At 43.7% G+C, this 53,941-nt stretch carries 47 protein-coding genes, 1 tRNA gene, 3 rRNA genes and 1 other RNA gene (1 of these 52 only partly in view); 32 read left to right on the top strand and 20 right to left on the bottom strand.

Annotated elements, in window-relative coordinates; translation table 11 throughout:
* From L4C38_RS14270 to rrf (L4C38_RS14255), 4 genes are all read left to right on the top strand, one after another.
* Positions 1–236, top strand: a 23S ribosomal RNA gene (locus tag L4C38_RS14270); the annotation flags it as partial.
* A gap of 137 nt (positions 237–373) precedes the next feature.
* Positions 374–489: ribosomal RNA gene (gene rrf, locus L4C38_RS14265) — 5S ribosomal RNA — on the top strand.
* Positions 490–558: 69 nt separating this feature from the next.
* A tRNA-Thr gene (locus L4C38_RS14260) sits at positions 559–634 on the top strand.
* Positions 635–650: 16 nt separating this feature from the next.
* Positions 651–766 (top strand): 5S ribosomal RNA (rrf, locus tag L4C38_RS14255).
* A 62-nt stretch (positions 767–828) separates the two neighbouring features.
* On the opposite strand, the gene L4C38_RS14250 is transcribed toward rrf (L4C38_RS14255), so the two are convergent.
* The 5 genes from L4C38_RS14250 to leuA form a co-directional block, all read right to left on the bottom strand.
* The gene (locus tag L4C38_RS14250) at positions 829–1,611 is read right to left on the bottom strand and encodes a DUF547 domain-containing protein (RefSeq protein WP_428798225.1); all 783 of its coding nucleotides are present in this window, start codon (positions 1,609–1,611) and stop codon (positions 829–831) included.
* Between the two features lie 260 nt (positions 1,612–1,871).
* Complete coding sequence (gene leuD / locus L4C38_RS14245; protein WP_428798224.1) at positions 1,872–2,474, bottom strand: 3-isopropylmalate dehydratase small subunit; 603 nt, start codon at positions 2,472–2,474, stop codon at positions 1,872–1,874.
* A gap of 12 nt (positions 2,475–2,486) precedes the next feature.
* The gene (leuC, locus tag L4C38_RS14240) at positions 2,487–3,887 is read right to left on the bottom strand and encodes a 3-isopropylmalate dehydratase large subunit (protein WP_428798223.1); all 1,401 of its coding nucleotides are present in this window, start codon (positions 3,885–3,887) and stop codon (positions 2,487–2,489) included.
* A 20-nt stretch (positions 3,888–3,907) separates the two neighbouring features.
* The gene (leuB, locus tag L4C38_RS14235; protein ID WP_428798222.1) at positions 3,908–4,999 is read right to left on the bottom strand and encodes a 3-isopropylmalate dehydrogenase; all 1,092 of its coding nucleotides are present in this window, start codon (positions 4,997–4,999) and stop codon (positions 3,908–3,910) included.
* A gap of 76 nt (positions 5,000–5,075) precedes the next feature.
* A complete protein-coding gene (gene leuA, locus L4C38_RS14230) occupies positions 5,076–6,623 on the bottom strand; it encodes a 2-isopropylmalate synthase (RefSeq protein WP_428798221.1) in 1,548 nt (515 codons plus the stop codon).
* Between the two features lie 859 nt (positions 6,624–7,482).
* Between leuA and leuO the strand changes: the two genes are divergently transcribed.
* From leuO to ilvN, 4 genes are all read left to right on the top strand, one after another.
* The gene (gene leuO, locus L4C38_RS14225; protein ID WP_428798220.1) at positions 7,483–8,433 is read left to right on the top strand and encodes a transcriptional regulator LeuO; all 951 of its coding nucleotides are present in this window, start codon (positions 7,483–7,485) and stop codon (positions 8,431–8,433) included.
* Between the two features lie 224 nt (positions 8,434–8,657).
* Complete coding sequence (locus L4C38_RS14220; RefSeq protein ID WP_428798219.1) at positions 8,658–10,481, top strand: AMP-dependent synthetase/ligase; 1,824 nt, start codon at positions 8,658–8,660, stop codon at positions 10,479–10,481.
* Positions 10,482–10,868: 387 nt separating this feature from the next.
* The gene (locus L4C38_RS14215; protein WP_428798218.1) at positions 10,869–12,593 is read left to right on the top strand and encodes an acetolactate synthase 3 large subunit; all 1,725 of its coding nucleotides are present in this window, start codon (positions 10,869–10,871) and stop codon (positions 12,591–12,593) included.
* A 1-nt stretch (position 12,594) separates the two neighbouring features.
* Entirely contained in the window at positions 12,595–13,089 is a 495-nt protein-coding gene (gene ilvN, locus L4C38_RS14210) for an acetolactate synthase small subunit (RefSeq protein ID WP_428798217.1), read from the top strand.
* 74 nt (positions 13,090–13,163) lie between these two features.
* Here the strand turns inward: ilvN and serA are convergent, their stop codons facing one another.
* The 5 genes from serA to L4C38_RS14185 all read right to left on the bottom strand — a co-directional run bounded on the left by serA (position 13,164) and on the right by L4C38_RS14185 (position 16,596).
* Positions 13,164–14,393, bottom strand: coding sequence for a phosphoglycerate dehydrogenase (gene serA, locus L4C38_RS14205; RefSeq protein ID WP_428798216.1), 1,230 nt, complete (start codon positions 14,391–14,393; stop codon positions 13,164–13,166).
* 287 nt (positions 14,394–14,680) lie between these two features.
* Entirely contained in the window at positions 14,681–15,337 is a 657-nt protein-coding gene (rpiA, locus tag L4C38_RS14200; protein ID WP_428798215.1) for a ribose-5-phosphate isomerase RpiA, read from the bottom strand.
* A 54-nt stretch (positions 15,338–15,391) separates the two neighbouring features.
* Positions 15,392–15,988, bottom strand: coding sequence for a 5-formyltetrahydrofolate cyclo-ligase (locus tag L4C38_RS14195; protein WP_428798214.1), 597 nt, complete (start codon positions 15,986–15,988; stop codon positions 15,392–15,394).
* 30 nt (positions 15,989–16,018) lie between these two features.
* Positions 16,019–16,202, bottom strand: a non-coding RNA gene (gene ssrS, locus L4C38_RS14190) — 6S RNA.
* Between the two features lie 64 nt (positions 16,203–16,266).
* Positions 16,267–16,596 (bottom strand): cell division protein ZapA, encoded by a 330-nt coding sequence (locus L4C38_RS14185; RefSeq protein ID WP_428798213.1) that lies wholly within the window; start codon positions 16,594–16,596, stop codon positions 16,267–16,269.
* A gap of 235 nt (positions 16,597–16,831) precedes the next feature.
* Here L4C38_RS14185 and L4C38_RS14180 point away from each other — a divergent pair, with 235 nt between their 5' ends.
* The 3 genes from L4C38_RS14180 to L4C38_RS14170 are packed head-to-tail and all read left to right on the top strand — an operon-like array spanning position 16,832 to position 19,853.
* Positions 16,832–17,410: a YecA/YgfB family protein gene (locus tag L4C38_RS14180; protein WP_428798212.1), complete on the top strand. Its 579-nt coding sequence runs from the start codon at positions 16,832–16,834 to the stop codon at positions 17,408–17,410.
* 13 nt (positions 17,411–17,423) lie between these two features.
* Complete coding sequence (gene ubiH / locus L4C38_RS14175) at positions 17,424–18,602, top strand: 2-octaprenyl-6-methoxyphenyl hydroxylase (protein ID WP_428798211.1); 1,179 nt, start codon at positions 17,424–17,426, stop codon at positions 18,600–18,602.
* Positions 18,603–18,623: 21 nt separating this feature from the next.
* Positions 18,624–19,853 (top strand): FAD-dependent 2-octaprenylphenol hydroxylase, encoded by a 1,230-nt coding sequence (locus tag L4C38_RS14170; RefSeq protein ID WP_428798210.1) that lies wholly within the window; start codon positions 18,624–18,626, stop codon positions 19,851–19,853.
* Between the two features lie 50 nt (positions 19,854–19,903).
* On the opposite strand, the gene L4C38_RS14165 is transcribed toward L4C38_RS14170, so the two are convergent.
* The 3 genes from L4C38_RS14165 to ygfZ all read right to left on the bottom strand — a co-directional run bounded on the left by L4C38_RS14165 (position 19,904) and on the right by ygfZ (position 22,145).
* Positions 19,904–20,110, bottom strand: a complete 207-nt coding sequence (locus L4C38_RS14165; protein WP_428798209.1) for a DUF1107 domain-containing protein — start codon at positions 20,108–20,110, stop codon at positions 19,904–19,906.
* 603 nt (positions 20,111–20,713) lie between these two features.
* Positions 20,714–21,190 (bottom strand): aminoacyl-tRNA deacylase, encoded by a 477-nt coding sequence (locus tag L4C38_RS14160; protein WP_428798208.1) that lies wholly within the window; start codon positions 21,188–21,190, stop codon positions 20,714–20,716.
* A complete protein-coding gene (gene ygfZ, locus L4C38_RS14155; protein WP_428798207.1) occupies positions 21,180–22,145 on the bottom strand; it encodes a tRNA-modifying protein YgfZ in 966 nt (321 codons plus the stop codon). The genes L4C38_RS14160 and ygfZ overlap by 11 nt, the downstream gene beginning before the upstream one ends.
* 242 nt (positions 22,146–22,387) lie before the next feature.
* Between ygfZ and L4C38_RS14150 the strand changes: the two genes are divergently transcribed.
* Both L4C38_RS14150 and L4C38_RS14145 read left to right on the top strand, forming a co-directional pair.
* Positions 22,388–22,648 (top strand): FAD assembly factor SdhE, encoded by a 261-nt coding sequence (locus L4C38_RS14150; protein WP_428798206.1) that lies wholly within the window; start codon positions 22,388–22,390, stop codon positions 22,646–22,648.
* Between the two features lie 52 nt (positions 22,649–22,700).
* On the top strand, positions 22,701–23,012 hold the full coding sequence (locus L4C38_RS14145) for a protein YgfX (protein WP_428798229.1): 312 nt from the start codon (positions 22,701–22,703) through the stop codon (positions 23,010–23,012).
* 21 nt (positions 23,013–23,033) lie between these two features.
* On the opposite strand, the gene nadB is transcribed toward L4C38_RS14145, so the two are convergent.
* Positions 23,034–24,647: an L-aspartate oxidase gene (nadB, locus tag L4C38_RS14140; protein ID WP_428798205.1), complete on the bottom strand. Its 1,614-nt coding sequence runs from the start codon at positions 24,645–24,647 to the stop codon at positions 23,034–23,036.
* Between the two features lie 313 nt (positions 24,648–24,960).
* On the opposite strand from nadB, the gene rpoE reads away from it, so the two are divergent.
* From rpoE to acpS, 11 genes are all read left to right on the top strand, one after another.
* Complete coding sequence (rpoE, locus tag L4C38_RS14135) at positions 24,961–25,539, top strand: RNA polymerase sigma factor RpoE (protein ID WP_428798204.1); 579 nt, start codon at positions 24,961–24,963, stop codon at positions 25,537–25,539.
* Between the two features lie 22 nt (positions 25,540–25,561).
* Positions 25,562–26,179: an RseA family anti-sigma factor gene (locus L4C38_RS14130; RefSeq protein ID WP_428798203.1), complete on the top strand. Its 618-nt coding sequence runs from the start codon at positions 25,562–25,564 to the stop codon at positions 26,177–26,179.
* Complete coding sequence (rseB, locus tag L4C38_RS14125; RefSeq protein WP_428798202.1) at positions 26,176–27,135, top strand: sigma-E factor regulatory protein RseB; 960 nt, start codon at positions 26,176–26,178, stop codon at positions 27,133–27,135. Before L4C38_RS14130 ends, rseB begins: the two co-directional genes overlap by 4 nt.
* A gap of 4 nt (positions 27,136–27,139) precedes the next feature.
* A complete protein-coding gene (locus tag L4C38_RS14120; protein WP_428798201.1) occupies positions 27,140–27,610 on the top strand; it encodes a SoxR reducing system RseC family protein in 471 nt (156 codons plus the stop codon).
* 114 nt (positions 27,611–27,724) lie between these two features.
* Positions 27,725–29,518 carry a translation elongation factor 4 gene (gene lepA / locus L4C38_RS14115; RefSeq protein ID WP_428798200.1) on the top strand — a complete coding sequence of 598 codons (1,794 nt, stop codon included), beginning with the start codon at positions 27,725–27,727 and terminating at the stop codon, positions 29,516–29,518.
* A 90-nt stretch (positions 29,519–29,608) separates the two neighbouring features.
* Positions 29,609–30,505 carry a signal peptidase I gene (gene lepB, locus L4C38_RS14110; RefSeq protein ID WP_428798199.1) on the top strand — a complete coding sequence of 299 codons (897 nt, stop codon included), beginning with the start codon at positions 29,609–29,611 and terminating at the stop codon, positions 30,503–30,505.
* A 15-nt stretch (positions 30,506–30,520) separates the two neighbouring features.
* A complete protein-coding gene (rnc, locus tag L4C38_RS14105) occupies positions 30,521–31,198 on the top strand; it encodes a ribonuclease III (protein WP_428798198.1) in 678 nt (225 codons plus the stop codon).
* Positions 31,191–32,174, top strand: coding sequence for a GTPase Era (gene era / locus L4C38_RS14100; RefSeq protein ID WP_428798197.1), 984 nt, complete (start codon positions 31,191–31,193; stop codon positions 32,172–32,174). Before rnc ends, era begins: the two co-directional genes overlap by 8 nt.
* Before the next feature lie 114 nt (positions 32,175–32,288).
* Positions 32,289–33,014, top strand: coding sequence for a DNA repair protein RecO (gene recO / locus L4C38_RS14095; protein WP_428798196.1), 726 nt, complete (start codon positions 32,289–32,291; stop codon positions 33,012–33,014).
* On the top strand, positions 33,011–33,742 hold the full coding sequence (gene pdxJ, locus L4C38_RS14090) for a pyridoxine 5'-phosphate synthase (protein ID WP_428798195.1): 732 nt from the start codon (positions 33,011–33,013) through the stop codon (positions 33,740–33,742). Before recO ends, pdxJ begins: the two co-directional genes overlap by 4 nt.
* A gap of 3 nt (positions 33,743–33,745) precedes the next feature.
* Entirely contained in the window at positions 33,746–34,126 is a 381-nt protein-coding gene (acpS, locus tag L4C38_RS14085) for a holo-ACP synthase (protein WP_428798194.1), read from the top strand.
* Positions 34,127–34,174: 48 nt separating this feature from the next.
* On the opposite strand, the gene barA is transcribed toward acpS, so the two are convergent.
* Positions 34,175–36,964 carry a two-component sensor histidine kinase BarA gene (gene barA / locus L4C38_RS14080; RefSeq protein WP_428798193.1) on the bottom strand — a complete coding sequence of 930 codons (2,790 nt, stop codon included), beginning with the start codon at positions 36,962–36,964 and terminating at the stop codon, positions 34,175–34,177.
* Positions 36,965–37,159: 195 nt separating this feature from the next.
* Between barA and rlmD the strand changes: the two genes are divergently transcribed.
* The 5 genes from rlmD to eno all read left to right on the top strand — a co-directional run bounded on the left by rlmD (position 37,160) and on the right by eno (position 45,122).
* The gene (gene rlmD / locus L4C38_RS14075) at positions 37,160–38,479 is read left to right on the top strand and encodes a 23S rRNA (uracil(1939)-C(5))-methyltransferase RlmD (RefSeq protein ID WP_428798192.1); all 1,320 of its coding nucleotides are present in this window, start codon (positions 37,160–37,162) and stop codon (positions 38,477–38,479) included.
* An 86-nt stretch (positions 38,480–38,565) separates the two neighbouring features.
* Positions 38,566–40,785, top strand: a complete 2,220-nt coding sequence (gene relA / locus L4C38_RS14070) for a GTP diphosphokinase (protein WP_428798191.1) — start codon at positions 38,566–38,568, stop codon at positions 40,783–40,785.
* Positions 40,786–41,098: 313 nt separating this feature from the next.
* The gene (gene mazG, locus L4C38_RS14065; protein ID WP_428798190.1) at positions 41,099–41,896 is read left to right on the top strand and encodes a nucleoside triphosphate pyrophosphohydrolase; all 798 of its coding nucleotides are present in this window, start codon (positions 41,099–41,101) and stop codon (positions 41,894–41,896) included.
* A 205-nt stretch (positions 41,897–42,101) separates the two neighbouring features.
* Positions 42,102–43,739 (top strand): CTP synthase, encoded by a 1,638-nt coding sequence (pyrG, locus tag L4C38_RS14060; protein ID WP_428798189.1) that lies wholly within the window; start codon positions 42,102–42,104, stop codon positions 43,737–43,739.
* Positions 43,740–43,823: 84 nt separating this feature from the next.
* On the top strand, positions 43,824–45,122 hold the full coding sequence (gene eno, locus L4C38_RS14055; RefSeq protein WP_428798188.1) for a phosphopyruvate hydratase: 1,299 nt from the start codon (positions 43,824–43,826) through the stop codon (positions 45,120–45,122).
* A 127-nt stretch (positions 45,123–45,249) separates the two neighbouring features.
* Here eno and L4C38_RS14050 read toward each other — a convergent pair whose 3' ends face one another.
* Positions 45,250–46,464: a multifunctional CCA addition/repair protein gene (locus L4C38_RS14050; RefSeq protein WP_428798187.1), complete on the bottom strand. Its 1,215-nt coding sequence runs from the start codon at positions 46,462–46,464 to the stop codon at positions 45,250–45,252.
* Positions 46,465–46,547: 83 nt separating this feature from the next.
* Between L4C38_RS14050 and L4C38_RS14045 the strand changes: the two genes are divergently transcribed.
* Positions 46,548–48,155 (top strand): ExeA family protein, encoded by a 1,608-nt coding sequence (locus tag L4C38_RS14045; protein ID WP_428798186.1) that lies wholly within the window; start codon positions 46,548–46,550, stop codon positions 48,153–48,155.
* Positions 48,155–48,931: a general secretion pathway protein GspB gene (locus L4C38_RS14040; protein WP_428798185.1), complete on the top strand. Its 777-nt coding sequence runs from the start codon at positions 48,155–48,157 to the stop codon at positions 48,929–48,931. Before L4C38_RS14045 ends, L4C38_RS14040 begins: the two co-directional genes overlap by 1 nt.
* Before the next feature lie 64 nt (positions 48,932–48,995).
* On the opposite strand, the gene L4C38_RS14035 is transcribed toward L4C38_RS14040, so the two are convergent.
* The 3 genes from L4C38_RS14035 to L4C38_RS14025 form a co-directional block, all read right to left on the bottom strand.
* Positions 48,996–49,607 carry a TIGR04211 family SH3 domain-containing protein gene (locus L4C38_RS14035; RefSeq protein WP_428798184.1) on the bottom strand — a complete coding sequence of 204 codons (612 nt, stop codon included), beginning with the start codon at positions 49,605–49,607 and terminating at the stop codon, positions 48,996–48,998.
* Between the two features lie 168 nt (positions 49,608–49,775).
* Positions 49,776–51,035, bottom strand: coding sequence for an inorganic phosphate transporter (locus tag L4C38_RS14030; protein ID WP_428798183.1), 1,260 nt, complete (start codon positions 51,033–51,035; stop codon positions 49,776–49,778).
* 129 nt (positions 51,036–51,164) lie between these two features.
* A complete protein-coding gene (locus tag L4C38_RS14025; RefSeq protein ID WP_428798182.1) occupies positions 51,165–51,845 on the bottom strand; it encodes a TIGR00153 family protein in 681 nt (226 codons plus the stop codon).
* Positions 51,846–52,051: 206 nt separating this feature from the next.
* On the opposite strand from L4C38_RS14025, the gene L4C38_RS14020 reads away from it, so the two are divergent.
* A complete protein-coding gene (locus tag L4C38_RS14020; protein WP_428798181.1) occupies positions 52,052–53,569 on the top strand; it encodes a CYTH and CHAD domain-containing protein in 1,518 nt (505 codons plus the stop codon).
* 33 nt (positions 53,570–53,602) lie between these two features.
* Here the strand turns inward: L4C38_RS14020 and L4C38_RS14015 are convergent, their stop codons facing one another.
* On the bottom strand, positions 53,603–53,941 hold the 3' portion of the coding sequence (locus L4C38_RS14015) for a potassium channel family protein (protein WP_428798180.1). The gene runs 468 nt beyond the window's last position; only the last 339 of its 807 coding nucleotides appear in the window; its start codon lies beyond the right edge, outside the window; its stop codon occupies positions 53,603–53,605.

Here is a 53,941-nt window from a genome sequence, read left to right as displayed (position 1 = left end):
GAGTGGACGAACCTCTGGTGTTCGGGTTGTCATGCCAATGGCATTGCCCGGTAGCTAAGTTCGGAATCGATAACCGCTGAAAGCATCTAAGCGGGAAGCGAGCCTTGAGATGAGTTCTCCCTGGCACTTTAAGTGCCCTAAAGGGTTGTTCGAGACTAGAACGTTGATAGGCAGGGTGTGTAAGTGCTGCGAGGCATTGAGCTAACCTGTACTAATTGCCCGTGAGGCTTAACCATACAACACCCAAGGGGTTTTGTGGACTCAATGCAAGAACATTGAATGTGTAATAGAACTTTACTCTCTATTTTAGAGAAACCAGCTTTCCAGATTTTTTGCCTTCAGTTTTCAAAACTGAAAGTAAAGTAAGAATTTGCTTGGCGACCATAGCGTTGCGGACCCACCTGATTCCATGCCGAACTCAGAAGTGAAACGCAATAGCGCCGATGGTAGTGTGGGGTCTCCCCATGTGAGAGTAGGACATCGCCAGGCTTTAAATTTGATAAAAGAGCCCGTTTAAGAGCGGGCTTTTTTAGTCCTAAAGGACAAATAATTTAGTGTGCTGATATGGCTCAGTCGGTAGAGCGCATCCTTGGTAAGGATGAGGTCCCCAGTTCGATTCTGGGTATCAGCACCAGCTATAAAAGAATTTTCTTGGCGACCATAGCGCTTTGGACCCACCTGATTCCATGCCGAACTCAGAAGTGAAACAAAGTAGCGCCGATGGTAGTGTGGGGTCTCCCCATGTGAGAGTAGGACATCGCCAGGTAATATTTCTAAGCCTCGACTATATGGTCGGGGCTTTTTCGTATCTGAAACCTAGCGCTTTATCTAGGGCTTATCATTGAGTGACCAGTCGTACTGGTATGTAAATGAACCAGAGACATCTTCTAGATTTGTACGGTACTTATTTAAGTGTTTCTGTACACCGCCATCAATCAAAAAATCTTCAGAAAACCAATCGTAAATTGATGACAAAACCAACGTATTACCTTCAATTTCAACCCCCTTATTGCTGTTAATAAATGCTTTTGCCGCATTATTTAACAGTTGTTCACTATTTTTTGCAGTGAATGCTTTGGTTTGCAGGTTTGGGCAGCTAAGGCTTGCACAATTGACAGCATAGTGGGTTCGAGGGTCTTGCCAAATAGGACGTAGAATTCGGTGTTCGATATCATTCAATGACAGCGCCTTACCATTAATGGTAATGACGTCTTCATCCCAAGGTCCAAAACTGAAAAATCCCCCTAACTTTGTGATCGAATCGATGGGATATTCTTCGAGGATCAGATCTATCGTTGCGGCATTATAAAGGTTAACCCAGTAAGCGTACTGCTCTGCTTTTGAAAATTTGCGAGGATCTACCTCTGAGAGGCTAGTTAAATATCGATCAAGCTTATGTTGTTCTTCAGTGGTAACTGATTGGTACGAAAAAAGGTGATGTTGCCCATCAATAGATATATGACGAGTTAGAATCTCTTGCCATGCTTGGTGTGATATCTCGGCATGACTATTTTCATTACTTTGTTGCCAGTATACCCATAGATCGGACTTGGGCGCGGCGTAAATAGGTAGAGAAAATAGAGTTAGACTCAAAATTGCTAGTTTATTCATCGGTGCACTCGAAGTTATGAATTTAAAATTATATCCCCGTCATACTTGAAGTTGCAGCGGTGTTGGCTGTGTTCGTGCGGCCCAATCACATCGTTCACCTATGCTCAGGGAGCTTTCTTACTTGCCGCCTACCTGCACCTTCAATTTTCTTGAGTATAGATATTTAGAATAACTGATTATTTAGACCGAAATGACGGGGTGATACTTTCACTAGAAATAAAAAAAGGCTGGTATATCACCAGCCTTTGACTTCTCGATGGTTAAACTAAAAAGCTTGGTATATTTGCTTCGTATGCAGCGATTTTGTCTTCATGCTGCAGGGTAAGCCCGATATTATCCAAACCGTTTAGTAAGCAATGACGTCGGAATGAATCGATTTCAAAATGGTATTCCTTTCCATTTGCACGTACTAGTAGTGCTTCTAGATCAACTTCAATCTCTGCACCTTCGTTAGCTTGTACATATTGGAATATTTCATCGACTTCGTGATCAGTTAGACGAACGGGTACCATTTGATTATTGATTGAGTTGCCATAGAAAATATCAGCAAAACTCGGGGCGATCATTGCTTTGATACCATAATCAGCAAGAGCCCATGGGGCGTGTTCACGTGAAGAACCACAACCAAAATTTTCGCGAGCTAATAAAATAGAAGCACCTTGATAGCGGTCGGCATTCATTATGAATTCAGGATTTGGTTGTTTACCTGCGTCATCAAGAAAGCGCCAATCATGGAAAAGATGCTGACCAAAACCTAAGCGAGAAACCTTTTGTAGGAACTGTTTTGGAATGATGGCATCGGTATCGACGTTGGCGGCATCTAGCGGTACAACCAAACCTGTATGTTGTTTAAAACCTGACATGTTTGACTCTCCTTAGTCCAGCTCACGAATATCAACGAAATGACCCGCGATAGCGGCGGCAGCAGCCATTGCTGGGCTTACTAGATGGGTACGACCATCACGACCTTGGCGGCCTTCGAAGTTACGATTTGATGTAGAAGCACAGCGCTCATGAGGACCTAGACGATCATTGTTCATTGCTAAACACATTGAGCAACCTGGTAAACGCCACTCAAATCCAGCTGCTTTAAAGATTGTGTCTAAGCCTTCCGCTTCGGCTTGAGCTTTCACTTGTTCTGAGCCCGGCACAATTAGCGCTTGGACATGTGAAGCGACTTTACGCCCTTTGGCAACTTCGGCTGCCGCGCGCATATCTTCGATACGGGAGTTAGTACAAGAACCGACAAATACTTTATCAATTGAATAGTCTGATAGTGACTTACCTGCTTCTAACCCCATGTAAGCCAGTGCTTTCTCAGCTGATGCCTTTTCGACAGGATCAGAAAAGCTAGCGGGTGTCGGAATGGGTTCATCAACCGCTATCACTTGACCAGGATTTGTTCCCCAAGTGATTTGAGGTTTGATATCCGCGGCTTGAAGCGTTACTACCGCGTCAAACTTAGCATCTTCGTCTGTACTGAGGGTTCGCCAGTACTCTACTGCTGCATCCCAATTGGCGCCAGTCGGAGAGAATTTACGCCCCTTAATATAATCGAAAGTGGTGTTGTCAGGTGCAACTAGTCCAGCTTTTGCGCCTAATTCAATTGCCATGTTACAAACGGTCATACGTCCTTCCATGGTCAAATCACGAATGGCTTCACCACAAAATTCAACTACATAACCAGTACCGCCTGCCGCAGTCGTCTTTCCTATAATAGCGAGTACGATATCTTTAGCTGTGATACCCGCACCGACTTTACCTTGAACGTCAATTTTCATGGTTTTTGCACGCGATTGCTTTAGCGTTTGCGTAGCCAGAACATGTTCAACTTCCGATGTACCAATCCCAAAGGCTAATGAACCAAATGCACCATGGGTTGCTGTATGTGAATCACCACAAACGATCGTCATACCTGGCAGCGTAATACCTAATTCAGGCCCCATTACGTGTACGATACCTTGGTACTTATGGTTAAGGTCGTAAAGAGTTACGCCAAATTCTTCACAGTTTTTTGATAGTGTCTCCATTTGAATGCGAGCCATCTCGCCTGAAGCATTAATGTCTTTGGTTGTGGTTGAGACATTATGATCCATCGTTGCAAACGTTTTATTTACCTGACGAACCTTGCGACCTTTTTCGCGTAATCCATCAAATGCTTGTGGAGAGGTGACTTCGTGCACTAAATGCCGGTCGATATACAAAATAGGGGTTTCACCCTCAGCCGCGACAGCAACATGTGCGTCGTAGACTTTTTCATATAGTGTTTTGCCCATTGCTCATTACGTCCTTGTTATTATGAATTTAGAATGTAGCTAGCGATTTTATCACCCATTTCTGATGTAGATAGTGCCGGTGCTTTCCCGGCTAGATCTGCCGTTAGCTCACCGGCTGCAAGCGCTTGGCTTACTGCGGACTCAATGTCTTGGGAAGCCGCCTCTTCGCCTAGGCTGTAACGCAGCATTAGCGCGGCAGACAAAATTTGAGCGACAGGATTGGCAATATTTTTTCCTGCAATGTCAGGTGCACTACCACCTGCAGGTTCATATAGACCGAATTTGCTTTCGTTCAAGCTCGCAGAAGGAAGCATGCCCATGGACCCGGTGATCATTGCGCATTCATCGGAGATAATATCGCCGAAAATGTTAGAACATAGCATTACGTCAAATTGTGCAGGATCCTTGATAAGCTGCATCGTCGCGTTGTCGATGTACATGTGTGTTAACTCAACGTCTGGGTAGTCTTTGGCAATCTCTTCCACGACTTCACGCCATAATATCGAGCTTTGTAAAACGTTCGCCTTATCAATAGAACAGACTTTTTGATTACGTAAACGTGCGGATTCAAATGCGATCTTGGCTATACGTTCAATTTCAAAGCGATGATAGATTTCGGTATCAAACGCTTTTTCATTTGCGCCCTCACCCTCACGACCTTTTGGCTGCCCGAAGTAAATCCCGCCAGTTAGTTCACGTACAACTACAATGTCAAAGCCACGCCCTGAAATGTCGGCGCGTAGAGGAGAGAATGCTTCAAGACCTGCATGAATTTGTGCCGGACGAAGGTTACAAAATAGCTGGAAGTGCTTACGTAGAGGAAGAAGAGCTCCACGCTCTGGTTGATCGTTTGGTGGCAGGTGTTCCCACTTTGGTCCACCAACGGAACCAAATAGCACTGCATCAGACTCTTCACACGCTTTTATCGTGCTCTCTGGAAGAGGGCTGCCATGGTTGTCAATTGCAATGCCGCCAACATCGTGAGCATCACGATGGAAAGTAATACCATGCTTAGTCTCAATCGCATCTAATACTTTATTGGCTTGTACCATTACTTCTGGTCCAATACCATCGCCAGCTAATACCGCGATCTTGTAAGTCTTGTCAGTCATGTTAATCCTTTAATTATTATAGCGTTGTGTTGCTTTTTAATTTTACCAAGCGTTATTGCAACGCTTGATTGTCATCCTATACAGTGGCGATCTTTTTCTGCTTAATGTCTTCAATTTCGTTAGCACGGTGAATGCTGTTAATGACGTGCAGTAGCGCCTGACCTGAAGCTTCTACGATATCTGTTGATACGCCAGTACCGTGATATTTACGACCTTTGTAGTTGGCAATAATATCCGCCTGACCTAAACCATCTTCGCCTTCGCCTTTGGCAGTCAGATCAAACTTATCAAGCACAATATCGTAACCTGTTACGCGATAAATACATTGGTAAAGGGCATCAACCGGCCCATTTCCTACAGCAGCTTCACTTTTTTCTGTGTCACCACACAAAATTTTGATGCTGGTCGTTGCCATAACGCTACCCGATTGAACGCTAAGGTAGTTCAATTTGTAGAAGTCATCTTCTTCACGTAAGTTTGCGAAGTGCATTAATGCTTCTAAGTCGTAGTCAAAGACTTGCCCTTTGCGATCGGCAAGCTTTAAAAAGTCGGTGTACAAGGTATCTAGGTTGTACTCTTCCGCCTTATAGCCCATAGCATCCATATGGCTTTTCACCGCAGCCCGGCCACTACGACTGGTTAGGTTCAGCGCTTTATTCTTTAGTCCAATCGATTCGGGAGTCATGATCTCATAGGTGTTTTTATTCTTTAGCATTCCGTCTTGGTGAATACCTGAAGAGTGGCTAAAAGCATTCGCTCCGACGATGGCTTTGTTACTTTGAATTGGCATGTTACACAGTTGGCTCACCAATTTACTTGTACGGTGGATCTGATCATGATTTAGACCGGTTTGCACCCCAAGTAGCTCTTGGCGGGTTTTAATGATCATCGCTATTTCTTCAAGAGAGCAGTTACCAGCGCGCTCACCAAGACCATTGATAGTCCCTTCAACCTGACGAGCCCCCGCTTGTACTGCTGCAATAGAATTAGCAACCGACATACCTAGGTCATCATGGCAGTGTACTGAGATGATTGCTTTGTCGATGTTCGGCACACGGTTAAATAGTGATTGGATGATGCCGCCAAATTCGTTTGGTACGGTGTAGCCGACTGTATCGGGGATATTAACTGTGGTTGCGCCTGCATTGATTGCGGCTTCGACCATGCGGCACAGGTTGTCGATAGGTGTACGACCAGCGTCTTCACACGAAAACTCGACATCATCGGTATACTGGCGTGCGTGTTTTACGGCTTTGACCCCCATCTCTACGACGTCATCGTAACTGCGACGAAGCTTGTCTTGAACGTGAACGGTAGAGGTAGAAATGAAAGTATGAATACGGAAAGCGTCAGCGACTTTTAATGATTCAGCAGCAACATCAATGTCTTTCGGTACAGCACGAGCAAGAGCACAAACGCGGCTGTTTTTTATGTTACGCGCAATGGTTTGTACCGACTCAAAATCGCCTGGAGAAGAAATAGGAAAGCCAGCTTCAATTACGTCAACACCGAGACGTTCTAACGCATAAGCTATTTGCAGTTTCTCTTTTACGGTTAAACTGGCTGACAATGCTTGCTCGCCATCACGCAATGTTGTGTCGAATATAATGACCTGATCATTCATAGTTGCTTCCTTTTAATTCGTTTATCCGCAAAGACAGGGATTTAAACGATTACTTCCAGTATTTGAACATAAAAAAACCCGCATTTTGATGCGGGTCTTGTGTAATTCGTGTGGTTATTTCCCTTCCACAGCCTACCCGCGCGATTGGTTCACGATCAGGAGGAGGCTTTGCAGGATAGAGATACAGTTCATCATTGTTAACTACTTCCTATGAGAGTTAATGAAACCACATATTTACGTTAATAGAATTAGTACCGTACTCAGGTGTATGAGTCAACCGTAAAAGCCGAAATTGGTTATTTTTTTTACACTCATCTGCTCAGTGCACACTTTCTTCTCGGGGAAATACGCACAAATATGGCTGTAACAGTATGTTTTATAAATGGAGTAATGCGATTGATTGTGCCGACGTATTCTCAGTGAGCTGTAACCATTTCATCGACACTATCATTGTGATTGCACTAAGCAACTACTAGAGCTGCTGTTGAGCAAAGTGGATATTGCTAGCGATGCGGTCAACGCAATGCTCCTTCGTTTTATCTAGTCTTTCGTTCATGGTTCGATGCCTCTCTCTCATTCCTGAACAAGCGCTTAGCACTCTGAAATTGTGTAAAAACATCAATTTAGTCTTTTTTATAATTACTCTAAAGCGTTGAACTATAAGCATTAAACTGTATTTATAATAAAAAATTATGATTAATTATCAATCTATTTGCTAATCGATAATCAATTAGTCAATAGTCTCAATCACTAAGCAATTATCTACAAAATGAATAATTACTAATGTCCAAATTAGATAAAAGCAAGCGGCTTTGATTTTATCAATTTTATGCGGCATAACATGATAGGGATACGATTGATGACTGATACCAAAGATACTGTAAATACTCACCTGACCAACCGCATGGAAACCGTGCTGAGAAGTGTCGACCTTAATCTATTGACTGTGTTTGATGCAGTAATGCAAGAGCAAAACATCACTCGCGCGGCACACAATTTAGGTATGTCCCAACCCGCGGTAAGTAATGCTGTAGCGCGTTTGAAAGTGATGTTTAGTGATGAACTGTTTATTCGTCAAGGGCGTGGTATTCAGCCAACGCAGAGAGCAAGGCAGTTATTTATTCCTATCCGTCAAGCATTGCAGCTTATCCGCAACCAGTTGCCAAGCGCTGATTTTGCCGCGGAAACGTCTGTGCGCCAATTTAACTTATCTCTTTGTAGCCCTTGCGATATGCGCTTTGCTCCAAGAATCATGGCGTATATCCACCAACATGCACCCGAGGTAAAACTTCACCTTGATGCTGAATTCGACAGCCAGATAGCAGGTCGAATGCGTAATCAGACGGTTGATGTCGTCATTGATTACCGCAGCTTTAACGCCCAAGGAGTGCAAAATGTTGAGTTGTTTAAAGACGAGCTTGTGGTAGTGGCTAGTAAGTGTCACCCACGTATTCAGCAGGCAATAACGGTTGAAGCATTGCTTAATGAACGTCACGCGAAATTGTCGCAAGTAAATGGTGATCAAGCGATCTCTGAGCAGGCGTACCAAGGTGTGGATATTGCAGCTTACTATGAAGGAACAAGCCTTAGTAACTTGTTGTATGTTATAGGGCAGTCAGAGTTAATTTCGATTGCTCCTCGATGGGTAGTAGAGAACGCTGCGAATAAAGAGTTATTGCAAATAATTGCGACGCCATTAAGCAACAAAACCATCAGTGGTTACTTGAGTTGGCATGAGTCGAATGAAAAAGATCAAGGACATATTTGGTTACGAGATCGGTTGATGGAAGTATGTCGAGAAATGAAATAGCAGCGGCATATAGTACAAGCTGCTGAATTATAAATGGTTAAACATCGACCAAGAGATCAGGCTATCTGCGACTGATATACATCTTAGGATAAAAAATCCTCAAACAAGCATTTGTAGCGAGGCTTTTTCATATAATTTTGATACGTGTCAGTTGCCTTTTTTTGCTTGAAATGTACACTTGTGCGCGCAAAAAGCTTACAGGTGTACGCTTAAAGGTAGACAAGATGGCCAATTTAGATTTTCACATCGTTAAACGAGTTCGAGAGCAATTTGCTAAAGGTAAAGAACGCACTGCACTTAAGCATAAAGTAGAAGGTGTATGGCAGAGCATTAGCTGGGCGCAGTTTGGTCAACAAGTGGATGCTATTTCACTTGCGTTATTGTCTCAGGGATTCCGAGTACAAGATAAGATAGGGATCTTCTCTAACAACATGCCGCAATGGACGATTGCTGATTTCGCCGCAATGCAATTGCGTGGTGTTATCGTGCCTATTTACCCAACAAATACCGCTGGGCAATCTACTTATATTCTGCAAAACGCGGATGTAAAGGTACTCTTTGTCGGTGAACAATCTCAGTTCGATGTAGCTGTATCTATTTTTGAGCAATGCGAGCAACTAGAATTGATCGTTGCGATGTCAAAAGGCATCGATATGAACGGCTACGAGTTCGCGATAGGTTGGGATGAGTTTATTGCTAAAGGCAATCAAACGCACCAAGCCGAACTTGAAGAGCGACTTGAACAAGCGAACCCTGATGATCTCCTTACCTTGATTTATACCTCAGGTACGACAGGTCAGCCTAAAGGCGTAATGCTTGATTACACCAACATTGGTGCTCAGCTACAAGGTCACGATGAACGTTTAAGCCTTTCTCAAGACGATGTATCTTTGGCATTTCTCCCGTTATCACACGTATTTGAACGCGCGTGGACTTTTTATGTATTGTATAAGGGCGCAACTAACTGTTATCTGCAAGATACAATGCAAGTCCGAGATGCATTAAGCGAAGTTAGTCCGACAGTGATGAGTGCTGTACCACGCTTCTATGAGAAAATATTCTCAGCTATCCACGAGAAAGTAGCCAAAGCCCCATTTGCTCGCAAAGTGATGTTTACCTGGGCGGTTAACATGGGAGCTAAAATGGCGGTATGTCATCAGGAAGGTCGAAAGCCGTCCCTAATGCTGAAAAAATCGCATAAGCTGGCAGATAAAATCGTGCTATCTAAACTGCGTGCTTTGCTTGGTGGGCGTATTAATTTTATGCCATGTGGTGGTGCGAAGCTTGACGAGACAATTGGTCGATTTTTTCACGCGATCGGTATTAACGTTAAGTTAGGTTACGGTATGACCGAAACCACAGCGACAGTCTCTTGCTGGGATGATAAATGCTTTAACCCTGATTCTATTGGCATGTCGATGCCAAACGCGCAAGTTAAAATTGGCGAGAACAACGAAATATTGGTTCGCGGTCCAATGGTGATGCGTGGCTATTACAAGATGCCAGAAGAGACGGCACAAACATTTGATGAGCATGGTTTCCTTAAAACCGGTGATGCGGGTCATATCGATGAGAATGGTAACCTGTTTATTACTGACCGAATTAAAGAGCTAATGAAAACCTCCAATGGTAAATACATTGCTCCGCAAGTGGTCGAAGGCGCTATTGGTAAAGATCATTTCATCGAACAGATTGCAGTTATTGCCGACACGCGTAAGTTTGTATCCGCATTAATCGTTCCGTGTTATGACAGCTTAGAAGAGTACGCGAAAGAGCTGAATATCAAATATCACGATCGCGTTGAGCTAATTAAGCACAACCAGATTATTGAAATGCTTGAGAAACGTGTAAACGATTTGCAACGTGAATTGGCTAAATTTGAGCAAGTGAAGAAATTTAAATTGTTGCCGAAAGCATTTTCTATGGATGATGGTGAATTAACGCCAACGCAGAAATTACGCCGTAAAGTGATTCACGACAAATACCAAGATGAAATTGAAGAGATGTATAACGATAAATCATCAGGTAAAAAGTCATCTGAAAAATAGTCCTTGTCATCGTTAATTTACAATTGAGATCCCCAGCTTTGCGCTGGGGATTTTTTTATCTATCGTTTCATTATATTGATGAAAAATTATCCACCTTTTTTGTGGGTGTTGTCATGATTAGATGCTAGATGAGGTGTAATGGCATAGTAATTACACTGTTATTGGACTATTTATCAACATACTGTGAGTAATGAGAGAAAAGTCGCCATAGATTCCTTGAAAATAAAACGTTACATTTGTTGCGGTATCTTGTGTTTTGTTATGACAAAACTCAAGGCATAGAGAAGAAGTGGAAGTCTTTCTATTAGGCTAAAAGTAAGCCCTAGACTATGTGATGACTGCCCAGCCTATTGACCTGATTGGTTGGATGCAGATAAGGAGAATAATATGGCAGCAATGTTGTCCGGTAATGAGATGATCATTCAGTCTCTTATCGAAGAAGGTGTTGAGCAAATTTTCGGTTATCCAGGCGGTTCCGTGCTGGATATATATGACGCACTTCATGCTAAAACCGACCAGATCAAACATGTCCTCGTTCGGCACGAACAAGCTGCTACGCATATGGCTGATGGTTACGCACGCGCAACGGGTAAACCCGGAGTCGTGTTGGTTTGCTCAGGGCCCGGTGCAACCAATACCATTACTGGTATCGCCACTGCATACATGGATTCAATTCCAATGATTGTTATTTCTGGGAATGTGCCAAATAACCTAATTGGTAATGATGCTTTCCAAGAATGCGATATCGTCGGTGTGTCACGTCCGGTGGTCAAACATAGCTTTTTAGTTAAGAAAGCAGAAGACATTCCTGAGACAGTTAAAAAAGCATTTTATATCGCAACGACGGGGCGTCCTGGTCCAGTTGTGATTGATTTACCGAAAGATATACTCAACCCGTTAATCAAACTGCCATATGAATACCCTGCAACCATTTCAATGCGCTCTTATAAACCGACGACAACGGGACATAAAGGCCAGATCAAAAAGGCATTAAAAGCCCTTCTAGAAGCAAGAAAACCTGTACTCTATGTTGGTGGAGGAGCGGTCATTTCTGAAGCGGATGCGTTACTGTATAAGCTTGCTGAGACACTTAATTTGCCAGTTGTGAGCACCTTGATGGGACTAGGCGCGTTTCCGGGAACACATAAAAATGCCCTTGGTATGCTTGGTATGCATGGTACTTATGAAGCGAATATGGCAATGCATGGCGCTGATCTTATTTTTGGGGTAGGTGTTCGTTTTGATGACCGTACTACGAACAATTTAGAAAAATATTGCCCGAATGCCAAGATCATGCACATTGATATCGATCCTTCATCGATCTCTAAAAACGTTAAGGTGGATCTGCCTATTGTAGGCTCTGCCGATAAGGTCTTGGAATCGATGGTTAATTTGCTGGTGGAGCAAGGTGGAACCAATGATGAGCAAGCACTGAAAGCTTGGTGGGATGAAATCCAAACTTGGCGTGATAAGAAGTGCTTGAGTTACGACACTTCATCAGAGCGTATCAAGCCACAGCAAGTGATTGAGACGCTGCATAAGCTGACCAACGGTGATGCTTATGTTGCATCTGATGTTGGTCAACATCAGATGTTTGCAGCGCTTTATTACCCTTTTGATAAGCCACGTCGTTGGATCAACTCCGGCGGTCTTGGCACTATGGGCTTTGGTTTACCAGCCGCCATGGGAGTCAAATTTGCAAAACCAGATGAAGAAGTTGTGGTGGTGACTGGTGATGGCAGTATTCAAATGAATATACAAGAGCTATCAACGGCAATGCAATACGACATTCCCGTGAAAATAATTAATTTAAATAATAGATTTTTGGGCATGGTTAAGCAGTGGCAAGATATTATTTATCAGGGTCGTCATTCCAACTCATATATGAGTTCGGTACCGGATTTTGCTGCCATTGCAGAAGCGTATGGTCATGTGGGTATTCGCATCGAAACACCCGATCAACTTGAGGCAGGCTTAAAGCAGGCTTTAGAATTGAAAGACAGATTAGTGTTTGTCGATATCAACGTTGATGAAACTGAACATGTATACCCAATGCAAATCAAGGGTGAGGGTATGGATAAGATGTGGCTAAGCAAGACGGAGCGTACCTAATATGAGACATATTATTTCACTGCTATTGGAAAACCAACCAGGAGCGTTGTCTCGAGTTGTGGGTACATTCTCACAACGTGGCTATAATATTGAGTCACTCACGGTTTCGCCAACGGATGATGAAACGCTTTCTCGCCTAAACATCACGACGATTTCAGATGATATGCAGCTAGAGCAAATTCAAAAGCAATTGCATAAATTGATAGACGTACTCAAAGTGCAAGAAGTCACAGAGCTTGATCACATCGAACGTGAATTGCTGATGGTTAAAGTTAAAGCCAGCGGTTTTGCTCGCGCAGAGGTGAAGCGCACCGCAGATATTTTCCGTGGTCAAATTGTCGATGTGACCGCCGCGCAATATACAGTTCAGCTTACTGGTACTAGCGAAAAATTGGATGCATTTATCCAAGCGCTTTCAGAAGTTACAGATGTGATAGAAGTTGCGCGGAGTGGTGTGGTAGGGATTGCTCGAGGTGAACGAGCTCTCAAACTTTGATTTATTGTTTATTATCGAACAGAACTAAAAAACCACCGAAAATCCGGTGGTTTTTTTAACACTAAGAAAAAGGCTTAATGTAGGATACGCGCACGAATAGTGCCTTCGATACCTTTGAGCTTTTCTAGTGCTTCTTCTGAACGCTCGGTTTCAACATCAATTACGACATAACCAAAGTCTGCTGCCGTTTGTAGGTACTGACCAGCAATGTTAATCCCTTCTTCGGCGAAGATGGTGTTAATTTGCGTCATGATACCAGGGCGGTTTTGGTGAATGTGCAATAAACGTGAACAATTACGGTGTTCTGGCAATGCAACCTCTGGGAAGTTAACACTTGATAAGGTAGAACCATTATCTGAGTATTTAGCTAATTTGCCCGCAACCTCAACACCGATGTTTTCTTGTGCTTCCTGAGTCGAACCACCTACATGCGGCGTTAGAATGACATTGTCATACTTTTGCAGTGGTGATTCGAATAAATCAGCATTTGTCTTCGGTTCAACTGGGAAAACATCGATAGCGGCGCCTGATAGGTGACCAGATTCGAGTGAATGACAAAGTGCTTCAATATCGACAACCGTTCCACGAGCCGCATTGATAAAGATAGAACCCGGTTTCATTCGTGCAAACTCATCTGAACCCATCATGTTCTTGGTTTCAGGTGTTTCAGGCACGTGTAATGATATGATGTCACACTTGTTGAGTAGCTCACTCATAGTCGCGACTTGAGTTGCGTTACCTAGAGATAGCTTATTCTCTATATCGTAGTAGTAGACGCGCATGCCCAAGTTTTCAGCGATGATGCCTAGCTGAGTACCAATGTGACCATAACCAATGATACCGAGACGCTTACCACGAGCTTCGTAAGAGTTATCTGCACTCTTTTTCCAAATACCACGGTGAGCAAGTGCATTTTTCTCAGGTATACCGCGAACGAGCAGTAAAATTTGTCCAAGGACCAATTCAGCAACACTGCGAGTATTCGAGAACGGGGCGTTAAATACAGGAATACCACGAATCGCGGCGGCATTTAGGTCGACTTGGTTAGTGCCAATACAAAAACAACCAATAGCCACTAATTTTTCTGCAGCATCAATTACCTTTTTAGATAGATTGGTACTCGAGCGGATGCCAATAAAATGCACATCCTTAACCGCTTCAATCAACTCTTTTTCTTGCAATGAGCCTTTGTGGTATTCGATGTTGCTATAACCCGCTGCTTGTAAAACTTCTACTGAAGATGGGTGGAGCCCCTCTAAGAGCAGTATTTTTATTTTATCTTTTTCCAGTGAAACTTTGGCCATTATCGTCGTCCTTAAAATGGGGAAAGGGGGCTTAACTGGCGCACATTGCATTAAAGCGGCTAAAAAGAACGTTAGTTAACCGTCTTTCATAGGAGCGCAAACGTTTTCCTTGTGCGTCTTCTATCCACTAAGTTAACAAAAAAAAAATGGTTTGGGTAAGAAAATTACGGAATAAAGAATAATTTTTAGGCTAATAAAATATAAAAGCGGTCCCATTTGGGACCGCTTGTAATGAAATGACAGAAATAAAGCACTAACGGATTAATAAATCCACGGCAATTTTTCTATTATTCTTCGATTTTTGGACCATTTGGTGTGCCTGTGATAACTACATCTGCACCACGCGCCGCAAATAGACCCACAGTAACAACACCAGGAAGCGCGTTGATTGCACGTTCCATTTCTTTCGGGTTGACGATTTGCATGTTGTGAACATCAAGGATCACGTTGCCGTTGTCGGTAATCACACCTTCACGGTAAGCTGGATCGCCGCCTAGTTTTACTAATTCACGGGCAACGTAAGAGCGTGCCATAGGAATGACTTCAACTGGAAGTGGAAACTGACCAAGAATATCGACTGCTTTTGTGTCATCAACGATACAAATGAACTTGTCTGAAATTGCAGCAACGATTTTTTCGCGCGTTAGAGCCGCGCCACCGCCTTTAATCATATCGCGATAAGCGTTGATTTCATCCGCACCATCAACATAGATATCGAGATTGCTGACTTCGTTGCAATCAAAGACTTCAATACCTAGTGCTTTAAGTTTTTCGGTTGATGCTTCTGAGCTTGATACGGCACCTTTGATGTCGTCTCTGATAGAGGCAAGTGCGTCGATGAAGTGATTTACCGTAGAGCCAGTACCTACCCCAACAATACTGTCTTTCTCTACATACTTAAGTGCAGCCCAAGCCGCTTCTTTTTTCATTTCATCTTGAGTCATGCTCATCTCCTAACTGGATGTTTAGATAACGTTTGCGCGGCGGATTATATACCCTCAAGCATGACTTTCCCATTGCCAGATCTTGCTCGGTGTCACTATTTTCGGTAGTGGTACATCCCAAGATTCAATCGGCAACCTAGACACATGTTGGCAATCATGCGCGAGACCGATAGGTTTAGCTCCACATTTATTATTAAACCAAGGTTCTAAGGTTCGATCGTAGTAGCCTCCACCCATCCCAAGGCGATGCCCAAAAGAATCAAATCCCACGAGTGGAGTAAAGATTAAATCCAGTTTTTGCGTTGGTTTTATAAGTGTTTGATTGAGTTTTGGTTCAAAGATTCGATACTGATTTAATACCATATCAGTTTCAGGTTGATAGTGTAGAAACAGTAAATGTCCTTTGGAAAACGGATGAATAACGGGTAAATAGACCTGTTTTCCCTGCTGCCAAAGCCATTCTATTAACGGCTTGGTATCGATCTCGCCATCAACGTTCAGGTATAGGGCAATATGATGTGCTTGCTCGAGTTCTGAAAGAGATGCGCATTGCTCGACGAGTAAAGTACCGGATTGTTGTTGGAATTGAGCGGAGAGCTGTTGTCTTTGCTGTCGAATTTGCTGACGAAATTCTTGTCGAGATAGGTTCATACTGATGCCCACTTTAGATGGGGTATCAAAGGATACCCCAGAGTGCCGTCGGAGATTCTGACCCTTGAACCAGCTGGTTCAAGGCGGATCAGCAATGATGACCGTAGGCTTCTCGGTACATGCCAAGCTTGCTCAATAGCCGTCAAATACTAACCCTTTGGGATTGCTTATCGGCTCAGGGACGTAATCTCACTAACGCACACTCCAGGGTAAAACTGGACTCACATTGTACAGTACTCACGGAGATTAGTCAGTCACTCTACAAATAAAGATATCATTTAAGACAAAGCAGACGGCTTTCCTGACTGTACTTTACTTAAGGCATCATCAAGGGATGCTGAGAGCTTTTCCATTCGCTCATTAAGTCGCCCATGCAACTCTTCTTGTTGTTGTGTGGATGAATCACGAGTTTCCAAGTCATAACAGAAGTTCAGTGCAGCGATGGTCAATAAATGCACCTCGTTGGTCACTTTGGTCTTGTCTGTCATATCTATCAAACGATCATTTAGTCGTTTGGCAGCTTGAATCAGCGCTTCTTCCTGACCCGCTGGGCAGTTAACACGAGTTAACTTACCTAATATTTCAACTTCTACCGCTTGGCTACTCATATCCACTCTACACTTTAATTAAGGTGACAATGCAGACCATCACCGAGGGGGAAACTATAGAAAAAGCCTTGTTAAGATTCAAGTCTTTCCCGTGCAACAAAGGCAAAACAAAGGGTAATGACACAGTAATTGGGCAAATTGTGTAAAAGGCGCTCATTATTGTCCCGTTGTACATTTTAGCTTATCCATCTAAGTGGTAGGATTAAGTATTATTTTAGCAAAACTAGGTTTATCCATGAGTAATATCACTCTTCCAGATTACTTAACCTTCGCAAGTGAAATGCAATCAGCAGGCTTAGCGGTTAACCCTGCTGAATTACACGGCTTGTTGACCGGTATGCTAAGTGGCGGTTTGAATTTAAATGACAAAAGCTGGCAGCCATTGATTTTTGATTACACTAATGAAGGGATGGGCTGGCCGGACAAAGCACTAATGCTTGCTCAACAAACGTTGGATACAACGATCCAAGAGATGACTGGTACCAATATGGAGCTTTCGTTATTACTCCCAGACGAAGAGGCGAGCGCGAGTCTCTTCGATGTGGCTGATGGTGTTGCGGATTGGGTTAATCACTATATCTCTGGATTGGGATTAGTGGCAACTGAACTGAAAAAAGCGTCAAGCGAAACGAAAGAAGCATTGGCAGATTTAGAAGAGATCGCCAAGCTGGGCATTGATGAAGAAGATGACCAACAAGAACAAGCAACTTTGCTTGAACAAGTGATTGAGCATGTAAAAGTATGCGTGCTAACCATTCATGCTGAATTTGGTCAGAAGCCAACTCAGCCTCAATCAGCGCCTACGATTCACTAATTGGGTTGTCTAAATGAAGCAGTTTGATGTGGTAATTGCTGGTGGTGGCATGGCGGGGATGACGCTTGCGCTAGCGCTTGATACCTTGTCGCAAGGCAAACTGAATGTCGCGATAGTTGAGCCATTTCGCGTGGATCATCAATCTCATCCTGGGTTTGATTCCCGTTCGATAGCGCTTTCTTTTGGAACGGTACAAATCCTAGATAAGATCAACCTCTGGCATGATATTGCGCCAATAGCGACAGCAATAAAGCATATTCATATTTCGGATCGTTTTCACGCTGGTATGACTGATATCGCACACCAAGATATTGGAACCAGTGCTTTAGGTTATGTGGTGGAGCTTGCTGATGTTGGGCGTATCTATCATCAAAAGCTTGAGCATCGTGAGAAAATTAGCTTGATTTGTCCTGATTCAGTTAGCCAGATTGAGCGCACTCAAGACAACAACGTAATCACGCTTGAAAGTGGCGAGCAACTGCAATGTAAATTGTTAGTCGCCGCTGATGGCGCCGTCTCTTCATGTTGTGATCTGCTCGGGATTGCACTAAAAGAGCATGACTTTGAACAAGTAGCAGTTATTGCCAATATTCGTGCTGAGCAAGCACATCAAGGTCGGGCGTTTGAACGTTTTACAACACAAGGACCGGTTGCTTTGCTGCCCATGAGTGATGATCGTATTTCATTGGTATGGTGTTTACGTCCTGAAGTAGCGCAACAAGTACTTAGTCTCGATGACCAAGCTTTTCTGGCTCAGTTACAAAAGGATTTTGGCTGGCGATTAGGGCAACTCACACAAGTTGGTACTCGTGCTAGCTACCCCCTGCTATTGCGCTATCGAGAAAAAAATACTTCACATCGTTTTGCGATAGTCGGTAATGCCGCACAAACGTTGCACCCTATTGCGGGGCAAGGCTTCAATCTCGGTATTCGTGATGTGGCCAGCTTAGCTGAAGAGGTCATTAACTCTCTAGAAGATGTTGGTGCATATTCAGTGTTGAGCGCATTTAAACAACGTCGACAAGATGATCGTATTGCTACTATAACCATGACATCATCATTGGTTGATCTGTTTTCCAATGATTACCCGTTGATGTGTATAGGGCGAAATGTAGGTTTGGCGTTGATGGATAATGTCACTTCGCTTAAAACGCCATTACTGCAGCGAACATTAGGTTTAGTGGCTCGATAGTGCCTAGAAGGATTGAGAAATATGATGCAAAGCGTTGATATTGCTATAGTAGGTGGGGGCATGGTAGGTCTTTCGCTTGCTGCTGCCTTGAAAGACAGTGAGTTGAGAATTGCGGTAATCGAAAGCCGAACTCCTGAGAGTAAAATAACAGAGCTACCGGATGTTCGTGTATCAGCTTTGAGCCGCTCTAGTGAGACCATATTACGCAACTTAGGTGCTTGGCAGGGCATTATTGACCGTCGTGCTGCAGCTTATCTGGCAATGGAAGTGTGGGAACAAGACAGTTTCGCGCGGATCGAATTTGATGCGCAGAAAATGGCTCAGCCAGACTTAGGTCATATTGTTGAAAATCGTGTGATTCAACTTGCGCTGCTTGAACAGGTACAAAAACAATCAAATGTGAGCTTGTTTATGCCAGCTCAGTGCCAAACCATGGCTATTGGGGAAAGTGAGGCCTGGCTAACCCTAGATAACGGGCATTCACTAACCGCTAAATTAGTCGTAGGAGCTGATGGCGCGAACTCCTGGGTGCGTCGTCAGCAGGATATTCCATTGACGCATTGGGATTATGGGCACAGTGCTATCGTGGCAAATGTGTGGACTCAAGAGCCGCACCAGAAGATTGCTCGTCAGATCTTTACTCCCCAAGGGCCATTGGCATTTTTGCCGATGGGCGATAGTCAAATGAGTTCAATTGTTTGGTCAACTGATCCAAGCAGAGCTGAGCGTTTAGTTACGATGGAAAAAGATGAGTTCAATAAAGCGTTAACCGCTGAATTTGATGCTCGTTTAGGCATGTGTGAAGTGATTGGTGAGCGTTTTTCCTTCCCTCTTAAAATGCGTTACGCGCGCGATTTCGTTACAGATCGAGTCGCGTTAGTTGGTGATGCAGCACATACCATCCACCCGTTGGCTGGTCAGGGAGTGAATCTCGGCTTACTTGATGCCGCAAGTTTGGCGCAAGAAGTTTTAGGGCTATGGCAACAAGGGCAAGATATTGGCACTAAGCGTAACCTACGTGGTTATGAGCGTTGGCGTAAAGCTGAAGCAGCAAAAATGATCGCTGCTATGCAAGGCTTCAAAGATCTTTTTGAAGGGGATAACCCAGCTAAGAAATTGATTCGAGGTATTGGGATGAAGCTGGCAGGTCAATTGCCGGGGGCTAAAGATGAAATTATGAAACGTGCATTGGGATTAAAAGGTGAACTGCCCAAGCTCGCTAAGCACGCATTGTCATCAACTCAGCCATAAACGTAAAAGGGTTGGTAAAAATACCAACCCTTTTTGAATACTTCTTCAGGTTACGCGTAAGCACAGCGCAATTTCATAATTTCCTGATTCACTTCTTTAACGGCTTGGAAGTGCCTTCGATCAGCTCGTTCTGGCAGGATAAGTTTACCGTTATCAAACTCAAATTTACCGACACCATAGATATAGATACTTCCTCTAAATAGACGGCTTATATGTTTAGCAATCATACCTGGTGTATAGCGCTTAAACAGTCTCATTGAATTATCCTTTATATTTAGCAAGCACTGACGATTATACGAATTCTTCAGTTGAAAAAGTGTGACAGTAATGGGGGAATGTGCAGCCATTTGTAACAGTTTGGATATTTGTGTTGTCGTGAGCAAATCTGCCGATATATGTCCAAATTTACGTGACCTTTTCCTCATTATTGTTCTGTAGCTGGAACTGTGCCGAATTCCAGTTGATATAGATTGAAACACACGCATGTGACAGAATTAAGAATAGTATAAGAAATGAATTACATGTTAGAAAAGTGTAAAATCGAGGCAAAAAAAAGCCCGCGAGAAACGGGCGAATAGTCACAGATGCATTACACAAAAAGCGAATGACCTCACATGTTCAGGGATTCACTTTTTCGCTGATAACATCGTATTCTCTATGTGAACAACCAAATTTGGGGGGTTGGTCCCATAGATTTAACGTTGTGTTAACAGTGCTGTCAGGTTAGTACAAAAACACTTTGATGACTACTTATGCTTCGTATTTGAATAATAATACTCAACTCATCTTACCTTTTGATGTGAGATTTATCTCTAAGGTGACGGTAATTAATGAAACGTAGGGCTGGGTTTCCGTGATGTCTATCGGCAGATATTTGCGAACCTTGGGTGACAGAGCTGAACAAGATCAGTGCATCTAAGTGCAATTCCGGCTGAAAGATCACCGCTGCTAATCGTTACTTCTGTTTCGTTTAAAATACTATGGTCAAAAATTACCGGTATAGGTTGCTTGAGTAATAGTGGTGTTACGGTACCGATTTGATAGCCAGTTATCGCTTCTACTGCGGATAAGTCAACGCAGGTCATACGGCGGCATTGTAAGATCATACGAACTTTTTTAGGGTCAACTGACTGATCCCCAGGAACACACGCCAACGCATACAGATTTCCCATATCGCGTAGCAAGATCGCTTTCACCATTTGTGATTGACGAATACCACGCTGATTGGCTGCATCTTCAATGCTAACCGCGAGGGTTTGATGTTTCAGCAGGCGGTAATTTACCTGCTGAAGATCAAGGTATTCGGTAAGCGTGGTTTTAAATGAATTATTCGTCATCGAGCGAGTAAGGTAATGGCTGTATCGACCAAATCGACTCAGGTTGGCTTGATAAACGTAGTTGAGTATCGCTCTCAAGATTATTAGGCAGTACGACTAAACCAATTGTCTCACCATCACTGAAGCGATAATGCGCAATCAGTTTTCCTGCGCCACGCCAATTTTCACCAACGGCACGCTCAAGATCTACGTTATCTCCAATCTCATTATCGGCTTGACCTTTGATAATAAACATCGCGCGTTTGTTAATACCACGATATTTTGCGCGAGCAACGGTTTCTTGACCTGTATAACAGCCCTTTTTAAAGCTAATGCCATTGAGTGCGTGTAGGTTGATTGCTTGGGGAATGTGTTCACATTGATCGTTTTGCTCTAAGATCGGTAGTGCCGCTTCAATATCAAATCGACGCCACAAGCTTTCTTCAACTTTTTTAGCCGTAGTCTGTTTGACTAACGATGCTGCAGTACCTTCATCGAGCAAGAGTAACCAACGTTTCTGATCTATTTTTACTGCGGTGCCACCACTAATTTGGCGAACGTCACCTCGTTCTTCACTCATGTTATCAATGGTTGTTTCTGCTTGCTCACCAAATAAACCAAGTAATGCATCGTTGCTTTGTGTGATCTCAACTTTGGCGAAAATTGCGTATTTTTTTATTTCAGCCATCTGTTTTTCAATCAACGATTTTGGTTCAAATAATGCGTAACCGTCATTATGATGAAACAGTCGGAAAACAGACCATACCTTACCTTTTGCATCACAATGGGCACCAAAAGTAGAGCCGGATTTGTCGAGCTGAACTACATCACAAGTGACTTGACCTTGCAGGTAAGACTTAGTGTCATCGCCTACAAGTGTCACGACGCCCCATGAATTTAAATGGGTTAGCATTAGTTCTGGTAGCGCATCGCTAGAGGTGAGAGAAAGAGGTGCGAAGTCATTGAGCCAATCCATAGTGTTTACCTTGGTTGTTTTGCTTTGAAATGGATATCAGTATCTTACGTCTTGTTCCTGCTTGGCTGCAATCAGAACAACTTTTATCTTAGCTAAGTGGGTATGTTTAGCCCAAATTACAAGTTCAGTATGATGAATGCCATTCTACAAAAAGTGTGATAGTAATGTGACTGATATAGTGGTGGTTAAGGTGTTAGCTTGTTAAACTCGGGTAAAATCCATGTGTCAGGTGAGGAATGAGAATGTACACCGCAGAAGAAAAAGCGCGTATTAGATGGGCATGCCGACGTGGCATGTTAGAACTGGATGTCGTCATCATGCCGTTTTTTGAAGAGTGCTTTGATGCACTAACTGAAAGCGAACAGCGTGATTTCGTTTCATTGCTTGAGAGTGATGATCCAGATTTATTCTCATGGGTCATGGGCCATGGTCGCAGTGAAAATTTAAGTCACGCTTCGATGGTGGATAAAATTGTTGCTCACAACCTCAGCAAAGTTCGTTAAGCTTTCCATAAAACCCAGTCATTCTTCTCTACAGGTCAATACCATTTTGTTGGTGTTGACCTGTTGTTTTATTAGTATAAGTGAAATACCACTCGTAGCTAGTTTCTACCTGATGATTTGGATTGCCTGTCAAAGCCAAGATCGAGGTTTGCTTGCTTCCAATTTATTGGGTGAAGTGGACTTTTATCAAGATGGGCGGGTTCAGCACGGGAAACAACGAAAGCATTGCAGAAAGGTTTTGTTGATAGTGCCTGAATTTGCGCTGTTATTGAAACTTGATCAGCGATGGTATCTGCTTTGGAGAGATAGCGTCAATGCAGAAGACTACAGGAAAATCATATTGCAATTTAAAAAGGAGCCGTAGGCTCCTTTTTATTTTTGTAAGTTATTTCAGTTTTTCTGGTACTAATATTGTTGGACCGCTATCTTCCGCTAACTCAGGGTAATCGAGCGTATAGTGTAAACCTCGACTCTCTTTGCGTTCTATTGCGCAGCGAACCATCAGTTCAGCAACTTGGAGGAGGTTTCGCAGTTCAAGCAAGTTATTCGAAACTCGGAAATTACTGTAATACTCGTGAGTTTCTTGTTGTAGCATCTGGATTCGACGGATTGCGCGCTCTAAGCGTTTATCAGTACGTACAATGCCCATGTAATCCCACATGAACAGGCGTAACTCATGCCAGTTGTGCTGGATAATGACTTCTTCATCGCTATTGGTCACTTGGCTTTCATCCCAACAAGGTAATGCTGGTGGTAACTCTACGCTTCCGATATTTGCCACAATATGTTGCGCTGCTGACCATGCATAAACCACACATTCTAGCAGTGAGTTTGAAGCCATGCGGTTAGCACCATGCAAGCCGGTGTAACTTACTTCACCAATCGCATACAGGTTGTGTAAATCAGAGAGACCGTTTTGATCGACCATAACTCCACCACAAGTATAGTGAGCTGCTGGGACTACAGGAATAGGCTCCTTGGTCATGTCGATGCCTAATTCCATCAAGCGCGTATAGATGGTCGGGAAGTGCTTTTCAATAAATTCTGCAGGTTTATGGCTAATATCGACATACATGCAGTCAGCACCAAGACGTTTCATTTCGAAGTCAATGGCACGAGCAACCACATCGCGAGGGGCAAGTTCAGCGCGTTCGTCAAAATCGGGCATAAAGCGCGAACCATCAGGGCGGCGTAAGTAAGCGCCTTCGCCACGTAATGCTTCGGTCAGCAGGAAGTTGCGAGCTTCAGGATGGAATAAACACGTTGGATGGAACTGATTAAACTCAAGGTTAGCAACGCGACAGCCGGCACGCCAAGCAATAGCAATACCATCACCTGAAGATACGTCGGGGTTAGAAGTGTATTGATACACTTTTGATGCGCCGCCTGTGGCAAGAACAACGAATTTGCTACGAACGGTTTCTACATGTTCTTGGTTACGGTTCCAAATATAAGCGCCGATAACTTTTTTGCTGTCACCACCCACTTTATCTTCTGTAATCAGATCCAGCGCGTTATGTCGCTCTAAAACCGTAATGTTAGGGTGATTATGAACGTTGTCTTGTAGTGATGTTTGCATCGCCATGCCTGTGGCATCAGCAGCGTGTAGGATTCGGCGATGGCTATGGCCACCTTCGCGAGTCAAGTGGTAACGCGGCGCTTCATCGCTGTCGTCTTCCTCTCGATCGAATGGAACACCACCATCAATTAGCCACTGAACGCATTTTTTGGCGTTCTCAGCAATAAACTTAACTGTTTCTTCTTCACAGATACCGCCACCAGCGATAAGTGTATCTTCGACATGCGAGTCGATGCTATCTGATTCATCAAACACTGCGGCGATGCCGCCTTGTGCGTAATAGGTTGCGCCTTCACTGCGTGGTCCTTTGCTTAACACAATGACTTTGCCGTGTTCGGCAACGCGTAACGCTAACGATAAACCGGCAGCTCCACTACCTACCACTAATACATCACATTGATGTTGACGGTTTGCGTTCATAAAACTTTTATTTTCCTGAGTTATCGTAGAGTGGCGTCACTCTATCCAAGCCAATCGGAAACAATAATAACACTCCATACTCGGTAATTGTGTTTTATTGTCATTGCTTTTCGCCTACTTCGTCCTCACAATCTAGCAAAAGACGTCATTGATTTATTACTTCATTAAGAAAAAATGAAAATGCTTTGAACTTTCAAGTTTTTACTTGGTCATAATAGGGCTCAAGTAAGCAGTGGTGTCAATACTACATTTTGCATTATTAATACTCATATCTATTTAGGTAAGGGTGTAAACGATAGGAGTAAACGCTCGAATGAACGAGCAATTGACCGATCAAGTATTAATTGAGCGAGTTCAGAGTGGAGATAAGCAAGCATTCAACTTATTAGTTTTGAGATATCAAAATAAAGTTTGTAATCTTATTTCTCGCTACGTTAATAATCCAGGTGATGTACCTGACGTAGCACAAGAAGCATTTATTAAAGCTTATCGAGCAATACCTAGTTTTCGAGGCGAGAGCGCATTTTATACTTGGTTGTATCGTATTGCTGTTAATACTGCGAAGAACTACATCGTTGCTCAGAGCCGCAGACCTCCGGCGCAAGATGTGGACGCTGAAGAAGCTGAATATTACGAAAATGGCAGTGCATTAAAAGAAATATCGAACCCTGAGAACTTAACGTTGTCAAAGGAACTGAAGCAAGTAGTTTTCAGTGCGATAGAAGCACTACCAGATGATTTAAAAACTGCGATGACTCTTCGCGAGCTTGATGGCTTGAGTTATGAAGAAATTGCCGCAGTCATGGATTGCCCTGTAGGAACGGTACGTTCGCGTATCTTCCGTGCACGAGAAGCGGTAGAGAAAAAAATTCAACCGCTTCTGCAACGCTAGTCGAAACTTAATGGTGAAGATAATGGCTGACAAAGAAAAACTTTCAGCACTCATGGATGGAGAATTGGTCGATAAGGCTCTGATTATGGAGCTAGAAAGCGATCAAGAAGGCTTAGATGCTTGGCAGAATTATCATTTAATCGGTGATGTTCTTCGCGGTGAAGCACCAGTAATGCCTGAGTGGAATATTGCTGAAAGCGTCGCTTTAGCGCTTGATAATGAACCAGCTCATACCTCGTTTAATACCGCTAATATTACTGATATAAATGACGCGCGTATTGAGTCTCAACCGACCCCGCAAGTGGCAAGAGGTTATTTACCGGCTTGGCTTCCACAATTTGGTCAGGTTGGTATCGCGGCATGTGTTTCTATGGCGGTGATATTCGGTGTTCAGCAATATGGTGAGAATCCAAATGCCCAAGCTGATCTGCCAGTATTACAAACGATTCCATTCGCTGGAAGTGCAGAACCTGTTAGTCTTACACGCGAAGATGTTGGCGCGTCGGCTAAGAAAGATCTTAATGTACAAGAGCAGCGCCGCCGCATTAATGCGATGCTACAAGATTATGAGCTACAACTTAGGCTCCATAGTGGGGACTCAGTTGCTCACAACAATGATCCAGATACGGTAGTTGAATGAAAAAATTCCTGATCAGTGCGCTGGCACTGTTCAGTTTGACTTCTCCAATAGCCTTTGCAGACGATAAACCTGCAGAGGCTTTGTTGCATCAAATGAACGAAGCCAGTCAGCAACTCAATTTTGAACTGTCTTATATCCTGATTAAGAAAAACAGTATTGAACCTCTACTTTATCGCCATGCACGTGATGAAGATGAACAGTTTGCACACTTGGTGTATCTCAGCGGACCAATCCGTGAGGTTATCCAGCGTGGTAACGAAATTAGCTATATCGAACCTGGGGTTGAGCCTTTTACCATTGAATCTGGTGATATGGTCGCACCTACTATTCCATTGCTTAATTCTGATGTGGATCAGCTTAGTCAGCATTATGACTTCATTAAAGTTGGTCGCGCTCGAGAAGCAGGAGCGGCTTGCCAGGTGATACGCATAGTCCCTAAAGATGGCTTGCGCTATAGTTATATTCTATGGGTAGACGAGAAAAGCAAATTGCCACTTCGTGCTGATCTAATCGATCGTGATGGAGAGGTGTTGGAGCAATATCGTGCTATCGCATACAGTGTTAGTGATCGAGTTTTCGATGTTTTGGCTGGGTTGAGAGACGTCAAATTGCCACAAGTGCTCTCATTGCCAAAAGGGCAAGTGAAAGAATCATTTTGGACAGTTGGTTGGTTACCAAGTGGCTTTGAGGCAAACAATCTCAATCGTTATCGCATGGCTGTAACGGATCGTATGGTCGAAAGCCAGATGTATACCGATGGTCTATTTAGTTTTTCGATTTATGTATCTCAGCGAGATGAACACTCCTTGAAGGGGCAGATTGTCCGCCAAGGTCGTCGAACTTTGCACACCTTTGTGCGTGGTAATGCTGAGGTTTCAGTTGTTGGTGATATTCCACCGGCGACAGCAAAACGTATTGCTCAGTCGGTTACAATAAAGGCACCACCAGAGAAGTAAGCTTATGATGACAGCACTGGCGACGGTATCTTCGGTTACCGCAAAGTTTTCGGGGTACGATGTGGAGTTGAGTTGTGAACAGCAAACCAGCTGCTCTAGTTGTTCATCTCAAAAAAGCTGCGGAACTGGTATTGTATCAAAAGCGATAGGGAGCAAAGTGCTCCGTTGGCAGTTGTTTAGCAACAAACTTCTCAAAGTGGGGCAGGTGGTAGAGATTGGCATGGCGGAAAAGAGTTTATTGCAATCGGCGGCCATTGTTTATTTGACACCGCTATTTGCGCTGATCTTCGGGGCCGTAATTGCACATCTTTGGGTCGCGCCATATTTCGGCTTAGGGGAAGGCGTTGTGATTCTATTCTCAACGTTGTTCTCAGTGGGCGGGATGGCTCTCGCCAAGCGCCTTGCTAGCAGTTTAGAAAGACAATCATCGCAACAAGTCATCTTATTAAGAGTATTGGGAGAACCTATTCACTGAAATACTCAAGTGACTTGGGTATCAAAATTGGATAGAATCTGCCAACTTGATTGAAATGCCGTCAAACGACGGCTTTCTTATATCCTATTTAAAAGAGTTTAGTTACCCCAAATCATGAAGCACATTCGTAATTTTTCGATTATCGCCCACATCGACCATGGTAAGTCGACCCTTTCAGACCGTCTAATCCAAGTATGTGGAGGATTGAGCGATCGTGAAATGGCAGCTCAAGTTCTTGACTCGATGGACCTGGAACGTGAACGTGGTATCACCATTAAAGCGCAGAGTGTGACTCTTGATTACACTGCAAAAGACGGCGAAACATACCAACTCAACTTCATCGATACACCTGGACACGTAGACTTTTCTTATGAAGTGTCTCGCTCTCTAGCCGCGTGTGAAGGTGCATTACTCGTTGTTGACGCTGGGCAAGGTGTAGAAGCGCAAACTCTTGCAAACTGTTACACAGCAATCGAAATGGATTTGGAAGTTGTGCCAATTCTGAATAAAATCGATTTGCCTGCCGCTGAACCTGAACGCGTTGCCGAAGAGATTGAAGAAATCGTCGGTATTGACGCGATGGAAGCAACACGTTGTAGTGCCAAAACTGGCCTCGGTGTAGACGATGTTTTAGAAAACATCGTGGCATCCATTCCTGCGCCTGAAGGCGATCCTGACGCTCCACTGCAAGCATTGATTATTGACTCGTGGTTTGATAACTACCTTGGCGTTGTTTCATTGGTTCGTGTTAAAAACGGCTCAATCAAGAAAAACGACAAGATCAAAGTGATGAGCACTGGTCAGGTTTGGGGGGTAGACCGTATTGGTATCTTCACGCCGAAGCAAGTTGATACTAACGGACTAAATACTGGTGAAGTGGGCTGGGTAGTTTGTGGTATCAAAGATATCTTAGGCGCCCCAGTTGGCGATACACTAACACTTGCAAAAAATGGCTGTGAAACATCACTGCCAGGTTTTAAGAAAGTAAAACCTCAGGTATATGCAGGTCTGTTCCCTGTATCGTCGGATGACTATGAAAACTTCCGTGATGCACTGGGTAAGCTCAGCCTAAACGACGCGTCGCTTTTCTATGAGCCAGAGAGCTCTTCGGCGCTGGGCTTTGGTTTCCGATGTGGTTTCCTTGGTATGCTACATATGGAGATCATTCAAGAGCGTCTAGAGCGTGAATATGATCTTGATCTTATTACTACAGCGCCGACAGTAGTTTACGAAGTTAAGAAAACAGACGGCACAATACTGTACGTAGATAGCCCAGCAAAACTGCCAGCAACCAACGATATTGAGGAAATGCGAGAGCCTATCGCACGCTGTAATATTTTGGTTCCAGCAGATTATCTAGGTAACGTCATTACTTTGTGTGTCGAAAAACGTGGTATGCAAGTTGATATGGTTTATCACGGCAAGCAAGTTGCCGTTACTTACGATATTCCAATGGCTGAAGTGGTACTCGACTTCTTTGACCGTTTAAAGTCAACGTCACGCGGTTATGCTTCTCTGGATTATAATTTCCAACGTTTTGAAATTTCAGACATGGTGCGTGTTGATGTATTGCTGAACGGCGAGAAGGTTGATGCTCTAGCAATCATTACTCATAAAGATCAATCGCAAAGCCGCGGTCGTTTACTGGTTGAGAAAATGAAAGAGTTTATTCCTCGCCAAATGTTTGATATCGCAATTCAAGCGGCGATTGGTAACCACATCATTGCACGCTCTACTGTTAAACAATTGCGTAAAAACGTAATTGCTAAATGTTATGGCGGCGATATCAGTCGTAAGAAAAAGCTGTTGAAGAAACAGAAAGAAGGTAAGAAGCGTATGAAGCAGATCGGTAATGTCGAACTGCCTCAAGAAGCGTTCCTAGCGATCCTTCATGTTGGTAAAGATTAATCCGTTGGGCACTCGCTCAGTCTGATACTTAAAGTAAGTGAAAGAGTTTCGGCTCTTTCACTTTCGCATTTTTGAAAGTAAGGGAAGCCAATGGCGAATACTTTTTCACTTATCCTCGTTCTCGTTACATTGGTAACGGGTATTGTATGGGCGCTTGAGAAGCTAGTGTTTGCGAAAAAACGTCAATTAAAACTCGCTGACGTTGAAGCGCAAACTAATGGTTTAGATTCGGCTGCAATTGAAAAAGTCAAAGCACAACCATGGTGGGTGGAAAATTGCGTCTCGATCTTCCCTGTGATTGCTTTTGTTTTGGTGCTGCGTTCGTTTGTTTATGAGCCGTTCCAAATACCGTCAGGTTCAATGATGCCTACTTTATTGGTTGGTGATTTCATCTTAGTTGAGAAGTACACTTATGGTCTTAAAGATCCTGTATGGCGCACTCAATTAGTTGAAACGGGTAAGCCTGAACGTGGTGACGTGGTGGTTTTTAAGTATCCGCCACAACCAAGCATTGACTACATTAAGCGTGTGGTTGGTTTACCTGGTGATACCGTTCATTACAGCCAAGATAAAGATATCTGTATTCAAAAATCTGGTGAACGTTCATGCAAGCAAGTGAAACTCTCAAATGTTGAAGAGAGTCAGTTTACTCAAAATGGCGTACCAATGATTCAGATGGATGAAAAACTGGGTCAACATGAACACCAAATTTTGAACAATCCGTTGCGTCGTGATCGCATTGAGGCATACCAGCCTCGCCCTGGTGTGAGTGAGTGGGTTGTTCCTAAAGGGCATTACTTTGTGATGGGTGATAACCGTGACAATAGTGCTGATAGTCGCTACTGGGGTTTTGTCCCAGAAGCAAATTTAGTAGGTAAAGCCGTTGGTATCTGGACGAGCTTTGAATTTGAGCGTAGCGAAGATAGCATTCTACCTACTTGGATCCCAACTGGTGTGCGTTTAAACCGCATCGGTGGTATTAACTAACGAAATCGAGAGAGTATGAATTCTCCAATTGCGTCACTAGAGAGAAAAATCGGCTACAACTTTAATAATGCCGAGTATATCAACCTAGCGCTGACTCACCGTAGCGCTAGCGGTAAACACAATGAACGTCTTGAGTTTCTGGGCGATTCAATTTTAAGTTTTGTCATTGCTGATGATCTCTATCACCGTTTTCCAAAAGTAAACGAGGGTGATATGAGCCGTATGCGTGCGACGCTTGTGCGTGGTAACACATTGGCTGAGTTAGGGCGAGAGTTCGCGTTAGGAGATTACTTAAAATTAGGTCCAGGTGAATTGAAAAGTGGTGGATTCCGCCGTGATTCAATTCTTGCCGATGCTGTTGAAGCCATTATAGGTGCTATCTATATTGATAGTGATCTTGAAATGGTTCGCCGTATTGTGCTGAGCTGGTACCAAACTCGTCTTGATGAAATTATGCCCGGTGTATCGCAGAAAGATCCAAAAACTCGTCTTCAAGAGTTTTTGCAAGGTCGCAGAAAACCACTGCCTGCTTACATAGTGACTAATATTAAAGGTGAGGCACATAACCAAGAGTTTACGGTTTCGTGTGAAGTTGCAGGTATCGGATCACCTGTAATCGGCAAGGGTACCAGTCGTCGCAAGGCAGAACAGGCGGCTGCGGAAACGGCATTAGAGCAATTAACCAATGGCTGATTCAACAGACAACAACGAATTTGATATCGATGCATACTTTGCATCGGGTGGTGAGCAGAAAGTAACAAGCTCACCTGATAACCAACACTGCGGCTTCGTGGCTATAGTTGGTCGTCCTAACGTAGGTAAATCGACGTTGCTGAACCATATTTTGGGGCAGAAGATTTCGATCACTTCACGTAAACCGCAAACCACACGTCACCGCATCATGGGTGTAGAGACCGACGGTGATTATCAAGCGATTTATGTAGATACTCCTGGATTACACATCGAAGAAAAACGCGCCATCAACCGTTTGATGAACCGTGCAGCTAGCTCATCACTGAGTGACGTTAACCTCGTGTTTTTTGTCGTTGATGGTACGCATTGGACCAACGATGATGAAATGGTGCTTAACAAATTACGTAACGCGAATTTCCCAGTGGTACTTTGTATCAATAAAGTTGATGTGATTGCGGACCGCAATGATGTAATGCAGCATATGATGGACATATCGAAGTTGATGGATTTCGTCGACGTTGTGCCTATCTCTGCGAAGCTAGGTAAAAACGTCGAAGTATTGCGTAAGCATGTACGCGATCATCTTCCTAAAGCGGTACACCATTTCCCAGAAGAATACGTAACTGACCGTTCTCAGCGTTTTATGGCGTCTGAAATCGTGCGTGAAAAGTTAATGCGTTTTACTGGCGAAGAATTACCTTATTCGGTCACGGTTGAAATTGAACGTTTTGATTACAACCCAGACACTGACGGTTTCCATATCAATGCTTTGATTTTAGTCGAACGCAATGGTCAGAAGAAGATGGTGATCGGTAAGGGTGGTGATAAAATCAAAACTATCGGTCGCGAAGCTCGTCTAGATATGGAAGAGCTCTTCGGTCGCAAGGTTTATCTTGAAACTTGGGTCAAAGTGAAATCGGGCTGGGCTGATGATGAACGTGCACTACGTTCACTAGGCTATATCGACGATTTGTAATGTAGTGAGGCGATACTGCTTCGCTCCGAGTTAGCATGAAGAAGGAGCCGAAAGGCTCCTTTTTGTTATCTCATATTGAACTTAATATTTAGCTAGGGATTTATCTCGCAAGTTATGTCTTCAGAAGGCTTTCAGCGCTGTTTTGTACTTAATCGCCGACCTTACAGTGAATCGAGTTTAATTCTCGATGTATTCAGTGAGGAGTATGGTCGCGTTAGTATTATGTCCAAAGGTGCGCGCAGCAAGCGGTCAAATCTGAAAGGGGCACTGCAACCTTTTACCCCTTTACTGCTTAAATGGTCTGGCAACAGTTCAATGAAAACGCTACGCCAAGCGGAACCGATTAGTCTTGGTTTACCATTAACCGGTATTTTTCTTTATTCCGCTATGTATATTAATGAGCTAATTGGACGAGTACTGATGGCGGAAGTTCCCATGCCGGGGTTGTTTCATGACTATCTTCATGCGTTGACTGAATTAGCTCAAGCCGATAATCCAGAGCCAGCGCTAAGACGCTTCGAACTCGCACTTTTAGCTGCATTAGGCTACGGTGTCGATTTTTTGCACTGCGCAGGTAGTGGAGAATCGATAGATCCGCTAATGACTTATCGGTATCGTGATCAGAAAGGGTTTATTGCATCGGTCAGGCTTGATAATCTCACCTTTAAAGGTGATGAACTGATTGCGATAAGCGAACGTAGATTTATAACCAAACAACAATTACAAGCCGCAAAGCGCTTTACTCGTATTGCGCTAAAACCTTACCTTGGCGGCAAACCATTAAAAAGCAGGGAATTGTTTATCTCAAGCATTCCCAGAGCACGGAGTATTAGAACATGAGCTCAATTTACCTAGGTGTTAACATCGACCATATCGCTACACTACGCAATGCACGTGGTACTAAGTACCCAGATCCAGTGCATGCGGCTGAAATTGCAGAGCGTGCAGGTGCAGATGGTATTACAGTTCACCTACGTGAAGATCGTCGCCATATTAAAGACCGCGATGTACGTATCCTACGCGAAACACTTCAAACACGTATGAATCTTGAGATGGCAGTGACGGATGAAATGGTTGAGATCGCTTTAGAAACTCAACCTGAATACGTATGCTTAGTACCAGAAAAACGTGAAGAATTAACCACTGAAGGTGGCTTGGATGTAGTTGGTCACTTTGACAAAGTGAAAGCAGCGACAGAAAAACTCACAGCAGCGGGCATTAAAGTATCGCTATTTATTGACGCAGACCGTGCACAAATTGATGCTGCAAAAGCGTGCGGAGCACCATTTATTGAGCTTCACACTGGTCACTATGCTGATGCTGAAGTGGAAGCAGAACAACAAGCTGAATTGAAGAAAATTGCGGCAGGCGCAAGCTACGCGGCAGGTTTGGGTATTATGGTGAATGCTGGTCATGGTCTGACTTACCATAATGTGGCAGCGATTGCGGCAATTCCTGAATTCTATGAGCTTAACATTGGTCACTCAATTATTGGTCGCGCAGCATTTGATGGCTTAGAGAAAGCGGTTAAAGAAATGAAAGCACTCATGGTTGAAGCGCGTAAGTAAGCGATGGCCATCGTCGGATTAGGCACTGATATTGCTGAAATTGAGCGAGTGGAGAAAGCACTCGCTCGAACTGGGCTTGCATTTGCAGAGCGGATTTTGACTGCTTCAGAGATGGAAAGGTTCCATCAAACTAAGCAGCAAGGTCGTTTCTTAGCTAAGCGATTTGCCGCCAAAGAAGCCGCCTCTAAAGCTTTAGGAACCGGGATAGCGATGGGGATAACCTTCCACGACTTTATCATTAGTAATGATGATCTGGGTAAGCCGAATCTGACGTTAACGAGTAAAGCTCTTGAGCTGGCGACAGGGATGAAAGTCACCAAGATACACCTCTCTATTTCTGACGAGCGTCAATATGCGGTAGCAACCGTTATCTACGAAAGCTGAAATGGTCAGGTAGTTCAATGAAAAAGAGCGCGATCAACGCGCTCTTTTTTATGCCTGCTTATCGAGATAAGGTTCTGCACTGGCAGTGACTTTTTCCATCTCATCTTGCAGTTCAAACAGCTCTGGCTCAATGTCTTCAATGGCTTGTCCTGAACGCAGTGCTTTCTCAATTGCAGCGCAAACTTTTTTAAGCCTAGGGACACCTGAGTATGAACAACTGCCATGCAGTTTATGTACATGGTGAATTAATTGTTCTAAATCTAACTCTTCCGCTTCCAGTGCTTGCTCAACCACTTCGTTTACTTCAGGGATGTAGTCGATCAACATTTGCAACATGTCTTTCGCTAGATCTTCTTTGTTGGCTGCTTGTTTGAGTGCCGACTGCCAATCGATGATCATCGTACAGTGTTCATTACTGACCGAATGAACCTGAATGATAGGTTCCCCTTGGGCGGGAAGCTCGAGTCTTTGCAGTTCATTATCTTTGGCATGTGGATTCCAGTGCATCAACACTTGCTGCAATACGTGTTCTTCTATGGGTTTAGTTAGGTAATCGTCCATACCTGCGGTTAGGAGACGATCCCGCTCTCCGCTCATTGCATGTGCTGTTACCGCAATCACTGGTGTATTGGCGTTGAGTGAGGTTTGTTTTATCTTGCTACATGCGGTGACGCCATCCATATGCGGCATTTGAATATCCATCAAGACAATATCAAAATGACGCTGCTGAGCTTGAATTAATGCATCCTTACCATTGGTACATGAAATGACGTGTTCTACACGCTCTTCCAACAGAGCACTGATCAGTTTCAAGTTTGCTGGGTTATCGTCTACAGCCATGATGGTTAATGGCAATCTTTCACTGTAGATCACTTCTTGTATGATTTCGGGCAAACTTTCTTGGTTTGCTGCTAAGGTTTGCAGCAGTTTCTTACGTGACATTGGTTTAGTGATACAGTGAATTTGGTATTTTTGGATCAGGTGGTCGGACAGTGCCAGCATCGTACTTGGTGTACCGACCACTACATGTGGTGCACATTGCAATGCCTTTTCTACTAATCTCTCTACTTGCTCCACCTCGTTGGTGCGATTCGGAGCAAGGTTTAATAATACATAATCAAATTTTTCAATTTCATCTGGTATGGATGAACGATACGTCACTACTAAGCCATGCTGAACCAGCATTTGGCGAGTAATTGAAGCCACTTGCATATTCGGCTCTACTAGTAGCAGCGAGCGTTGATTCAAAACTTCTGCTTCAATCAACTCACTCATTGGCATGTCTGCCGCATGCAGGCGTAAAGTAAACCAAAATGTAGAACCTTGGTGCAGTCGACTTGTTAGGCTTATTTCGCCGCCCATCTGACTCACTAGTTTTTGTGTGATAACCAACCCGAGTCCTGTACCGCCGTAGCGACGAGAAATACTTGCGTCAGCTTGGCTAAAGGCTTGGAAAAGTTGCGCTTGTTGGCGTTCCGAGATACCAATACCAGTATCTCTCACCATAAACTGCAGTTCTATCACATCGTCTTTTTGTGAGCGGAGTTCGACACTGATGTCTATATTGCCTCGTTCGGTAAACTTAATTGAATTTCCGACAAGGTTTGTCAGTACTTGTTGAATACGTAGTGGATCCCCCACTACCCCCATGGGAACTTTAGGATCGATTTTCAACGTGATCTCTAAACCTTTCTCATGAGCGCTGGTGGCTTGTAGGCTGACTACTTCTTCCAAGGTTTCTTGGAACTCAAATGGAATATTTTCGAGTGCTAGTTTTCCGGCTTCTAGCTTAGAGAAATCGAGGATGTCATTAATAATAGTCAGTAGATTGTTGGCTGATTTTTCAATGGTTTGTAGATAGTCTGTTTGGCTATTGGTGAGTTTAGTTTTTAGCATTTGGCGAGTAAAGCCAATGACACCATTCAGTGGTGTACGTAACTCGTGCGACATGTTGGCCAAAAATTCAGATTTTACACGTGCCGCTTCTTGAGCGCGTTTTTTCGCAATATCTAACTCAACGTTTTGAATCTCTAGCTGCTCTAATGTCTCACGTAAGTCGGAAGTCGCTTGGTCGATACTGTGCTGCATTTCGACATGATACTCCGACAGCGAAACTGCCATGGCATTGATACCATTTTTTAACTGATCCAACTCGCCGTGCATTTTACCTTCGATCCGGACATCTAAGTGCCCACGACGAATACGGTCGACCATATTCTTCATATGCGAGATTGGGCGTGTCACATCGTGCATCAGTCGTAGAGCAAAAAATGCCGACAAACCCAGCCCGGTTAGAAGTACTAAAAACGCAGCGAAGACTTCTTGATATTGCTGTAACCGCAGTGATGAAAGATCAAGCTCGATAGAGATATAGCCGAGCGCTGGATTATTTTCTTTGCCACGGGGGCTCGACAATATGCCTGACTCACTGATGATTGGAGCGCGTAAAACCAAGGTGTTTTCTTTTAAATTAGAGCTCACTAGTAGCGGGATTGGCTCATTACGCGGGAAAGTCAGTGACTCAAAGCTCGGATGAAAGTTAGAGGTTACAAACAATTCATGGTTGTAATCAAACACCGCAATACTACGAACGAATTTGGAATTTTTGCGATGTGCGTAGCTGATGATACGGCGAACCGATTCTCGGCTGTTGTTTTTAAGCCCCTCTTCACTGGCAATCGCCAAAGGTTCAATGATACTTAAACCAGAGTTGATAACCTGTTTTTCTAGATCGTGATAGCGGTTAAAAGAAAAAATAGCGCTAAGTATTAAGCCAATGATAAGCGTTGGCGCTAGAGTAAGAGTAATAACGCGGGCGCGTAAGCCATATCTGGTCATTATTGTCTAAACATCGTGGTGTGGATATGGGAAAATAGGCACAGCGTATTCAATTCTGTAGAGTTACAGTCAATGAAGTACAGCTAGCCGTCGAAACGATAATCATAATCAACCCAAGCGGCACAAACAATGACTCAGAGGTGAAAAGGTGACGTCTGAGTAGCAAATCAAAGTAATAGATTACAGGCACAGAGCATGGCGCGTTTTTTCCAACCGAAGAAGAATACTCAATTTGATACCAAGCACCAATCAGTGGCGGTAGAAAAACTGGACCACCAAGGTGTGGGCATTGCCTACCAAGGTGGTAAGCCGATGTTTATCGAAGGCGCTTTGCCTAGTGAGCAAGTGCTGGTACAACTCATAGAATCTAAGAGTAAGTATTCACGAGCTAAATTGATTAAAGTGCAGAAAGCAAGCTCACAGCGAGCTGAGCCGTTTTGCCCTCATTACCATGAGTGTGGCGGCTGCAACTTGCAACACTTAGAGTCATCATCGCAGCTAGACTATAAGCAGCAAGCGCTATCCGGGCTGATGAAAAAATTATCAGGTCAAACTCTAGAATTGAGTGAACCTATTATCGGGCAAAGCCTTAGTTACCGACGTCGTGCTCGTATCAGCGTGATGTTGGATAAAAAAACACGTCAACTACAGTTTGGATTTAGACGCAAACAAAGCAAGCAGATTGTCAACGTGACTAACTGTTCAGTGCTTGATAGTGAGCTCAATGACATGCTGCCTGACTTGTATAAATTGTTGCAAGGTTTTACACGCCAAGAGTCGATAGGGCACATTGAGTTAGTTAAAGGTGATAACACTAAAGTAATGGTTTTACGCCATCTTAAACCTCTCACAGCGAAAGAAAATCAGCAGCTAGAGCACTTTGCTGTATCACATCAAGCGACGCTGTATCTGATGCCTGAAAGCGATCAGTTGAATTTAGTTGTGGGTGAAGAGGCGCACTGTCTTGAAGCTGGAGTCACCATTCCCTTCTCGCCAAATAACTTTATTCAAGTTAACCAAACTGTTAACCAGAAAATGGTCAGCCAGGCATTGTCTTGGCTAGCGCTAGAAAAAACCGATCATGTATTGGACTTGTTCTGTGGTTTAGGCAATTTCAGTCTACCAATAGCGAAACAAGTTAAATCAGTGATTGGTGTTGAAGGCGTCGATGCCATGGTTGAAAAGGCGACTCAAAACGCTGAGCTGAACCAAATTGATAACGTGTCGTTTTATCAAGCAAATTTGGAAGAAGACATGTCATCTCAGCCATGGGCAAGTAAAAAATTTGATAAGATACTGCTCGATCCAGCTAGAGCCGGTGCAAGTGGTATAGTTGACCAACTTTCTAATTTGGGCGCTCGTCGAGTGGTTTATGTTTCTTGTAATCCAGCGACCTTGGCTAGAGACAGCCAAAGCTTGCTAGAGCAAGGATACCAGTTAGAAAAATTGGGCATGCTGGATATGTTCCCCCATACGGGACATCTTGAGTCAATGGCATTATTTGTTATGCGTTAGGTAAATAAAGTGAACTAACACCGGGCAGCACAGCCTATAAGACATGGTTAGTCGGTCAATGAAAATAACAACTAGGACGAAGAAAGATGGTTGCGGTAAGAAGCGCGCATTTAAATCAGGATGAGCAGTTTGAATTAGATAAATGGATTGCGAGTTTAGGGCAAGACCAGAAAACTGCTCAGCGCTTAACACAAGTGTATCATCAGTGTGAGAATTACCTTCAAGGTAACGAAAACGCGCAATTATTGCTATGGCGTGGTCGAGAGATGATCGAAATCCTCATTACGCTATCGATGGATAAGCCGACGTTACTTGCTGCGCAACTATTCCCATTGGTATCCAGTGGTGCCTTGCAGCGGGAAAAGTTGGAAGAAGATTTTGATAATGAGATCATCAAGCTGATTGATGGTGTCGAAGAAATGGCAGCGTTGGGTCAGTTAAACGTGACACTAGAAGGCGGCGCAGCCTCCGCACAAGTGGATAATGTTCGTCGCATGTTACTTGCGATGGTGGATGATTTCCGTTGCGTAGTAATTAAACTTGCAGAGCGTATCTGCAATTTGATTGAAGTTAAAAAAGCACCGGATGAGGTTCGCCGCGCGGTAGCAAAAGAGTGTGCCAATATTTACGCACCGCTCGCTAACCGTTTAGGTATTGGTCAGCTTAAGTGGGAAATTGAAGATTACACCTTCCGTTACCAACAGCCGGATACATATAAGCTCATAGCCAAGCAACTTTCTGAACGTCGTCTTGTTCGTGAAGAATACATAAAAGATTTTGTTGATGACCTACTCGAAGAGATGAAAGCCTCGAGTATCAGTGCTGAAGTTAGTGGTCGTCCAAAGCATATCTACAGCATTTGGCGCAAAATGCAGAAGAAAGGCTTGGAGTTTGATGAGCTATTTGATGTTCGCGCCGTTCGTATTATTGCTGAAAAACTGCAAGATTGTTACGCCGCGTTAGGTATTGTCCACACCAAACACAAACACCTGCCCAATGAATTTGACGACTACGTTGCTAACCCAAAACCGAATGGTTACCAGTCGATTCATACTGTCATCTTGGGACCCGAAGGCAAAACCATAGAGATTCAGATCCGCACCAAGCAGATGCATGAAGATTCTGAACTAGGTGTAGCAGCTCACTGGAAATACAAAGAAGGTGGCAGCAGCCGCAGTGGTTACGATGAGAAAATCACTTGGCTACGTAAGCTGCTTGATTGGCAAGAAGAGATGTCAGATTCGGGCGAAATGCTTGATGAAGTGCGTAGCCAAGTTTTTGATGATCGCGTTTATGCCTTTACCCCGCGAGGTGATGTCGTTGACTTACCAACGGGGGCGACACCGCTTGATTTTGCCTACCATATTCACTCAATGGTAGGGCATCGATGTATTGGTGCCAAAGTTGCGGGGCGTATTGTACCGTTTACCCATAAACTGCATATGGGTGACCAGGTAGAAATCATCACACAGAAAGAGCCTAATCCCTCTCGTGACTGGTTAAATCCAACTACCGGTTTCGTTACCTCAAGTCGCGCCCGAGCAAAAATTAATGCTTGGTTCCGTAAACAAAGCCGCGAAAAAAATCTCGAAGCTGGTCGTGAAATGCTAGAGCACGAGTTAGCTAAAATAGGCGCCACGCTGAAAGATGCTGAGCTATATGGATTGAAGCGTTTCAACATGAACACTTCAGATGAACTGTATGTTGGTCTTGGCAGTGGGGATTTGCGTATTAACCAAATCGTTAATCACATTAATGCCTTGGTTAACAAACCAACCGCGGAAGAGGAAGATAAGCAGGCACTTGAGAAACTGCAAGAAGCTGAGCATAAAGCGCCAACCCAAAGCCGCCCAAATAAAGATGCGGTGGTTGTCGAAGGTGTCGATAACCTTATGACTCACCTAGCGCGTTGTTGCCAGCCTATCCCAGGTGACGAAATTTGTGGTTACATAACCCAAGGTCGCGGTATTTCTGTACACCGAGCAGATTGCGAGCAGTTAGATGAACTGCGCCACCACGCTTCAGAACGCATTATAGATACGGTTTGGGGGAGCGGCTTTGTCGGCTCTTATATACTCACAGTGCGTGTCGAAGCAATGGAAAGAGGCGGTTTGCTGAAAGACATTACTACACTATTCACGAGTGAAAAAGTGAAGGTCACGAGCATGAAGAGTCGTATTGATTACCGTAAACAGCTTTCAATCATGGATTTTGATTTGGAAGTGAGCAATGTTGAGGTGGTCAACCGACTGATTAGCCGTTTAGAGCAGATCAAAGATGTGATGCTGGTGAAGCGCCTCGGCTGATTCTCTCGTCATACTTACGGCTGTAGCGTTGTTAACTGCACGCGCTCGCACCATCACATGGTATTCCATGCTCAGGTGTCTTGCTTGCTTGTTGCCTAGCTACAGACGTAATTATCTAGAGAGTGGTTTCGCGTTATCTTTGGTGTTTTAACAGCGTTAACTACACTTACTCGTTCCATCACACTGATGGCTATGCTCAGGTGTCGAAATCAAGTTGCCGCTGGAATAGAGTCATAGTAGAGATTAAATAGAAAATATAATTCAAGGTGAGTGGTTTTGACTGCTCACCTTTTTGTTTAAAGGACATAGAGAAATGAGCCACCCGATTGAACAGTTAGAACAGATTATGGAGACGCTACGCGACCCACAAAAGGGCTGCCCTTGGGATCGTAAACAAAGCTTTGAAACGATTGTTCCGCATACCATTGAAGAAACATATGAAGTAGTGGATGCAATTCATAATAAAGACTGGCCAAATTTAAAAGAAGAATTGGGTGATTTGTTATTCCAAGTAATTTTTTATAGTCAGTTGGCAAAAGAGCAGGGTTTGTTTGATTTTTCGCAAGTGGTTGAAACGGTGAATGAAAAACTGACTCGTCGTCATCCTCATGTTTTTTCGGAAGTTGAGTTTGAGTCGGATGAAGAGATTAATGCTAACTGGGAAGTAGAAAAAGCAAAAGAAAAAGCACAGGCAGGTAAATCCGAACAAAGTATCTTAGACTCAATACCAAATTCGTTACCGTCGCTGTCACGTGCTACAAAGATCCAAAAAAAATGTGCTCAGTACGGATTTGATTGGCATTCAATTGGTCCAGTTGTAGACAAAGTCCGTGAAGAGCTAGATGAAGTAATGGAAGAGACATTGCTGGTGGATAGAAATCAAGAAAATATTGAGTTGGAACTCGGTGATCTCCTCTTTGCCACCGTGAATTTAGCTCGTCACTTAGATGTGAATTCGGAAGTGGCATTGGCGAAAGCCAATCTAAAATTTATGCGTCGTTTTTCTGCGGTCGAAGAAAAAGTTCGAATAAACGGAAAAAAACTTGAGCAATGCGACTTAGATGAGCTTGAAGGTTTTTGGCAACAAGTTAAGCAAGATGAGCGAAGTTGAAAGCCGAATCACGCTAAATTGAGATGAATTAGATTTATTCTATTAACAAGCTTTAACAACTTCGTTCATTCACTTTGATTTGAAGCAAAAAATAAATAATAGTGCTGTGATAGATTTCACGTTGTGGCGGTAAGGAGCTTCTGGTATATTTACGTCCCGTCCAGAAGCACTCCATTTCCCTCATTCAACCAATTTCAGGTTAAACATGACGACAAATTACATTTTTGTTACTGGCGGGGTTGTATCCTCTCTAGGTAAAGGTATTGCAGCAGCATCTCTTGCGGCTATTCTTGAAGCTCGTGGTCTAAAAGTGACTATGATGAAGCTTGACCCTTACATCAACGTTGACCCAGGCACAATGAGCCCAACTCAACATGGTGAAGTGTTTGTTACAGAAGATGGTGCAGAAACTGATCTAGATCTTGGTCACTATGAGCGTTTTATTCGTACCAAGATGACTAAGCGTAATAACTTTACTGCTGGTCGTGTTTACTCAGACGTACTTGCTAAAGAGCGTCGCGGTGATTACCTAGGTGCAACTATCCAAGTTATCCCACACATCACTAACGCAATCAAAGACCGCGTAATCACAGGCTCTCAAGGCCATGACGTGGCTATCGTTGAAGTTGGTGGTACAGTCGGTGATATTGAATCTCTACCATTTATGGAAGCGATTCGCCAGCTAGCAGTTGAAATCGGTCGTGAACGCGCAATGTTCATGCACCTAACTCTAGTTCCTTACCTAGCCGCAGCTGGCGAAGTAAAAACTAAACCGACCCAGCACTCTGTAAAAGAGCTGCTTTCAATCGGTATCCAACCAGATATTCTAGTTTGCCGTAGTGATCGCATAATTCCAGCGAATGAGCGTAAGAAAATTGCTTTGTTCTGTAACGTACAAGAGAAAGCCGTTATTTCAATGAAGGATGTAGATTCTATCTACAAGATCCCTCAATTGATTCGTGCACAAGGTCTTGATGATATTGTGTGTGCTCGCTTTGGTATTGATGCGCCAGAAGCCGATCTTTCTGAGTGGGAACAAGTAATCTACGAAGAAGCGAACCCAACAGGTGAAGTAACCATCGGTATGGTCGGTAAATACATCGAACTACCAGATGCATACAAATCAGTTAACGAAGCACTTAAACATGCAGGCTTGAAAAACCGTTTAAGCGTCACTATTAAGTATATAGATTCTCAAGACGTCGAAACTAAAGGTGTTGAACTTCTTGAAGGTCTAGACGCAATTCTAGTCCCTGGTGGTTTCGGTGATCGTGGTATTGAAGGTAAGATTCTTGCTGCACAATTTGCACGTGAACACAAAGTTCCTTACCTAGGTATCTGTCTTGGTATGCAAGTCGCACTGATTGAATACGCGCGTAATGTAGCGGATATGGAAGGTGCGCACTCAACAGAATTTAATAAAGACACTAAGTATCCTGTGGTTGGTTTGATCACAGAATGGGTTGATGCAGAAGGTAAAGTGGAAGCACGTACTGAGACATCAGACCTAGGCGGTACCATGCGTCTTGGTTCACAGCTATGTCACCTAGAGAAAGGGACTAAAGCTCGTGCACTTTACGGTAGCGATACAGTTCATGAACGTCATCGTCACCGTTACGAAGTGAACAATGTACTTCGTCCGAAACTTGAGAAAGCAGGTTTGAAGGTTTCAGGTCTATCAGCGGACAAGAAGTTAGTGGAAATGATTGAGAATCCAGCTCACCCATGGTTTGTAGCGGCTCAGTTCCACCCAGAGTTCACCTCGACTCCTCGCGATGGTCATCCGCTATTCGCAGGTTTTGTTAAAGCTGCGGGTGAATTTTCACGCGGCGAATTGAAGTAAGATGTTAAAGGGATACGGGCAGTGGCGTAAGTTAGCGACTGCTCTTTAATTTCGATATTTATATTTGAACGAGAGGAAACATCAATGTCTAAGATCGTTAAAGTACTAGGTCGTGAAATCATCGACTCACGTGGTAACCCAACAGTAGAAGCTGAAGTTCACCTTGAAGGTGGTTTCGTAGGCATGGCTGCTGCGCCATCTGGTGCATCTACTGGTTCTCGCGAAGCTCTTGAGCTACGTGACGGTGACAAATCACGTTTTCTAGGTAAAGGTGTTCTTAAGGCTATTGACGCTGTAAATGGTCCAATCGCTGACGCTCTAGTAGGCAAAGATGCTAAAAATCAAGCTGCAATCGATGCAGTAATGATCGACCTAGACGGTACTGAAAATAAGTCACAATTCGGCGCAAACGCAATCCTAGCTGTTTCTCTAGCAAACGCTAAAGCAGCAGCAGCTGCTAAAGGTATGCCTCTATACGAGCACATCGCTGAGCTAAATGGCACTGCTGGTCAATTCTCTATGCCTCTACCAATGATGAACATCATTAACGGTGGTGAGCACGCAGATAACAACGTTGACATCCAAGAGTTCATGATCCAACCAGTTGGCGCTAAAACTCTTAAAGAAGCAGTTCGCATGGGTGCTGAAGTATTCCACAACCTAGCTAAAGTATTGAAGTCTAAAGGCTACAACACTGCAGTTGGCGACGAAGGTGGTTTCGCTCCTAACCTAAAATCTAACGCTGAAGCGCTAGAAGTTATCGCAGAAGCAGTTGCAGCTGCTGGCTACGATCTTGGCAAAGACATCACTCTTGCTATGGACTGTGCAGCATCAGAGTTCTTCGACAAAGAAGCTGGCATCTACAACATGAAAGGTGAAGGCAAAACTTTCACTGCTGAAGAGTTCAACCACTACCTAGCTGGTCTAGTTGAGCAATTCCCAATCGTTTCTATCGAAGATGGTCTTGACGAGTCAGATTGGACTGGTTTCAAACACCAAACTGAACTTCTAGGCGACAAAATCCAACTAGTTGGTGATGATCTATTCGTTACAAACACTAAGATTCTTGCTCGTGGTATCGAAGAAGGCATCACTAACTCGATTCTTATCAAGTTCAACCAAATTGGTTCACTTACAGAGACTCTAGCTGCAATCAAGATGGCTAAAGATGCTGGTTTCACAGCAGTTATCTCTCACCGTTCTGGCGAAACTGAAGATGCAACTATTGCTGATCTAGCAGTAGGTACAGCAGCTGGTCAAATCAAAACTGGTTCTATGAGCCGTTCTGACCGTGTTGCTAAGTACAACCAACTTATCCGTATCGAGGAAGCTCTAGGTGAGCGCGCTCCTTTCAACGGTCTTAAAGAAGTTAAAGGTCAATAATTCCGCTAGGTTTTAAACTTAGTGAATTATTAGCTTAATGCTTTTGATAAACGCCTCGCTTATGCGGGGCGTTTTTGTATTTGAATTAGCTCGGAAGAGTGTTCTACATGTGTAAAATTAGGGATAACTAAGATCGTTCTTTTATTGCTTCAACTCGACGCTTATCCATCTCTTTTCGAATCTCAGCACCTTTGAAGCCATCAGCAATAATCGTTTGTGCCTGCACACTTAATGCGGCGTGATAAGCTTGCTCGAAAATCACTCTTTGTGGGTATTCAATGCTCTCATGCCCAGTTCGACCTCGACTATCAGCCATGCAACAAATGAGAATATCTTCGAGGCGTTCTGGTTTACGCCAAACATCAAATTGGTTGAGAATTTTTAGCTTAGTCGCAGGTTTAAGTTCTGCCGCTCGGTGAATATTGGAGTGTTGCTCGCACACTATAAGAGCAAGATCGCGATACTCATTGGGTATACGTACCCTCTCGCAAAGGGTTTTAATGATTTTCACACCGGTATGGCAATGCATTTTATGGCTAGGCCATTCACTCTTTGGTGTAACCCCTTTACCTAAATCATGAACTTGAGCGGCAAAGCGTACGTTTGGTGAGAGAGAAAGTAGCGCAGCTTGTTTGGCTACCATCAAGGTATGAATACCCGTATCTATCTCTGGGTGCCATGCCTCCGGTTGGGGAACGCCAAATAAACCATCGATTTCGGGTAATACCACAGCCAGAGCCCCGCATTCACGCAGGATGGAAAGAAAGATCTGTGGATCTTTCGTTGTGAGGGATTTTTGCCATTCTTGCCAAACGCGTTCGGCGGTTAAATGTTCTAGCTCACCGCCTCTTACGATTTTCGTCATTAACGTCATGGTCTCAGGCGCAATCGTAAAACCGAGATGGGCAAGTTTTGCTGCGAATCGCGCTACGCGCAGAACTCTGAGTGGATCTTCTGTAAAAGCATCTGAAACATGCCTCAATACACGATTTTGTATATCTTGTTGCCCATTGTATGGGTCAATAAGATGCCCCTGGTCATCTTGAGCGATGGCATTGATGGTTAAATCTCGGCGTAGCAAGTCTTCTTCTAATGTGACATCTGGGGCAAAGTGGCATTGAAAACCGGTGTAACCTGCGCCAGTTTTTCTCTCTGTGCGGGCGAGAGCGTGTTCCTCTTTACTTCTAGGGTGAAGAAATACCGGAAAGTCTTTGCCTACGGCAGTATAGCCTTGAGACAGCATTTGTTCAGGTGTGGCACCGACCACCACCCAATCTCGGTCAAATACTGCAAGGTTAAGCAGTTGGTCGCGAACGGCACCGCCAACAAGGTATTTTTGCACTATGCTCTCACTATTCATCATTATTGCCTATTGTAGTCGGCAATGTTACTTTCGTTGACAATAAATTCCCAGCGACCAATGACATGTATAACAATCATTTTGGATTTGTTGAGTTACCGTTTTCTATCGTACCTAACTCGAGATTTCTTTACTTAAGTTTGCGCCACAAAGAAGCAATTAACCACCTGCAAGCTGGGTTAGGCGATGGTGGTGGCTTTGCTATGCTAACCGGTGAGGTTGGCACAGGGAAAACGACGGTCTCGAAGGCTATGATTAAGGCTTTGGATTCGTCAACCCAGATTGGTTATATCCTTAACCCAACTTTCTCAAACCTAGAATTATTACAAGCCATTTGTGATGAATTTTCGCTTGTTTATTCAGAACAAGCATCAGTGAAACAACTGACGGATACGATTAAAAATTTTCTTTTAGGTAGTTATCGAGTTGGTAAGCAGACACTGGTCATCATAGATGAAGCGCAGCATTTGTCTGCTGAGGTTCTTGAACAACTTAGATTACTGACCAATCTAGAAACTGAGCAAAGAAAGTTACTCAAAGTTTTGTTAATTGGTCAGCCTGAGTTGCAACTAAAATTACAGATGCCGCAATTGAGGCAGCTCGCTCAACGTATTACTGGTCGTTATCATCTATTACCGTTAGACAGCAACGAAGCCGAAAAATATATTCAATTTCGTCTGCAACTTGCTGGTGGTAACAGTGAATTGTTTTCGTCTAAGTCATTAAAAAACATAGCTCAAGCGACACAAGGTATTCCTCGTTTGGTTAATCTGGTCTGTGATGCGGCACTTAAGCGAGCTTATCAATTGGGTGAAAAGGAACCTAGTACGCAAACAGTGCTCGCCGCTTGTGAAGAGGTGATGAGTTTTCAGCCTTCATTTTATCAGCCACGTAAGCAAGTGAGAGGCAAAAGCAACAAACTCGCCTATGCGTTGGCAATCATTATTGCCGCTTCTTTGTCATGGGCGACTTGGTATTATTTACCGAGAGCGATCACTGCTCAACTTCAAAATCAGGTTGAATTACATTATCCCGCAAAACCAAACCGAATAGAGCAACGAGAAATTTTCCCCAATCAATTGGCGGATTTGTTAAAAAACACCGCTAGTTTATCGAAAGGGTTAGCTTCGCTTTATCAAACATGGGGTTATCGTGCATCCGTGATTGACCAAATGTGCCTTGAGAATACGCGCTCTCAAGTTAATTGTGTTGTGCTTGAAGGGAATATTGAGCAGGTATTGGAACAGAATCTACCAGTACTACTGACACTAGAGTACGAAGGAAAAAACCGTTACGCAGTACTATATCGAGCGAATCGAGAACAGGTGCAGCTTTTAATTGATGGAGAGCGAGTTGAGTTTTCGACACATTGGCTAAAAGAGGTTTGGACAGGTGAGTACCATTTGATTTGGCAACGATTATGGCATCAAACTTTGAAACCGGGAATGAATGGTCATCAGATCGCAAGCTTGGATTATCAATTATCGCAGTTATTGCAAATGCCATTGGCGAGTGAGCAGAACTATGGTGAAGATCTAAAACAGAAAGTGAAGCTATTCCAACGTTGGCAAGGCTTAACCGCGGATGGTATTGCAGGCGAAAGAACGCTACGAAGGTTGGAGTTGTTATCACAAGAGCAAGCCCCCCATCTCAATGTAATGGAGGGAATCTAGTGGCTAACTTAATTCAGGCGTTAGAAGAGTCTCAACAAGGTTATCAGCACCACAATCCAAACATGGCAGTAATGGGGCACCACTACGCGTCTAAGCCTACACGTGTGTGGTCAATGGCTCTCATTACTATACTGTTGCCTGCTGCTGTGGCTATCGGAGTGGTAGGTTCTACTTATATTGAATTGCGCGATGCTTGGGTAGCGAAAAATCAAGGTCTTGTCGAAGTTGTGGAAATATCATCACCGTTGATTAAGTTAAGCTATCCAGGTTTTGATGATCTACGAGATACGCAAGTGGAAGAGCAGTATGCTTGGGAAGAACAAGCATCGGAACCGTCAATAGATTCTCCGCGTGAGCCTTTATCAAAAACCACAGGGGGTATCATCGATTCATCAAACGAAGATGACCTACTTGATGGGATCGATTTATCAGGATTGTCACCAGAGATTGCTCAGCGTTTGCAAGCGGCTATGCAATCTGAAGATAGTCAGCCAAGTTTGGTGCGAAGTAACAATCAAGCTACGCAAGATCAAGCGATAGAGCTAACTTCGACCGCATCACAATGGATTGGCACGCTACCGGCATTAAATTTTCAGACTCACGTATATTCGTCTAACCTCGCTAAGCGCTGGGTTAAGGTAAACAATATTGAACATCAACAAGGTGACTGGTTAGCGGAAGGGGTGAAGTTATTGATGATAGAACCTCAATCTTGTCTGATTGAATTTGCCAATGATCGGATTCGAATACCTGCACTTTATGATTGGAAAGGCTAGTCGCCTTTGATGGAGAACAAATAAAAAGGTCACTAAATAGTGACCTTTTTATTTATAATTTGGATTAAGACCAGCCCGCAGGAGAACGTTTTCTACGTGGAACAATGTGAGGTAAAATGAGACCAAGTAATAGACCAATCCCCGCAACGCCGCCACCGTAGGTAAAATACTTTAGCAGTAAATCATCTTTTTGCGTATCGAGCTTCGCACGTAGATTGCGCACTTCAGTTTGAGACGCCGTAAGCTGTTGACTCATGTCACTGTAGCTTTTTTCCATTTCAGCAATTTGGCTGTTACGGTTTTTTAGCGAATCAGCTAAGCCAGCTTTCTCTTTGTTGGCGTTCTCACTTGCATTAGCAAGCCTCGAACGTACTTCTGCCAATTCTTTTTCTAGGCGAGGTAAGCGAGTTGTCATACTTTCTTGAGTTGTCACGAAGTTCGTGGCAACCCAGCCTTTGCGCCCGCGAGTATCAACTACCTGGCTGTAGCCAGTTTTTTTGTCATGGGAGACAAGTGATATCTTTTCGCCAGCATTGACGCTACCAATAATACGGAATTGATTGCTAGGTCCAGAGTGCATGTAGGTAAATAGGTTGTCAGATATATAGCGATCTTTTGCCATTGCAGAAGGTGCTGCAATGAGACAAGCAAAGATCATAAAAACTATTTTTTTCACGGTAAATCCTTTAACAGTCATCAAGCCTTCAGGGAAGGGGAACCCCGAGGAAGTAAATAGTAAGAACTTTCTTTTTAGGGTGCAACAAAGAAGGGAGGCTAAGCCTCCCTTTCTGCGTGTTTGAGTCAATAATTACAGTCAGTTTACATTAATCTGACTTATTATTGATTAACTAAACGCGGCTTGAATTGCATAGAAGAACACAACAGCCAGTAGAGCACCTGCTGGTAGAGTCACAATCCATGAAGCAACGATGTTACGGATCACACCAAGATTTAGTGCGGCAATACCACGAGCAAAACCAACACCTAAAATCGCACCGACTAGAGTTTGTGTGGTTGAAATTGGTAGACCAGTACCCGATGCTAATACAACAGTACAAGCGGTGGCTAACTGAGCTGCGAAGCCACGGCTTGGCGTCAATTCGGTAATACCAGTACCAACGGTTGCCATTACTTTATGACCCATTGTAGCAAGACCAACAACGATACCTATGCCGCCTAGTGGAAGAATCCACCATACGATTTCGCTCTTGCCTGTGATTTCACCCATGTGTTGCACGGTAGAAACAACCGCAGCTAGTGGACCAATGGCGTTTGCTACGTCATTCGAACCGTGAGCAAATGCCATTGCACACGCTGTGATAACCATTAGTACGCTGAAAATGCCTTCTACGCCCGAGAAACCGTGGTCGTCTTCGCGATTAGCAAATTTCTTCTGAATGTAGACATAACCGCCGACCATAACCATTGCAGAAACAATTGCAGCCCACATCCAAGCTTCAGTATTGGTTAGATGCAAACCAACGTGCTTGAGACCTTTCTTAATTGTGACCAGTGCGATAACCATAGTGGTGATGAACATGTACACTGGAACAAAGCGCTTCGCATTGAACAGAGGTTTCTCTGTATCGAAAATCAGTCGCTGAGCGCTGACGAATATGACGTACGCGAAGAAGCCAGAGATAATTGGAGTAATAATCCAGCTACCCACGATACCCTGAACGCTAGTCCAGTCTACTGCTTCTGTACCCACAGATACGCAGGCAAAACCGATGATTGCGCCGATGATTGAGTGAGTGGTTGATACCGGCCAGCCCATGTATGAAGCGAGAAGTAGCCACGTACCAGCAGCAAGTAATGCTGACATCATACCGTAAACAAGAACGTCTGGTTGAGAAGCAAATAGTGAAGTTTCAATCACACCTTTACGGATAGTATCAGTTACTTCACCACCTGCTAGGTAAGCACCAGCAAATTCGAAGATCATCGCAATGATGATCGCTTGTTTTACTGTTAGTGCTTTTGAACCTACTGATGTGCCCATCGCATTGGCAACATCATTTGCACCAATACCAATTGCCATCATAAAACCAAAAGCGGCTGCAACAATAATCAGGACAGTGCCGTAGTTCGCAAGGATATCCATCGTAATACCTAGTTATTTGATATAAGCGAAGGCAAATTTTGAACACAACAAAACCCCTTAAGCGTCGAAATACTCATTGCTTAAATGGGGTGTGTTTAAAGATGCACTCGTTATAGAGTTAATTTACATTTATGAGCGAGATAGCATTACTTCTAATCGAGCACCAACACGCTGTGCTTGATCGGCAATACCGCCTACCCATTCTAAAATTTTATACAAGAACATCGCATCGATAGGATTAAGATCTTGCTCAATCACCATCAATTGTTGACGTAGTTGAATCTGCATTACATCGGTGTCATCTTCGATCTTATCTAATTGGTGAATCATCTCTGCAACCAGAGTGACTTCACGACCTTTAAAACCCGTTTCCAATAACTCATCCAATTCATTGATAACTTCCTGTGCCTGATTCGCGGCATCAAGACAACGCTTTAAATAAGCGATGAAGTTTTCTTGGAGAGGTGCAGGGATAGCGAGTTGGCGACCATAGACGCGACCTGCAATGTCTTTTGCAAGGTTTGCGAGTTTGTCTTGTTGTGTCAGTAATTCGAGCATATCGCTACGATCCACTGGCATAAACAAACCACGAGGGAGTTTGAGACGAATTTCACGCTTGAGTACGTCGGCTTCTCTCTCAAGATGAGAGATTTGAGCACGAATTTCAGATGCCTTTTCCCAATCTCCTTGTGCAGTTACTTCAAAGAAGTTGACAAGGTGAGAGCAGCATTCGTTGACGCACACTACATGGCGTTGCAAAGGCTTAATTGGGGACTTTGCAAATAACCCCATAATTGTATTCACTGGCATGGTCATTCAACCTACTAAATATAACCCATAATTAACAATACACCGTTTGAGGGTGGAATGTTGTGTGATGGCTATAAAGGCGCGCATGTTAACGCATTAAATCCATCATTAAAACTGTTTTAGATCATCAATTGAGCGATATTTCACTCTTGCCGATCGAGAAATATAGCAATATCCTGTCTCTATCCGCTTTGAAAGGTATAACTATGGAAACCGAGATAGAACTGAAGTTTTTTGTTTCTCCCGATTTTTCAGGAACTTTACGTCAAAAAATTTCTGAAGCAAAGCTACTTCAGCATGGCTGTCGTGACCTGGGTAACACTTATTTTGATACACCAGAAAACTGGCTACGTCAGCATGACATTGGTCTGCGTATTCGTCGCTTTGATGGTGTCTATGTTCAGACTGTCAAAACAGCTGGACGCGTGGTTGCGGGTCTTCACCAGCGTCCAGAATATAATGCAGAGCACAAAAACAATGATCCAGATTTAACGCTTCATCCAGCGGATATCTGGCCATCAGGTAAAGATGCTGAAACATTGCAGGCTGAATTAGCACCACTATTTGCTACAAACTTTAAGCGTGAGCAGTGGTTAGTTGCGATGGCTGATGGTAGCCAAATTGAAGTGGCATTTGATCAAGGTGAAGTAATTTCGGATGATCTACGCGATAGCATTTGTGAGGTTGAACTGGAGTTGAAATCAGGTCAAACCGACGCATTATTTACCTTGGCGCGTACGTTAAGTGATAAGGGCGGTATGCGTTTGGGTAACCTAAGTAAGGCTGCTAGAGGTTATCGTCTTGCTCTTGGCTATGATGGTGATGAAGTTCAAGCGATGGATTTGGTGGCAACAGATAAATACGATACCGTCGAATCCTGCTTTATTGCTTCTTTAGAGCACGCGTTATCTCATTGGCATTACCATGAGCAAATTTATTCAGAGCGTGAATCGATCGATGCACTTCATGAGATTAAAAACGCCCTCAGCTTTATTCGTCAAACCTTGACCATTTATGGTGATATTGTGCCACGCAAAGCGAGTGCATTGATCCGGCAAGAGCTAAAGTGGCTTGAGCAAGATCTTGAATGGATCAAGCAATATGATTATCTCGATGATCTACTTGAAGATAAAGGTCATGCACTGCGTAAGTTAGACGCGCGTAAATTCTTGATTAAAGAACTCTCAGAACTGCAAAGTGAATTACCATCTCGAGAGGAGATGATCGCGAAATTTAATTCAGCACGTTATACCGGATTGCTTTTAGATCTAAGTCGCTGGATCTTAACTCGCGGCTGGCAACCATTTTTGGATGATAAATCACGTCAAGCAATGTCACAAAGTATCCAACCATTCTCGGTGGAGCAACTTGAACGCACTTGGCATGAGTTAATGGAAGCATTTCCCCCTGAAAAGGTGATGGAGTCTCAAGACTATATTGAACAACAATATCGTTTGATGCGTAACCTTTATACCGGTGTTGGCTTTGCGAGTTTGTATGATGACAATGAGCGCAATAGTTTTCGTTTGCCTTGGGCTGACTTATTGCAAGGTATTGATGACCTGCTGACTTTAAAGCCGCTGGAAAAAATGGTTGATAGCCTAGAAGGTGAAGAACGCGAGCAGCTTGAGCGATGGTTACATCGACAAAATATGTCGATACTTCATGCTATGGAGCAAACTCGAATTATCAGTATCGAAGCACTGCCATACTGGCAAGAATAGTTCGGCTTAATTGTCCCAACAACAAAAAGAGAGCTATGGCTCTCTTTTTTGTTGTTGATTGGGCGTGTTTTGATGAAGCTTGTCGATATCCTTGCTCATCTTTCTTTCTAACTTTTCTAAACGTTGCAGAATGGTTTGTTGTTGCTCTAATAACATCATCATCTGCTTCTCTTTCTGTTCTGCTTTTTGGGCTTGTAGTTTACTTGGTGAAGTAATAACCGACGTAATTAAACCTGAAATCATACCGAACAAACCCACACCACAGAGAATGATAGCAGAGGCGACGATTTTTCCTGCGTCAGTGACAGGAAAGTGGTCACCGTAACCAACGGTTGAAATAGTGACTAGAGCCCACCAAAGTGCATCTGCACC

Source organism: Vibrio kasasachensis, assembly GCF_050337565.1.
Lineage (GTDB): Bacteria > Pseudomonadota > Gammaproteobacteria > Enterobacterales > Vibrionaceae > Vibrio > Vibrio kasasachensis.
This window is presented reverse-complemented; position numbering and strand designations above follow the sequence as displayed.

What these genes read in the sequence shown, in the direction of transcription:
- L4C38_RS14250 (WP_428798225.1), bottom strand. Translation starts at nt 1,611, where the DNA reads ATGAATAAACTAGCAATTTTGAGTCTAACTCTATTTTCTCTACCTATT.
- leuD (WP_428798224.1), bottom strand. Translation starts at nt 2,474, where the DNA reads ATGTCAGGTTTTAAACAACATACAGGTTTGGTTGTACCGCTAGATGCC.
- leuC (WP_428798223.1), bottom strand. Translation starts at nt 3,887, where the DNA reads ATGGGCAAAACACTATATGAAAAAGTCTACGACGCACATGTTGCTGTC.
- leuB (WP_428798222.1), bottom strand. Translation starts at nt 4,999, where the DNA reads ATGACTGACAAGACTTACAAGATCGCGGTATTAGCTGGCGATGGTATT.
- leuA (WP_428798221.1), bottom strand. Translation starts at nt 6,623, where the DNA reads ATGAATGATCAGGTCATTATATTCGACACAACATTGCGTGATGGCGAG.
- leuO (WP_428798220.1), top strand. Translation starts at nt 7,483, where the DNA reads ATGACTGATACCAAAGATACTGTAAATACTCACCTGACCAACCGCATG.
- L4C38_RS14220 (WP_428798219.1), top strand. Translation starts at nt 8,658, where the DNA reads ATGGCCAATTTAGATTTTCACATCGTTAAACGAGTTCGAGAGCAATTT.
- L4C38_RS14215 (WP_428798218.1), top strand. Translation starts at nt 10,869, where the DNA reads ATGGCAGCAATGTTGTCCGGTAATGAGATGATCATTCAGTCTCTTATC.
- ilvN (WP_428798217.1), top strand. Translation starts at nt 12,595, where the DNA reads ATGAGACATATTATTTCACTGCTATTGGAAAACCAACCAGGAGCGTTG.
- serA (WP_428798216.1), bottom strand. Translation starts at nt 14,393, where the DNA reads ATGGCCAAAGTTTCACTGGAAAAAGATAAAATAAAAATACTGCTCTTA.
- rpiA (WP_428798215.1), bottom strand. Translation starts at nt 15,337, where the DNA reads ATGACTCAAGATGAAATGAAAAAAGAAGCGGCTTGGGCTGCACTTAAG.
- L4C38_RS14195 (WP_428798214.1), bottom strand. Translation starts at nt 15,988, where the DNA reads ATGAACCTATCTCGACAAGAATTTCGTCAGCAAATTCGACAGCAAAGA.
- L4C38_RS14185 (WP_428798213.1), bottom strand. Translation starts at nt 16,596, where the DNA reads ATGAGTAGCCAAGCGGTAGAAGTTGAAATATTAGGTAAGTTAACTCGT.
- L4C38_RS14180 (WP_428798212.1), top strand. Translation starts at nt 16,832, where the DNA reads ATGAGTAATATCACTCTTCCAGATTACTTAACCTTCGCAAGTGAAATG.
- ubiH (WP_428798211.1), top strand. Translation starts at nt 17,424, where the DNA reads ATGAAGCAGTTTGATGTGGTAATTGCTGGTGGTGGCATGGCGGGGATG.
- L4C38_RS14170 (WP_428798210.1), top strand. Translation starts at nt 18,624, where the DNA reads ATGATGCAAAGCGTTGATATTGCTATAGTAGGTGGGGGCATGGTAGGT.
- L4C38_RS14165 (WP_428798209.1), bottom strand. Translation starts at nt 20,110, where the DNA reads ATGAGACTGTTTAAGCGCTATACACCAGGTATGATTGCTAAACATATA.
- L4C38_RS14160 (WP_428798208.1), bottom strand. Translation starts at nt 21,190, where the DNA reads ATGACGAATAATTCATTTAAAACCACGCTTACCGAATACCTTGATCTT.
- ygfZ (WP_428798207.1), bottom strand. Translation starts at nt 22,145, where the DNA reads ATGGATTGGCTCAATGACTTCGCACCTCTTTCTCTCACCTCTAGCGAT.
- L4C38_RS14150 (WP_428798206.1), top strand. Translation starts at nt 22,388, where the DNA reads ATGTACACCGCAGAAGAAAAAGCGCGTATTAGATGGGCATGCCGACGT.
- nadB (WP_428798205.1), bottom strand. Translation starts at nt 24,647, where the DNA reads ATGAACGCAAACCGTCAACATCAATGTGATGTATTAGTGGTAGGTAGT.
- rpoE (WP_428798204.1), top strand. Translation starts at nt 24,961, where the DNA reads ATGAACGAGCAATTGACCGATCAAGTATTAATTGAGCGAGTTCAGAGT.
- L4C38_RS14130 (WP_428798203.1), top strand. Translation starts at nt 25,562, where the DNA reads ATGGCTGACAAAGAAAAACTTTCAGCACTCATGGATGGAGAATTGGTC.
- rseB (WP_428798202.1), top strand. Translation starts at nt 26,176, where the DNA reads ATGAAAAAATTCCTGATCAGTGCGCTGGCACTGTTCAGTTTGACTTCT.
- L4C38_RS14120 (WP_428798201.1), top strand. Translation starts at nt 27,140, where the DNA reads ATGATGACAGCACTGGCGACGGTATCTTCGGTTACCGCAAAGTTTTCG.
- lepA (WP_428798200.1), top strand. Translation starts at nt 27,725, where the DNA reads ATGAAGCACATTCGTAATTTTTCGATTATCGCCCACATCGACCATGGT.
- lepB (WP_428798199.1), top strand. Translation starts at nt 29,609, where the DNA reads ATGGCGAATACTTTTTCACTTATCCTCGTTCTCGTTACATTGGTAACG.
- rnc (WP_428798198.1), top strand. Translation starts at nt 30,521, where the DNA reads ATGAATTCTCCAATTGCGTCACTAGAGAGAAAAATCGGCTACAACTTT.
- era (WP_428798197.1), top strand. Translation starts at nt 31,191, where the DNA reads ATGGCTGATTCAACAGACAACAACGAATTTGATATCGATGCATACTTT.
- recO (WP_428798196.1), top strand. Translation starts at nt 32,289, where the DNA reads ATGTCTTCAGAAGGCTTTCAGCGCTGTTTTGTACTTAATCGCCGACCT.
- pdxJ (WP_428798195.1), top strand. Translation starts at nt 33,011, where the DNA reads ATGAGCTCAATTTACCTAGGTGTTAACATCGACCATATCGCTACACTA.
- acpS (WP_428798194.1), top strand. Translation starts at nt 33,746, where the DNA reads ATGGCCATCGTCGGATTAGGCACTGATATTGCTGAAATTGAGCGAGTG.
- barA (WP_428798193.1), bottom strand. Translation starts at nt 36,964, where the DNA reads ATGACCAGATATGGCTTACGCGCCCGCGTTATTACTCTTACTCTAGCG.
- rlmD (WP_428798192.1), top strand. Translation starts at nt 37,160, where the DNA reads ATGGCGCGTTTTTTCCAACCGAAGAAGAATACTCAATTTGATACCAAG.
- relA (WP_428798191.1), top strand. Translation starts at nt 38,566, where the DNA reads ATGGTTGCGGTAAGAAGCGCGCATTTAAATCAGGATGAGCAGTTTGAA.
- mazG (WP_428798190.1), top strand. Translation starts at nt 41,099, where the DNA reads ATGAGCCACCCGATTGAACAGTTAGAACAGATTATGGAGACGCTACGC.
- pyrG (WP_428798189.1), top strand. Translation starts at nt 42,102, where the DNA reads ATGACGACAAATTACATTTTTGTTACTGGCGGGGTTGTATCCTCTCTA.
- eno (WP_428798188.1), top strand. Translation starts at nt 43,824, where the DNA reads ATGTCTAAGATCGTTAAAGTACTAGGTCGTGAAATCATCGACTCACGT.
- L4C38_RS14045 (WP_428798186.1), top strand. Translation starts at nt 46,548, where the DNA reads ATGTATAACAATCATTTTGGATTTGTTGAGTTACCGTTTTCTATCGTA.
- L4C38_RS14030 (WP_428798183.1), bottom strand. Translation starts at nt 51,035, where the DNA reads ATGGATATCCTTGCGAACTACGGCACTGTCCTGATTATTGTTGCAGCC.
- L4C38_RS14025 (WP_428798182.1), bottom strand. Translation starts at nt 51,845, where the DNA reads ATGCCAGTGAATACAATTATGGGGTTATTTGCAAAGTCCCCAATTAAG.
- L4C38_RS14020 (WP_428798181.1), top strand. Translation starts at nt 52,052, where the DNA reads ATGGAAACCGAGATAGAACTGAAGTTTTTTGTTTCTCCCGATTTTTCA.